This window comes from Paenibacillus flagellatus (assembly GCF_003217775.1).
In the GTDB taxonomy this organism is placed as follows: domain Bacteria; phylum Bacillota; class Bacilli; order Paenibacillales; family NBRC-103111; genus Paenibacillus_AB; species Paenibacillus_AB flagellatus.
This window is the reverse complement of sequence record NZ_QJVJ01000005.1, coordinates 55,418-112,900: the sequence shown is the minus strand read 5'-3', so window position 1 is coordinate 112,900 and position 57,483 is coordinate 55,418. Positions and strand designations below refer to the sequence as shown.

Genomic DNA, 57,483 nt, shown 5'->3' with positions numbered 1-57,483 from the left:
ACGGTAAGGCTATAACGGACCGAAAGGATGGAGACGGCATGAACATTACCGACGTGCGCACGTACATTTTGGGCAATCCGTGGAAAAACTGGCTGTTCGTCCAGGTGGACACCGACGAAGGCATTACCGGCCTCGGCGAAGGCACACTGAACGGGTTTGCGAAGACGGTGGAGGCGGCGATTCACGAGCTGAAGCATCTGATCATCGGCCGGGATCCGTTCGACGTGGAGACGATCGGACTGAGGCTGTTCCGCGACGTCTATTCGGACGGCGGGCAAATTCAGGGCTCGGCGCTCGCCGCGATCGAGACGGCGTGCTGGGACATCATGGGCAAGGCGACGAACCAGCCGCTGTACAAATTGCTCGGCGGCCGGTGCCACGACAAGCTCCGCTGCTACGCCAACGGCTGGTACCGCGGCCCGAGAACGCCGGAAAACTTCTTCGAGAAGGCGAAGATCGTCGCGGCCAAAGGATATACGGCGCTCAAATTCGATCCGTTCGGCGCGGCCTGGCGAACGGTGGACCGCAGCGACTTCTCCCTGGCGCTCGAAATTATCGCGTCGGTCCGGGAGGCGGTAGGCCCGAACGTCGATTTGCTGATCGAGGGCCATAACCGGTTCTCGGTCCATACCGCGCTGCAGTTCGCCGATGCGATGCTCCCGTACAAGCCGACCTGGTTCGAGGCTCCCGTTCCGCCGCAGCTGATCTCCGCGATGGTGGAGGTGGCGCGTCGCAGCCCGGTGCCGGTCGCATGCGGAGAGGACTATTATTGCCGCGAGCAGTTTGCGGAGCTGCTCAAGCACGATGCCGTGCATATCATCCAGCTGGAGCCGCAATTTCTCGGCATCTCGGCCTCCAAGCAAATATGCGGCATGGCGCACGCCCACCACGGCGTGACGGCGCCCCACAGCGCGCAGGGGCCGGTATGCTCCGTCGTATGCAGCCATCTGAACATGGCGACGCCGAACTTCTTCCTGCACGAAATATTCGACGAGTTCAACGAGCCGTGGGAGGAGCACGTCCTGCAGCCCGCGCTCAAGGTGCAGAACGGCTACCTGCAGCCGCCGGAAGGTCCGGGGCTCGGCGTCGAGCTGAACCTGGAGGAAGTGGGCAAGCATCCGTATCACCCGGGCAACTGGCTGCCGCTGTTCAAGCAAGGCTGGGAGAAGCGGGAATCGAACCGATAGGAGAGGGGCGCATAAGCGTGTCGACCATGAAAGCGCTCGTATACGAGAACCCGCGCACGATGAATATGCGGGACGTGCCGATCCCGGTCCCGGCAGAGGACGAGGTGCTCGTCCGCGTCAGCCGGGCCGGCATATGCGGCTCGGAGCTGAGCGGGTATCTCGGGCACAATTCGCTGCGGAAGCCGCCCCTCGTCATGGGGCACGAATTTGCCGGGATCGTCGAACGGACCGGATCGCAAGTGTCGCAGCTTCAACCGGGAGACCGGGTGACGGCCAATCCGCTCGTCACTTGCGGAAGCTGCTCGTACTGCCGCACGGGCCGATCGCAGTTATGCCGGCAGCGCCAGCTGCTCGGCGCCCATCGTCCCGGCGCTTTCGCCGAGTTCGTGGCCGTGCCCGCACGGAACGTGTTCAAGCTGGACGATGCGGTCTCCTTCGAGGAAGGAGCGTTCGCCGAGCCGTTCGCTTGCGCGATCCACGTATGCCGGCTGCTCGCGCTTGCGCCGACGGACCGGCTGATCCTATACGGCGCCGGTCCGATCGGACTGTTCGCGCTGCAAGCCGCTCAAGCTTACGGCATCCGCGACGCGGTGGTCGTCGACCTCAACGAGGCGCGGCTCGAAATCGCCGAGGAGCTGGGCGGGATCGCCGTGACCGGTCTGGAGCGGTCGCCGGCCGCCGCGGGCGAGTTCGACGCGGCGATCGACGCGGTCGGAGCGGGGGCGACCCGTCTCGGAGCCGTTCGGGCGGTCCGGGCGGGAGGCCGGGTCGTGTTTACCGGCCTTCACGAGGCGGAGAGCAAGCTGCCGATCAACGATATGATTCGCGGCGAGATCGCCACGATCGGGGCGTTCGCCTATTCGGAGCACGATTTCGCCACCGCCGTGAGCTGGATCGCGCAAGGACGCGTGAGCCTGCTGCCGTGGACCGTCACCTCGCCGCTGGAGGAGGGCGGGGCGTGCTTCGAGAAGCTGGTCGAAGGCCCGGGGAAGGTTGCGAAAATTTTATTGACTTTGGAGTAGGGGATGTCCCCTCAGGGGCGGTTCACCCCTGCAGCTTGACGGTTGGAATACGCGGGAGAACGGAGGTCATGCGCGATGAGCTGGCACGACAAGGTCGTATTGGTCACCGGAGCGGGAAGCGGCATCGGCCGGGCGGTCGTCCGTCAGGCGGCGAGCCGGGGAGCCAAGGTCTCGATCGTGGATCTGGCGGCGGATCGGGGCGAGCAGACCGCCCGGGAGCTCGCCGAGGCGGGATGCGAGGCGATCGCCTTGCAGGGCGACGTCGGCTCGGAGGCGGATGCGAAGCGGGCGGTCGCCGCGACGATCGACCGGTTCGGGAGAATCGACGTGCTCGTTAACTGCGCGGCGGTGTGCCCGCAGGTGCGGCTGACGGAACTGAGCCTGGAGCAATGGAATCGGGTGCTCGCGAGCAACCTCACCTCGGTGTTTCTGTTCGGCCGGGAGGTCGTCCCGCACATGCTGCGGACCGGCGGCGGCAGCATCGTCAACGTGGCGTCCGTCCACGCCCTGGGCACGCTGGAGGGGTATTCGGCCTACGCCGCCTCCAAGGGCGGGATCGTATCGTTAACCCGAGCGATGGCGCTCGATTTCGCCAAGCAAAACGTCCGGGTGAACGCGGTGCTCCCGGGAGCGGTCCATACGCCGATGCTCGAGGCGAGCGTCAAGACGCTCGATACGCCGAAAGAGCAAATCATGGAAAGCTGGAACGCGGCCCAGCCGATCGGCCGGGTCGGCGATCCCGACGAGATCGCGGCCGTCATCCTGTTCGCGGCCAGCGACGAGAATTCGTTCATGACCGGATCCGTCCTCGTTGCCGACGGCGGCATGACGGCGGAGTTGTAGGGGAAGAATGACCTGATTGCCCATAAGTTGCTGTTGTTCTTGGGTGAAGCCCCGGTGTCCGTTAGATGGATATCGGGGCTTCGGTTTCGTTTCGGAAAAGCAGTTGTCGCTGCAAAAATCCCCCACCTCGATGTACCGTTTTTCGAATGGTACGGATAACCTCTTCGCGGAGCGTGTGCGATCCGGCAGCTTTTGTTAATGCTCTCATACACGTACCTCCTGTGCTGACCAAGTGGCCAGACCCGCAGGGCGTGCTCCGAACGGCCGCATGCGCTCGATTATTTCGTCGCGGGGAAGAGAAGCCGTGGCAGGCGACGCACGACTTTTTGTAAACGGCTTCCGCGGATGCCTGGCCAAGCGTGACGCCGGGCATCGACGGGGCTTGCGCCTGCGGCTCTTTGCGGGCTTGTCCCGGACAGCGCTAACCGTCAACAGGACGATCCCCAGCGCGCACGCCCCGAAAAACAACACGGCGATGGTCCATGTTCGCATGACGGGTTTCCCTCCTCCTCTTTCGCCAATCTCGTACCATAACGTCCCCCCGTTGCATATGACCAAAAAGTTCATCCTTTCCTCACCGTTTCGAAGCCCCCTTAGCCCTATCGAGTCATACTCGCCCGGCGAAACATCGGGTACGATGGAGAAGCGTAAGGCGCGTCGGGAGGGACGCGCCCATCGAACGAGAGGGGGGCGTATCATGTCGACCAAATCGATCAAGTGGCTGATCCTGACCATCCCGACCGTCACGATCGGCCTATGGGAGTATGTCCGGCACCGGTACTTGCTGCCGTACTTGTCGATGGAGGCGGGGAATTGGCTCGCTCCCGTCCTCGTCTTTACCGTGACGATGATCGTGCTGACCCAGCTGTTCACCCTGCTGGAGCATATGCAGGAGGAGCTGAAGGAGGCCCGGGCGGAGAAAGCGGCGCTCGAGGAGCGGGAACGGATCGCGCGCGAGCTGCACGACGGCATCGCCCAGTCGCTCTTCCTGCTCGCCGTCCAGACGGACTTGCTGGACCGAGGCGCCGGCGGAGAACGTGCCGACATCCGGGCGTTCCGCCGGACGGTGCACGAGGTGAACGACTACGTGCGGCAAGCGATCGCCAACCTGCGGTACCCGGCGGCGTCCGATTCGCGGCCCTGGACGGAGCTGATGGAGTCGCTGCGCGCCGACTTCGCCGAGGAGACGGGGATCGGCGTCGAATGGGAGTGGCGGCTGCCGGAGGAGAAGCTGTCCGCCAAAGAAAAGGTGGAGCTCTACGCTTCCGTACGGGAAGCGCTCATCAACGTCCGCAAGCATGCGAACGCGGAGCGGGTCCGGGTCCGCTCGGCGGCAACGGGTGCGGGCTGGCGGTGCGAAGTGTCGGACGACGGAGCGGGCTTCGACGAGGAGCGGATGCGGCAGGCCGACAAGTTCGGCTTGCCGATCATGAGGCAGCGCGCGGACGAGATGGGATGGACGTTCGGGCTCGTGCGGGAGAACGGAAGAACGGTTTTCCGGATCGAGAAAAAGGGAGAGCGGTGAATGCGATGTTTCGGGTTTTGATTGTAGACGATCACAAGCATGCGCGGGAAGGGATGCGGGCGATTCTGGGAACGGATGCGTCGTTCGAAATCGTCGGCGAGGCGACGAGCGGCCGGGAAGCGATCGAGCTGACGGAGCGCTGCATGCCGGATCTCGTCCTGATGGATATCCATATGCCGGCGATGGACGGGCTCGAAGCGACAAAGGCGATCAAGGAGAAGTATCCTTATATCAAAATCGTCATGGTGACGGTATCGGCCGATATCGCCCATCTGTTCGAGGCGTTGAAGAAGGGCGCCCAAGGCTATTTGCTGAAAAACTTGCATCCGCAGGAGTGGCGCCGCTATTTGAGGGCGGTCGCCCTGGACGAAGCGCCGCTCGGCCGGGAGCTGGCGCTGCGGATTTTGCAGGAGTTCTCGCCGCAGCGGCAGCCGAAATCCGAGCCGTCCCCGCTGACCGGCCGGGAGCACGACATTTTGCGCCTGGTGGCGAAAGGGCTGCCCAATCGCGAGATCGCCCTGCAGCTGGACATTTCGGAGCATACGGTCAAAAACCATTTGAAAAACATTTTGCACAAGCTTCATCTGGAAAACCGGGTGCAGCTCGCCCGGTATGCGTTCGAGAAAGGCATCTCGGGGATCGGCTGACGGGTTCCCCCCATCTTTCACATATCGGTAACATCTATGACTCCGACGGGTCATTCCAACGGAAGAACCGCCCGGCTATCATTCAAGTGAAGGTTCGGGAGCAGGGGCCCCGTTCCGGACCGAATCGATCGCGAAGGAGAATGAAAGATGAATCCCAAACAACGGTTTCTTGTCGCCTTGACGTTGGGGGCGGCGATTTGCTTGGCGGCGGCCGGGTGCGGCCGCTCGGGCCAGCCCGCCGCGGCAGGGCCGGACAAACCCGCCGCGACCGCGCCGACGACGTCCGCGGCCGAGACGTACTTGTCCTTTGAGGATCAGACAGGGCGGAAGGTCGTCCTGAACCGAAAGCCGGAGCGGATCGTCGTCCTGAATACCGAGCTGCTCCAGCTGTTCGAGCAGGTGGGAGGGACGATGGTCGGCCGCGCCACGGCTCCCGGCGTGCCGGTCCCCGAACGGGCGAAGGCGGCCGAGGAGGTCGGTTTGATCAGCCAGGTGAATATGGAAAGGGTGCTCGGCTTGAAGCCGGATTTGGTCATCGGCGAACCGCTATTTCACACCCAGCTGGCCCCGACGATGGAGCAGGCGGGTATTCCGTTCGCCATATTGACGATCAAGACGATGGACGATATGCGGGACAACGCGCTGCTGCTGGGCGATATCGTCGGGCAAGCGGATGCCGCGGCCGCCGGGGTGTCCCGGATGAACGAGCGAATCAAGCAGATTACGGACCGCGTGCCGGATACGAAGCCGACGTACGCCCTATTGACGTTTATGATGAATACCGTCTCGCTGCAAAAAGGCTCCTCGATCGCCTTGGACGTCGCGGACCGGCTGAACATGCGCAACGTCGCGGGATCGGTGGAGTCGGGACTTGCGACGGAGTCCGTTCCGTTCAGTATGGAGAAGCTGGTGGAGCTCGATCCGGACTTCTTGTTTTTTGTCGTTCACGGAACGGACGAGGAAGGCCGGCAAGCGCTTCGCTCGAACTTGCAGTCGAACGGGGCGTGGACCGCTTTGCGGGCGGTGAAGGCCGACAAGTACCGATTCATTCCGTCGGAGCTGTTCGTCAACAACCCCGGACTGGAGCTGGACCGGTCCTTCGCTTATTTGGCCCGAATCGTCTATCCCGAACGGTTCGGTGCTCCATGATGCGAAACGGGTACCGAACAACCGCCGGCTGGCGTTCCGCCGTCATCCTCGTCTTCCTAGTCTTGGCCGTGTGCGGCATGCTGCTCGGCTTTACGGTCGGCGCCGTCGACGTTCCGTTGTCGGAAGTCGTTCGGGTCGCTTGGGGGGAGACGAATACCGAGCATTACCCGATATTATGGAACATCCGGTTTCCCCGGACGATAGCCGCCGCCTTGGCGGGGATCGGTCTTTCGCTGTCGGGCGCTTTGCTGCAAGGCGTCATGCGGAACCCGATGGCGGACCCGCACATCATCGGCGTATCGTCGGGAGCCGGGCTGCTCGGCATCGCGATGCTGCTCGTCTTTCCGTCGCACGGCCACTTGCTCGTACCGGCCGCTTTCGTCGGCGCGATGGCCGCCGCTTTTCTGATCTATGCGCTCGCCTGGGACAAAGGCGTCTCGCCGATGCGGATTATTTTGTCCGGCGTCGCCGTGTCCGCCTTGCTCAATTCGGCCATTTCCGGCTTGTTTACGTTTTACAGCGACCGCGTCGAAGGCGCCGTCTCCTTCATGGTCGGGAGCTTGGCCGCCAAAAGCTGGGCGCACGTCGACACGCTGCTGCCGTATACGGCGGCGGGCGCGGCGCTCGCCTGGATGGCCGCGCAGCGGATGAACGTTCTGATGCTCGGCGACGCGACGGCCCGTTCGCTCGGCCTTCCCGTGGAAGGCTACCGGCTGTTCTTTACGGCCGTCGGGACGCTGCTTGCCGCCAGCTCCGTGAGCGTCGTCGGGCTTTTGGGCTTCGTCGGCCTGATCGTGCCGCATGCCGCAAGGCTTCTCGTCGGAAACGATTATCGCGTGCTGCTCCCATGCTCGGCGCTTCTCGGCGTCATCGTCATGACGGCGTGCGATACGTTGGCCCGCGTCGCCTTCGCTCCCGTCGAGCTGCCTGTAGGCATCGTAACGGGGATCATCGGGGCGCCGTTTTTCCTGTATTTGCTGAGGAGGAAGGCCCGGTTATGAACGGGTTCGCTTTTTTCCTGTTGCGATAGGTATCATGCCGGTCTTCTCGGCGGACTTGTTACCCGTGCGTTCCTTCCCCGAATCGTTCCTCCTCGTATTGCCGCAAGCCCCGGCCGCGCAGCTCGCAGGCGGGGCATTCCCCGCAGCCGCCGCCCATGACGCCGTTATAGCACGTCAGCGTCCGGTCGCGCACGTAGTCGAAATAGCCGAGCTCGTCCGCCATCCGCCACGTCTCCTTCTTAGTCAGCCACATCAAAGGCGTATGGACGACGAACGTATAGTCCATCGCCAAGTTCAACGTCACGTTGAGCGATTTGACGAACACGTCGCGGCAATCCGGATAACCGCTGAAGTCGGTCTGACAGACGCCCGTCACGATGTGGGGATAGCCCAGCTGCTTGGCGAGAATGGCGGCGAACGTAAGAAATACCATATTCCGCCCGTCGACGAACGTGGAAGGCAGGCCGCCGTCCGTTCCGGCCCCGATGGCGATATCGGCCCGGGTGAGCGAGCTGGGGGCCAACTGGTTCAGGAGCCCGAGGTCCAAAATGTGATGCCGGACGCCGAAGTCGCGGGCGATGCCGGCGGCCACCTCGATTTCGTGCGCGTGCCGCTGGTTGTAATTGAACGTGACGGCTTGAACTTCTTCGAATTGTTGGAGCGCCCAGACGAGGCAGGTCGTACTGTCTTGCCCGCCGCTGAAGACGACGAGCGCCTTGGCATGCAACGTCACCTTGCCAACCTCCTTCATCATCGTGGACTCCCCGTCTGACGGGGGAGCCGGTATGCCGGTAAGGCCGACCCGGTCAGCCGTCGGCGGGACGAACCGGCGGCGTGATCTCGGAGCGGGCGATCGCGTCCTTCAAGTCCGCATACGCGTCGGCAAGCCACGGATGGACGACCTTGAGCTTCTCCCTCTGTGCCCACAGATGGCCGATGTAGGCCATCGCGCCGTCCTCGAGCGACCGTTCGAGACTTTTCAACAGCTCGGACAAGTAAGGCGGAGTGCCGGTTTGATCCCACGAAATTTTATCGGCCACGAAGACGATCCGGTCGAGCCGCGTCGAAGGCGCCTTCAGCGTCGTATGGCAGCCGACGGCGTCCAGCACGTCCCGGCGGTCGACGCCGAACAGGTGCCGGGCGACTTCGACGGACAGCTTCTGGTGGATAATCATCGGGAACGCTTCTTCTTCCGGCAGCACGTCCACGCCGAGCTCGCGGGCGATGCGGCCCCGTTCCGCGTTCGGGTACACGGCGCTAATGTCGTGCAGCCAGCCCGCCGTCTCCGCCGCATCGGGATCGTCGCCGAAGCGGAGCGCCAGCGCGCGGGCTTCCGCGCCGACGGCCATGCAGTGCTCCGCCGTTTTCGGACAGCCGCGCTCCTCCAGAAACCGCCGGACGTCCGCGGCCATATCGCCGCTTCGTACGAACGGGCGGGCTTCGTTTTCGAAAAAAGGGTGCATCGCTTTGACCTCCCGGATTCAACCGATTCCCCCTCACCATACCATAAGAAGGATGCGGACGTAACCGAATTTTCCGTTCCTTACCGAAACGACGAATCTATAGTATAGTAAGACGTGGTGGATCAAGAGCGTGTTCACGGAAGCGGTGCCGGAGCGATGCCGGCAAAGCCGCTTCCGGTGCCGCAAATCGCAGCTTGGGGGAACGGCGGAAGTGGGAACGACCCTGATCGTATTGGCAATCGTGTTGTTTGCGCTGACGATGACCTTCGTCATCTGGCAGCCTAAAAATCTCGGCATCGGCTGGTCGGCATCCGGCGGGGCGCTGCTCGCCCTGGCGGTCGGCGTCGTCGGCTGGCACGACGTCGCGACGGTGGCGGGTATCGTCTGGAACGCGACGCTGACATTCGTCGCGCTCATCGTCATTTCCGTCATTTTGGACGAAATCGGCTTTTTCGAATGGGCGGCGCTGCACATGGCGCGGCTCGCGGGCGGCAACGGCCGGCGCATGTTCGTCTACATCGTGCTGCTCGGAGCGGGCGTATCCGCCTTCTTCGCCAACGACGGGGCGGCGCTCATCCTGACGCCGATCGTGCTCGCCCAAGTGCGGGCGCTCCGGCTCGGCGAAGCGCGCATCGTACCGTTCGTCATGGCGAGCGGTTTTATCGCCGATACGACGTCGCTGCCGTTTATTATCAGCAATTTGACGAACATTGTGTCCGCGGACTATTTCGGCATCGGGTTCGTCGAATACGCGTCGCGCATGTTCGTCGTCAACCTGTTCTCGCTCGGCGCGAGCTTGGCGGTGCTGTACGTTGTTTTTCGAAGGAGCATTCCGGACCGGTACGACATCGCCGGGCTGAAGCCGCCCGCCGAAGCGGTGAAGGACAAGCGGCTGTTCCGCCTGTCGTGGGTCATCATCGGCTTGCTGCTGGCCGCGTACTTGCTCAGCGAGTGGATCGCCGTACCGGTGTCGTTTATCGCCGGTGCCGCCGCGATGCTGTTCCTGCTCGCTTCCCGCGGCAGCCCGGTCATCCAGACGAAGAAGGTCGTGCTGGAAGCGCCGTGGTCGATCGTCATTTTCTCGATCGGCATGTACGTCGTCGTCTACGGCTTGCGCAACGCCGGACTGACCGACCTGCTCGGAGGCGCCTTGGAGCATGTGGCCGCTTCGGGGCTGTTCGCGGCGACGATGGGGATGGGCTTCCTCGCCGCCATCCTGTCGTCGGTCATGAACAACTTGCCGACCGTCATGATCGGCGCCCTGGCCATCGACGGCACGACGACCGAAGGCGTCCTGCGCGAAGCGCTCATTTACGCCAACGTCATCGGCACCGACCTCGGTCCGAAAATGACGCCGATCGGCTCCCTCGCGACGCTCATTTGGCTGCACATTTTGTCCCGCAAAGGCGTCCGCATCACGTGGGGCTACTATTTCAAAATCGGGGTCGTCTTGACAGTCCCGACCTTGTTTGTCACCCTTTGCGGCCTGTATGTGTGGCTGCGGGCGCTGTACGGTTAACGGAAAACAATAACAACAGCCTATCCGGAAGCATCGGAGATGGGCGGTACCCGAACGGAACGGGTGCGCCGGTCTCCTTTTTTATTTTCCGTAGAGAGGGGATGCAACCCCGAATTAAGAGAGAGAGGCAGGTTATCGATGATGGAGATCGTGATCGGCAAAGAGCAGGAGGACCGGCTGTTCGTACGGTTTTCTTACCGGGCGGACTATGCGGGGAAGATTTCCCGTTTCCAATATATGGACTGATGCCCTATAATCGAAGATAGGCGAAAAGCGATGGCGCAAGTCGATAAAAAATATCGATTGGAGCATTGAAGGAATTGGAAGATCGGATGCCGGGTTGACGCGCAATCTCTTGTTCATGCTGCGTATCTTGCGGCGCTCATTAGAAATAACGGAATAGCTTGGAGGCAAAGGAATGGGCTCAAGGATTATGCACTACTGCATTACATCGAGGTTAGCCAAGCTATTGAATATGGAGTCTGCCCACATTCATATTGGAGGAATCGCACCGGACGTTCAAGAGGACATCCATGCTACGAAAGACCAATCACACTTTGTGACGGTAAAGCCTAGCGGGAAAAAGAGAATTGACTATAAAATGTTCTTGCACAAATACAAAAATAGCTTAAAGGAGCCTTTCAGTGTCGGATACTTCAGCCATTTGGTCGCCGATTATTTATGGTATGATCTCATAACTGTAAAATACTTTAAAGCATTGCCCGATGAAGGGAGAAAAGCGGCAGTCCAGAAGGGCTATGCAGATTTCAGAAAACTGAATGGAATGCTTATTACCTATTATGGCATAGAGAAACCTGACACAACGATAAAGGTTGATACGGAGATTGAAGAGGTCAATCTTCTTTATTTACCGATCCTTTTGAAACAATTTGAAGAAGACTTTGATAATCATAATGATCCAATGAAGGAGGGGTTGGAAATCTATGAGTTCAAGGATATTATTGCATACATCGAACATTGCGTTGATCAAATATATGAATTAATACAAGAATCGTCGTGCCGGTAGGCAGACAAAGAGGGATTAATGGAAGAGGCGCCTAGCTAGAACACGAATTAGAGCGGCAACCAAGAAAGGGTGGATTCCATGGAGCGCAAATTGGTCAAAGGCGGCGTCTACGGTTTCCTGATCGGTTTGTTGGTCGGCGTAGTGCTGTTCCCCGATACGGAAACGACCAGGTATATTTCCGGAATAAGGGAAGTGACGTACGAACCGCTGAGGGCCTACATCATCAAACTTATCAGGTTTTCTTCCTTGCTGTCTCTCTTTACGATGGCGGGGATTTGGGTTAAGGATTATTTTGTCCTTACCAATAAAAAAACGGGCCTGATCGAGTTTATTAAAGGGGTACTCCTGTCTTTTATGATCGGGCTGGTGCTCATATTGGCGGCATCGCTTATCGTTAGTTATTTTAAATAGGTACTTATCGGCAAGCACCGAATCTCCCCCAAGGGGGAGATCCTCGTGCTTATCCGGATCCGGCAGCTCGTCGCCGCCGTTCATACCCCCAAAAGATCATTCCAACGCCCAGGAGCGCGCAAATCGAATACATATCGGAATAAGAGGAAAGATCCGCGATCGGACCCATGACGATACCGCCCAAGGAAACGCCCAAGTCGGCCATGGCAATGAATAAGCCAATGAGCACATTCCGGTCAGCCTGAGGCAGCACGAAGGTCAAATACGTCGTTAAAGCGGGATAGAGTAGGGCCTGAGCCATTCCGATCAGAACCGCTCCGATATAAAAGAACGCGGCTCCGCCCGCGGCCGAGAAGCTTACGGCTTGCGCGGCGGCAGTCAGGATCAGCATCACCGTCATGATAAAAGCGGAGTGCCACTTTCCGTCCGAAGGAATTTTCTTGCGAAAGACGAATCGTGCCGCCACTACGGTGCTCGCCTGAAGCATGAGAAAAACGGCCGCATTGCCGCCCCGAATGTGCCCGGCGTACAGCGGGATAAAGGTGGTTACCGCTCCAAATACGAGGGAGGCGCCCAGCATCAGCACGCTGCACTTCAATAAATGCGAATTTTTGACCAGCTGGCCGAACGATTTCCGAATCGCCGTTGCTTGTTTCGTCCGACCCGCAGCGGGTTCGGTGTCTTGTCGATCCATTTGAACGGTATAGCCTACGCCTCCCGTGAGGAGGGCAATAGCGACCATGGCCGCCGTAAACAAGGGCCAATCCCCCGCTTGCCAGATGGCTATAGCCAGCAAGGGACCGAAGATGCCCGGCATGGAGGCGCATAAGGAATACATCGAAATCCCTTGCGAACGGTCTTTGTCCGGCAGCGCGTCGATAATGCCGAGCTGCAGGGCCATCGAGAAAAATGCGGTGCACACCCCTTGGAGCACGCGAGCGACGAAAAAGCCCCCCAAGCCGGTGAACGTGTAGAGCAGGAGTGCCAGTCCGTTGACCGCAAGTATGGTTCGGAGTATCGGAATCGGCCCGTAGGTTTGGATCATGAGACCGGCCCACGGGCGAAAAAGCATCGTCGTAAACAAGTACGCTCCCATAACGATACCGATTGTCGTATTGGTTGCGCCCAGAGATTCGCCCTTCAAAGGGATGACGACATTCAGTATCGCATTCGCGCTAAAATACAACAGCGTCAATCCATACAACCGCAGAAAAGGCCAAGACAACGCTCCCTTCAATACGCTTGCTCCCTTCCTAAATCCCCAATCCATTTAAAAATCTCCGTCATGTCATCACCATCTGCAGCAATTTCTTTGCGTAGGGAGACTGAACCTCGTGCAATTGCTCCGTGTCGACGATTTCCTCGATCCGGCCGTTTCGAACGATCATGATCCGGTCGCAAATATAAGCGGCGGCCTGAATATCGTGAGTGATGAAGATATAGCCCATGTCGTATACGGTTCGTAAGTGTTTCAGCAGCTCCAGCACTTGAAATTGGACGGATCCGTCCAAGGAGCTGACGGCTTCATCCAAAAGAATGCAGCGCGGCTCGGTCGAAACGGCTCTTGCTATGCATACCCGTTGAGCTTCGCCACCGGATAATTCATGAGGATACTTATGCCGATAGGTCGAGTCCAAGCCGACTTGGTGCAGAAGCAGATCCACTTTGAAGGCGTGATCGCGTCCCGTCTTGTTGTGCAGCTTCAACGGCTCCAGAATCGCCTGTTCCACGGTATAAAACGGATTGATGGAGGACGTATAGTCCTGAAAAACGGCGCTGATGCTGCCGAGTCTCGTTGGTCGATCCCCGATTCGCATGCCGTCCCATACGATGGTTCCCCGATCCGGCTTTTCGATGCCCAGCAGCAGCCGGCCCAACGTCGATTTGCCGCTTCCGCTTTCCCCGATCACGCCGAGGCATTCGCCGGACCTCCACGTGAAGCTGATGTCGGTCAACACTTGCTTGCGCTCCTTGGAAAACCATCCGCCGGTCCGATACGATTTCTCAACCCGGTCAACGGTCAGCAAGGCCAACGCCCCCCGTCATTTTTTTGAAGTATTGATGCAGCGCCAGCTTCGACGCCACCAGGCTGCGGGTATAGGCGTGCCGGGCATCGGAGAGGATGTCCCGGGTCGTCCCGCGTTCCACGATTTCTCCGTTTTTCATGACCAGCACTTCGTCCGCGATCCGTTTCACGACGCCCAAATCGTGAGAGACGAAAATCATCGAGCAGCCCATTGTTTCCCGGAGCCGTTGAAACTGTTCCACGACCTCGAATTGCGAAATCGTATCGAGCGCCGTCGTCGGTTCGTCGGCGATCACCACGTCGGGCTCCAGCACGATCGCCAGCGCGATCATCACCCGCTGCAGCATGCCGCCGGATAGCTGGTGCGGATACCGATTCATGACGCCGATCGGGTCTTTCAGCATGACGCTTTCCATCGCCGTTTTCATCCTGGCCGTCGTCTCGTCGCGTCCCCAGCCGAAGTGCCGGCGCAACGTTTCTTGCAAGTAAACCCCGATTGCGCAGGAGGGATCGAAAGCCCGCATGCCGTTCTGCATAATCAGGCAAAGCCGCTTTCCTCTATGTTTCCTCATTTCCTTTTCGGAGAGGCCGGTCAAGTTGACTCCGTCGAGCACGATATCGCCCGACTGCCGAAGCCCGGGTTGATTCAATCGCATGATGGACCGGCAGGTCAACGACTTCCCGCTTCCGCTTTCGCCGACAAGAGCCAGGCAGCTTCCTTGCTTGAGCTGAAAGGAACTGCCCGGGATGATCACGCTGCCGGTACGGCTATCCCATACTTTCAAATCGGACACTTCCAACCGGTTCATAGACGATCAGGCCACCTCTTTTCCATGAAGCTTCACGGCGGCTGCCGCGGAAGGCTTCTGCAGCTTATGCCGGGATGTCATCAATTTCGGATTGAACGCAACCTGGAGCGCATCGGACAAAAAGTTGACGGCCGACACGACAAGGACGATCGCGATGCCGGGCGCCAGCATCAGCTCGGGCTTGGAGAACATGACGGCTCTTGCCTCGTTCAGCATCATGCCCCATTCCGCATTCGGCGCTTGAATGCCTAATCCGAGGAAGGAAAAGCCCGAAATCTGCAAAATCATCGAGCCGAACGAGCTGCTGGAAACGACGGCGATGTCCGGAAACGACACGGGTACGATATGCTTCGCCATAATGCGGAAGTCGCTGACGCCGAGCGCTTTGGAAAACTTCACATAGTCGGCGTCGGCGACCTGCAGGACGGACGTTCTGACGATCCGGGCAAACCAGGCCCATTTCATCCAAACGAATGCGAGTAATATATGTTCGAGACCCGGCCCCAACATACCGATGACCGCCAATGTGATCGCGTAGCCCGGAAAAGAAAGCATGACGTCGCAAATTCGCATCAGGACGGCATCCGTTTTTCCTCTGTAATAGCCTGCAATCAAGCCCGCGATTGCCCCCAATCCCACCGATACGGAGAGCGCGGCCAAAACCCAGAGCACGCTCGGGCGGATGCCGAAAATCAATCGGGATAATACGCATCTCCCCAGATGGTCGGTGCCCAACCAATAGTCCCAGGACGGCGCCGCGAAGCGAAGCTCCATACGGACTTCCGTCGGGTCATGCGGTGCGAGGAAGGGAGCGAATATCCCGGCAACGAGAATGGCCGCGAGAAAGAATAAGCATAAAGCGGCCAACTTATCTTTCCATACTTGTCTGAACAGTCTCATCTTAAAGTTCCTTCCTCAGCCTGGGGTTCAGAACCGCATGGAGCATGTCGGAGACGGCGTTGCACAGCACAAAGGCCGACGCAAGCACAAGAACGTAAGCTTGGATGATCGGGAAATCCCGGCTCATAACGGCTTTTACGCTAAGCGTCCCCAAACCGGGCCATGCGAACAGGTTTTCCACGACGACCGTGCTTCCCAAAAGAATGGGGAGGGCCATGCCGAACACGGAAACGGCGACCTGCAACGAGTTTCGCAGCAGATGCAGCGTGATCCTGCTCTCCGGCAATCCGCATGCCCTGGCGTACACCAAATAGTCTTCATGGAGATTGCTCAGCATGGAGCTTCGGATCAATCGGAAGTAGATGCCCGCATAGCTGACCGTGATCACCGCAACCGGCAGCACATAGCTTCGGTAAGCGTCCATACCGCTTGTCGGCAGCCAGTCCAGCTTGACCGAAAAATACCAGACCATCAGTGCCGCTAACCAGTAGGAGGGCATGGAGGTTAACAAGAAAGCGATGCCTCTGACGGATTTGTCCGTCCATGTTCCTTCTTTTAATGCGCAGATGACGCCGAGTGCGATGGACAGCGCGATAATGGCCGCGAAGGAAACCGACGTCAGCTTCAACGTATGGAGAAATGCCGGGCCAAGCAAAGACCATACCGGCTGTCCGGTTACGTAGGAGCTACCGAAATCGAGCTGCAGGCAGGAAAGGAGCCACTTCCAATAGCGAATGGCGAACGGCTGGTCCAGCCCGAGCGCGGCTTTCGTCTCGGCGATCAGCTCCTCCGTGATGGTCGGCACACCTTGGGCGTGCAGGACTACCTCGACCGGATCGAAAGGGGACAGGTTGTTTAATATAAACGTCAAAAACGTAATCGTCGCGAGCAAAGGAATCGTGAGCAAAACCCTTTTGGCGATATAACGACCCATGGCAATCTCCTTTTCCAAACGAATAAAAGGGGGGAGGCGCGCAGCGTGATTCGTTATTCGAAGTACATCCGCTCAAACGGCAGCTCGAATTGCGTTTGCTTGAACGAGACGCCCTGCAGCCGCTTCGGAGCCACTACGGTGACGCTTCCGTTCGTAATGGGAATAAACACCGCTTCCTCATGGACGATCCTCAAAATGTCCGCATATAACGATTTTCGCTTATTCTCGTCCAGGGAAACCTTGACCTCGCCGATTTTTTGGTACAGCTCGTCTGCTCGGGCGATGCCGCGGGTCGCGTGGTAATAAGAGGATTCGGACGTGAATGCCGCGATCGTGCTCTGCGGATCGTAGGCGAGACCCCATGTCTGGTTGAACAGCAAATCGTAGTCTCCCGTCGATCTTCTCTTGGCGATGGAAGAAGATTGTTCGCCGATCAGCTCCAGCCCGATCCCGATCTTTTTGACGGAGCTTTGAATCCATTCGGCTTGCGTCTTTTGCGTGGAGGAGTTGGCGTCGTAATAAAGCTTCATGGTTAAGGGGCTCCCGGCTTTTGTTCGAACCTCGCCGCCCTTTTCCAGACTCCAGCCCGCTTTTTCCAAAATCGCTTTCGCTTTTTCCAAATCGTAGCTTCTCTTGTTCAATTCGACATCGGCATAGCTGACGTTGGAGGAGAATAAGGTGTCGGCGGCCGTTTCCGTGCCGCTGAAAATGTGCCTGCCGATCGTCTCCCTGTCGATTGAATGCCAGAGCGCTTCGCGAACGGCGGTTTCCTGCGCGGGGCTGCCCGTTTTGCCGCTGTTCGCCACGATCATTTTCGTGTTCATGGGCTCGCTGCGGACAAGCCGGTAATCGCCCGAATCGGCCAGCTTCTTCATCGCTTCCACATCGATGATGTCCGCGCCCCGGTCGTCCGTAAAAACAAATTGGACTTCTCCTTTCTGCAGCGCCAGAAACGTCGTTTCTCCGGCCGGAAGCACTTTCGCCGTAATCTTCTTCAGCCGGGGCGCGCCTCCCCAATAGCTTTCATTGGCCTCGAAAACGGCATGCCGGTCGGTTTGATGCTCCGTCAGCTTATAGGGACCGGTGCCGTTGAAGCCTTTAACGCCATCCTTCGTTCCCCCGTTGATGAAATCGTTGGGGGACAGGAACACATAAGGTCGCGTCATCGCCAGCTCCAGCAAAGCCGGGTAATACGGCCCGGTCAGCACCAGTTGGACGGTATGCTCATCGACGGCGCGGACCTCCGAGATCATCGTCGACAGCTTGATCCAGGCATGCTTGCTCGAATTGCTTTGGACCGCATCGATATTTTTTTTCACGGCTTCGGCGTTAAACGGTGCGCCGTCGTGGAAGCGGACCCCTTTTCTTAAATGAAAGGTGTACGTTTTGCCGTCCGCCGAAATATCCCAGGATTCGGCCAGCAGCGGCTTGATGCCGTCTTTGGTGTTCTCGACAAGCGACTCGTACACCATCCCTTGCGCCGGCATGGAACCCGTATACAGATGGGGATTCATGTCGTTGATATCTTTGGCCGTGGCATAGACCAGCTCGTCGGCTTTTTCCGCCGCCCCCGCATTTTCCGTTTTGCCGCCGCTGCAGCCCGCAAGCAGTAGAAGGGCCGTTACTAGCGCACACCATACAGCAACCCTTTTCTTCATGACGCATCCTCCTGCACCTTATGTAATAGTAAATATTACGATTTACTATCGTCCATCATACCTATAAAGTGGGAAGGCGTCAATACGGAATGGGATCGAAGTTTGTGACGAACAGAGAAGCCGAAATGCGAAAGCGGCCAAGGGCGCATCCCTTGGCCGCTTCTACGCGGTTCACTTGTAATACAAGCTCGTCTTGTCCAGCAGCTCCTCCAAAACCGATATCGCGTGCTTGACCCCTTCCTCCTTGCCGAGCAGAAATTGGGATTCGGCCGGTGTGGCGGTCGGCTTCTTCGACAAGCTTTCGGCTTCCTCCTTCAGCATGGCCAGCAGAACGTGGAGCTGCAGCTGCCCCAGCCCGCGCTCCATGTCCAGCTCGTGCTTCATTCGTTCCTTACGGTCCAGGTCGAGCTCCAGAAACGCATCGACGTCTTGGTCCATAAAGCGGTTCCCGTTCCGCAAAATGTCGGAGTACGCCTCGGTCCGGTTGGGGTGCAGACGGAGCGCATGGTCCGCATGCCGGATCAGGAACCGGCAAAGCATGTCGTCGCTATGGATGTGCCGGTTGTACAGCAACGAATATTCGCCCTCGAAACGGCCTTCCTTGTCGATATATTTGCCGAGCGCCGTATATTCGTTGCAGGGGTCGCAGTACAGCAAATATTCGTTAGCGCTCACCACCATCCCCCCTTGCGGAAAACCCGCCCACGCGGACGGGACGGGTTCTCGGGTTACATATCCATATCGGGCGCAGGTGCGCCGCCTTTCGACTTCGGCTGCGGCTTGTCGCTGACCGTGCATTCGGTGGTGAGGAAGAGGGCTGCGACGGAAGCGGCGTTTTGCAGCGCGTTCCGAGTCACCTTCGCCGGGTCGACGATCCCGTTGGCGATCATGTCGACCCATTCGCCGGTAGCGGCGTTGTAGCCGACGCCGGCCGGCTCGTTGCGGATTCGTTCGATGACGACGGAGCCGTCGACGCCCGCGTTCGAGGCGATGGTGCGAAGCGGCGCCGCAAGGGCATGGCGTACGATATTGACGCCGGTCGCTTCGTCCGGGTTGTCGGAGGCGATCTTTTCCACGGCCGGAATCGCTTGGATCAGCGCGACGCCTCCCCCGGCGACGATTCCTTCCTCGACCGCCGCGCGCGTCGCGTTCAGCGCGTCTTCGATGCGCAGCTTTTTCTCCTTCAGCTCGGTTTCCGTGGCGGCGCCGACCTTGATGACGGCGACGCCTCCGGCCAATTTCGCCAGACGCTCCTGCAGCTTCTCGCGGTCGAAGTCGGACGTCGTTTCCTCGATTTGCTTCTTGATCTGCTGGACGCGGGCGTCAATATCCGCTTTGGCCCCGTTGCCGTCCACGATCGTCGTGAACTCTTTCGTGACGCGCACTTGACGCGCCTTGCCGAACTGTTCGACGCCGGCGCTCTTCAGCTCGAGACCGAGCTCCTCCGTAACGACTTGCCCGCCGGTGAGGACGGCAATGTCCTGGAGCATCGCCTTGCGCCGGTCGCCGAAGCCGGGCGCCTTCACGGCAACGCACGTAAAGGTGCCCCGCAGCTTGTTGACGACCAACGTTGCGAGCGCTTCGCCTTCCACGTCTTCGGCGACGATGAGGAGCGGCTTGCCTTGCTGCACCGCCTTCTCCAGTACGGGCAGCAGCTCCTGAACGTTCGAAATTTTTTTGTCCGTGATCAGAATGTAGGGCTCGTCGAGCACCGCTTCCATCTTTTCTTTGTCCGTGACCATGTAAGGGGAGATGTAGCCGCGGTCGAACTGCATCCCTTCCACGGTTTCCAGCTCGGTCGCAAAGCCTTTCGATTCTTCGACGGTGATGACCCCGTCCTTGCCGACCTTCTCCATCGCTTCGGCGATCAGCCGGCCGATCTCTTCATCCGCCGCGGAGATGGCCGCCACTTGCGCGATTTCGTTTTTCCGGTCGACGGGCTTGGCGTTTTTCTTGATTTCGTCGACGGCGATGCGAACCGCTTTCTCGATGCCTTTCCGGATCCCCATCGGGTTGGCGCCGGAGGTGACGTTTTTGATCCCCTCGCGAATCATCGCTTGGGCCAGCACGGTCGCCGTCGTCGTCCCGTCGCCGGCCGTGTCGTTCGTCTTGGTCGCCACTTCCTTGACCAGCTTGGCTCCCATGTTCTCGAACGGATCCTCCAGCTCGATTTCCTTGGCGATCGTCACGCCGTCATTGGTGATGAGGGGGGAACCGAACTTTTTCTCCAGCACGACGTTGCGGCCTTTCGGTCCGAGCGTCACCTTCACGGCATTCGCCAGCGTATCTACGCCGCGCAGCATGGCGCTGCGGGACTGTTCCTGAAACAGCAGTTGCTTAGCCATTCGCCACCAGCTCCTTTTCTTTGGAAGGTTCCAATATCGCCATAATGTCGGATTCTCTCATGATCAGGTACGTTTGGTTGTCGACCTTCACTTCGGTTCCGGCATATTTGTTGAACATTACCAAATCGCCCGGCTTCACTTCCGGAGCGATCCGCTGCCGGTTTTCCAGCCGTCCCGGTCCGACGGAGACGACGGTTCCTTTCATCGGCTTCTCCTTCGTGTTCTCGGGCAGGACGATTCCGCCGGCCGTTCGCTCTTCCTGCTTCTGCGGTTCGATGACGATTCGGTCGCCCAAAGGTTTCAACATCGATTACGTCCTCCTTGCTTGTGAAATAAGGTGTTAGCACTCGCTGGCGTGGAGTGCCAATTCAATTTTTACTATACGGATTTTCGACTCCCGTTCAATTCCGAAAAACGGGCGCTAGGGGAAAAAGGAGCCGGGGGAAAGGAGAGATCACGGCTATTTTTTCATCCTGCTCACGATTGTGCGGAATTTCTTGAATTATTGATGTCGTCAGTCAACAAGAAAGGCGAAAGTTGGAAAAAGGGCGAGAAACATGGAGCACTTGCACCGCAAATTATTTTAAATCCGCTTTATTGAAAATCGAAAGCCGATTTTGAACCAAAATCGGAATTGAAAAATGATCGCCATTCTCCATACACTAGTGTTAGCACTTGGTTCGAGTGAGTGCCAAACACTCGGGCAACAAGCCCATGGTAGGAAAGGAGGGTAAGGTGCCATGAGCAGGAGAGTGTACAAAAGGCAGCTTCGTCGCCTCATCCGGTCCGCCGGAACGTGGAAGCCGCCGGTCCATTGGTGCTTGAGCGCTGCCTGAACGGAACGCACACGATCGTTTCTTTACCTCATCCAAAGATAAGAACAAAGCAGAGAAGGATTTTCCGACTGCCGATATTTACGGGACGACGCTCGTCGTCCACCAAATGATTCCGCAATGCGCGGTTGCTCCAGGGGGCGCGTGTTACGAAATGTTTGGCCGAAAGGCGTGAATGTCCCCGGTTCGAAACATGCTTCTTTTTTTTATTTTTATCGTTGGAGGGAGATTCGGATATGAATGCACTATTGCTCGCAGGAGGACTCGGAACAAGGCTCAGACCCCTTACGGAACATATGCCGAAGCCGATGGCGCTGGTCGCGAACCGCCCTTGGCTCGAGCATCTCGTCATCCAACTGAAGGACCAGGGCATTCGCGATTTCGTGATGGCCGTCAAGCATTATCCCGAGCAGATTCGGAATTACTTCGGAGACGGCGGCAAATGGGGGGTGTCCATCCGGTACGCCGTCGAACCGACATTAAGAGGAACGGCCGGCGCGATCAAGAACGCGGAGCCTTTGCTCGACGACCGGTTTCTCGTCGTCAACGCGGATATCGTGCACGAAATCGATCTGCTGCGGTTGCTGGAATATCACGTCCAGCACGGGGGGAAGGTGACCATCGGTCTGACGGAGGTGGACGACCCGACCCAATACGGCGTCGTCGAGCAGGACGGAAGCGGCCGCATTTTGCGGTTCGTGGAAAAGCCGCGGCTCGAAGAAGCCCCGTCCCGGCGGATTAACGCCGGTATTTACTTGATGGAGAAAGACGTGCTCCGGCATATTCCCGATCACCGCGAAGTGTCGATCGAGCGCGAGACGTTCCCGCTGCTCATTGAGAGGAACGTAGGCGTCTACGGCAAAGTCGTCACCGGCTATTGGATGGATATGGGGACTAAGGAAAGGTACCGCCGGATTCATTGGGACTTGCTCAACCGGACGTGCCGGCTCCCGATTCCCGGACAAGAGAGCGGAAGCGGCATATGGGTCGGGGAGGATTGCCGAATCGGCCCCGGCGTCCTGCTTGTCCCCCCGGTGCTGATCGGCAATCGCGTCGACATCGGGGAGCGCTCCATCGTCGGTCCGTTCGCGGTCATCGGGGACGACTGCACCATCGGCCGGTACGTCCGCTGCTCGGAGACGATTATGTGGGACCGGTGCAAGGTGAACGACGCCATTCATTTGAACAATTGCATTTTCGGCTACGGGCTGGAGCTCGGTTCCAAGCAAATTTTGCACGAAGCGGTCATGAATCGGATGGAGGCGATGCAAGCATGACGAAAATCGGTTACGTCAGCACCTATGTGCCTCAAAAGTGCGGACTGGCCACCTACACGCATCATTTGAGACAAGCCGTTCACGGCGCCAAGGAATGGAGACCGAAAGACCCCGTCGTCGTGTTGACCGGCTCCGACGCGGATAAGGGGAACGACCCTTTGTTGTGGCCGCTGCCGCGCGACCGGGAGGAAGCGTACGCCCGCATGGCGCGGAGAATCAACCAATCGGATATCGATGTCGTATCCTTGCAGCACGAATTCGGCATTTTCGGCGGCGATGCGGGCGCGCACGTGCTGACGTTCGTCCGGAGCTTGAACAAGCCGCTCATTACGACGTTTCACACGGTTTTCGAAAAGCCGCCGGAGCCTTACGCTTCGATCCAGCGCGAAATCGCCGAGAAGAGCTTTAGAATCGTCGTCATGAACCGCAAAGCGATCGATTACTTGCACCAATCGTTCGGCATTCCGAAGGAGAAGCTGATCTTCATTCCTCACGGCACGCCCGCGCCGGATGCCGAAAGCCGACACCGGGTGAGGGAGCGGCTCGGGTGGGGGAACCGGAAGGTGCTCATGACCTTCGGACTGCTGAGCCGGGGCAAGGGCATCGAGCTTCTTCTGAACATCCTCCCCGACATCGCGAAGAAGGTACCCGACGTGCTGTACGCGATCGTCGGCCAGACGCACCCGGAGGTGAAGAAACGGGAGGGAGAGCGGTACCGCGAGGAGCTTCGGAAGCGGATCGAAAGCAGCGGGATGGAGCGGCATACGGTCATGCTCGACCGGTATATGGAAGAGTCCGATCTCGTCAAGCATATGATGGCTTGCGACCTTTACGTCACGCCTTATCCGGGCATGGAGCAAATTACGAGCGGCACGCTCGCCTACGCGGTCGGCTTGGGCAGGCCGGTGCTGACGACTCCTTACGCCTATGCGCAGGATTTGCTGGCCGATTACCCGGAGCTGCTGCTGCCCTACGATAGCCCGGCCGCTTGGACCGATGCCATCGTCTCGCTGCTGACCAATGACGTACGGCTGAAAAGCTGGAGCAAAAAAATCGAAAGCCTCGGCTCCGGCATGCATTGGCCGGAAGTGGGCAGGCGGCACCAGCAGCTGTTCGCCGAGGTGACGACGGTTGAGTCCCTTACCCGTTAGCTTCAAGCATGTGCGTCGGCTGACGGACGATACCGGCCTGCTGGAGCACGCCCTCGGCTTCATCCCCCGGCGAAAGGAAGGCTATAGCACCGACGATCAAGCCCGCGCGCTTTGGGCTTGCCTCGAGTGGCTCGATTACGCGGAAGGCGCCGAGGCGGACATGCTCTGCGAGTTGATCGATACGTACTTATCGTTTCTGCAATGGGTGCAGCGGGACGACGGACATTTCCATAACAATATCGCCTACGACCGGACGCCGGAGGACGAGACGCCCTCGGACGATTGCTTGGGGCGCTGCCTGTGGGCAAGCGCGCTCGCCATGGTCAAGCTTCGGGACCGGGACCGGACGATGGCGGCGATCGACTTGTTCGAGAAGGCGCTGCCCCGGATCGACGGCATGCGGTACCCCCGCGGTTGGGCTTACGCGCTTGCCGCGGTGGCCCTCTCGATCCGTCATGGCGATCCGTGGCGACTGACGCCCGTCTTGGAGACGTTGGCCGGTCGATTGACGGATCTGTACCGCCGGCACGCGAAGGCGGACTGGCTCTGGTACGAGCCGGTGCTGTCCTACAGCAACGGGGTTATGCCTTGGGGACTGCTGTGCGCCTACGAAGCGACGAAGCGGGAGGAATGGTTGGCGGTCGCCAAAGAAAGCTTGGATTTCCTGATCCGCCTGTCGGTGAACGAGAAGATGCACGTTCGCCCCATCGGGAATCGGGGGTGGTGTACGCCGGGGCGGAGAGCTTTGTGGGACCAGCAGCCGATCGACGTGATGAAGCTTGCGCTCGCCGTCTCGAAAGCGTACGGAGTGACGGGCGACCCCAAGTATGCGGATATGGCGCGGCGCTGCCGGGGGTGGTACTACGGAGATAACGACGCGGCCGTCCCGATGGTCGACGCGGAGGAAGGAGCCTGCTGCGACGGGATCGGCGAACGCGGTGCAAACCGGAACAAAGGAGCGGAGTCGACGTTGTCCTTTTTGTTGACGGAAGTGCTGTGGGCGAGGATGAAGGGGCAGTGACCCTGAAGTTGGGAATATGATCGGATGGGAGTATCGCATCGAAGATTGGCGGCCCCCGCCATGGGCGGGGCAGTCCGTCTTTTTTTTGTTTCCAAGATATGGGGCGGTGGCCTATAATCTATGTATTGGACGGGTCCTCAAGTCAAAAACAAATGATTCGTCAAATGAGGTAGTTATGGGTCGCGATGACGGTAAAAGATTTCGATTAGAGAAACGGTTATATAAACAACGGCAATCGCAGAAAGTGGAGTACAGTGTTTTATTCCGAGAATGTGTCGATGCTTTAGCCAATGGAGTTATCATTTTTAGTCATGAACAATCGAGTGTTATTTATGATCGATTTCAAGCGCAATATCCTCTATTGGACTTTGGAAAAATTAATTGGGAAAAGGTAAACCATGAGGTTGTAACAATTGATAGAATACGGTCGTATTTTGATGATTATCCAGAATGTTATGTTTTATGGAGCCATGGAAATGACCCGGTAATAAGAGCTGCATTGTTCAATGTAATTAAAAATCTGGATGATGTTTTAGCAGTTTCACCCGATGTGTGGGTGTTTAAGGAGGATGATTTTGTCATTGAATTTTCTCATGACGGAACAATCAAAGTAGGATATTTAAATGAAGTCCCTAAAAACAATGAAGAGAGGAGTCCTTTATCGGAATAAACCATTCGGAGAGAAAACGACCTACTTCACTCAAAAATGCGATTAAACGATTCGTGTTGACACATTCGCATTGTCTATCGCAGATCGAATCGTTGATGATTCGAATAGACTTGTGGTGGCTGAGCCGCAGAAGTGTAAGAACTCGAACGCATTTGTGGGAACAAGGAGGTGTATCGGGATGTTGACGAATTCATCCGGATCGGGCGAACCCGGCGATAAAAAGACCGGCGCGGTACCCGACCATATCGCCATCATGATGGATGGCAATGGAAGATGGGCCGTGAAACGGGGATTGCCGCGAACGGCCGGACATTATGCAGGCATGTTGGCGATGAAAGAAACGATACGAACGTGCAACGCGCTTGGCGTCAAGTGTCTCACGTTATATGCGTTCTCGACGGAAAATTGGAAACGGCCCCGGGAAGAGGTTCAATATCTCGTGCACTTGCCTCGATTATTTTTTCAAGACGGTATTATGGAAGAACTGATGCGGAGCGACATACGAATAAAGTGTATAGGGGATTTATCCGGCTTTCCCGAATCCATCCGGCAGGTGATACAGAACGCCATCGACAGGACGAGCGGAAATACGGGCATGGTTGTCCATTTCGCGATGAACTACGGCGGCCGAGCGGAGCTCGTTCAAGCGATCAAGGCATGCATCCGGGATACTGCCAGCATGGAAGACATTACGGAACAATCGTTTCCGTCTTATTTATATACGAAAGAATGGTCGGAACCGGATCTAGTCATCAGGACGAGCGGCGAACGGAGGTTGAGTAACTTCTTATTATGGCAATCGGCCAAAGCGGAGCTGATGTTTATCGATACGTTGTGGCCGGATTTTGACGAGAACCATTTGAAGAGAGCGATTCTGGAGTTGGAGGAAAGACGCCGGAGAGCATGACGGGCGTTGTACGGACCGTAATATAGGACATGACGCAGAAAGGACTACCCTTATGAGAAGAGTAGACGTTGCATACTCCCTTATTGCAGATCGTTCCGGATCGAAAGTGTTGATGGTGAACAATAAAGGGAACTCCACCTGGTCCCTTCCGGGCGGCGCGGTCGAGAAGGGCGAGACGCTGGAACAAGCGGCCATACGGGAAACCAAGGAAGAAACGGGGCTCGAGGTCCGGGTTTCACGAATCGTGGCGATCAACGAGTGCCGATTCGAGAATAAGCAAGAGCATGCCCTGTTTGTTACGTTCAAGGCGGAAATAGCAGGCGGTAAAGAAGAGATTACAAGACCGGGTGAAATTTCCGAAGTCGCTTGGATCGATTTGGACAAGGCGGACGAGTTGATGCCTTATTACAAGGGAGGGTTACGAGCGCTGATCGAAGAACCGGGCATCGCTTATTTCGACCAAGGGAAAAAGCAGTAGGAAACCGGGAGCGATCGTAACCATGAAAGTAAAAGCGATCAACCACCTTTGTTTCTCCGTATCGGATTTGGAGGCCTCGATCGATTTTTATAAACGAGTTTTCGAAGCCAAGCTGCTGGTAAAGGGTAGAAAACTGGCGTATTTCGACTTGAACGGTCTATGGATCGCATTAAATCAGGAAGATATCGCCAGAACGCCAGCCATCCGGTCTTATACGCATATCGCCTTTACGATCGAGGAAACGGACTTGGAGCTCATGCTGGAACGGCTGTGTGAAACGAACGCAACGATCCTGCCTGGCCGAGAGAGAGACGAGAAGGATAAGAAATCGATTTATTTTACGGATCCGGACGGTCATCTGTTCGAATTTCATACCGGCTGTTTGGAGGACCGCTTGGCCTATTATAAGGCCGAGAAGGAGCATATGATGTTTTATGAAACGCCGAACGAAGTCGGTGAACGAAAGGACAAACACCCATGAGCTTGCCGCCGAAGCATATCGTAACCGCGGCCGCGATCGTGTTGGATCGGGAAAACCGGATTTTGCTGCTGAACGGGCCGAAAAGAGGATGGGAAATGCCGGGCGGGCATGTGGAGGAAGGGGAGTCGTTAGCCTCCGCCGCGGTCCGAGAGACGAAGGAAGAAACCGGAATCGATATCGAGATTGTGAGATTTTGCGGAATGTATCAGAACGTGAAAGACTCGGTCTGCAGTACGTTGTTTTTGGCGCGGCCCGTCGGAGGCGAGTTTCAGACGTCGGCGGAAAGCCAAGAAATCGGCTATTTTTCCGTGGAGGAGGCCCTGGATCGGATCACTTGGCCGATTTTCAAAGACCAAATCCGCTCGTGCTTGAACAGGGATGAACCGTTTCTCGTTGAATTTAATGCTTAGCGGCGGTTGACTAAGGCGTTATGAGCCATGCCGAAGCGAGGCTTATTCGGGAGTAAAACTCGTTTGGAAAGTCGGTGCGAACGTGTACATATCGATAGCGGCCTTTGTGTTCGCGGTAGCGATCGGAGTGGTCATCCTCTTTCAGCTGGCATTGGCGGCAGGGGCGCCATGGGGGAGTTACGCGATGGGCGGTGCGTTTACCGAAACGCTCCCGCCTGCTATGCGCGTAGCTGCGCTCGTTCAAGCGGCGATCTTGGCAATCGCGGCCATCGTTGTACTCAGCAAAGCCGGCCTGCTGTTTCCGGCTTGGCAGTCGTTCGCAAGCGCGGCGGCGGCTTGGTTCGTCGTCCCTCTTTCGGCGCTGGCGACGGTACTGAACGTGATGACGAGGAGCAAACGGGAACGAACGGTTTGGGCGCCCGTTTCCTTGCTGTTGCTGGCGACAAGCCTGATCGTAGCCTTCGGGTAACGAAAGAGAAGAGGAGGACGCCGGTTTGATTTACGTCATCAGACATGGGCAAACGGATTGGAATGAACAAGGTCGACTCCAAGGAAGACGAGGCCTGCCGTTAAACGACAATGGAATCCGGCAAGCGGAACGACTAAAGGAGCGGCTCGCATCCGTCGCCTTCGACTACGTGTTCTCTTCCCCGCAGCAGAGAGCCGTTCAGACGGCGGAAATCGCAACGAGCAAGAAGGCGATGACGGATCCGCGTTTGGACGTTTTCGACTTGGGCGAAGCGGACGGCTTACGAAGAAGCGAGGTGAACATGTCCGGCGGCGTCCCCGATCCTCAACTGTACAAGGGCGTTGAACCGATCCAAAGCTTCGTCAACCGAGTGTTCGACTATATGCGCGAGCTGGAAGGCCGATACGGCGGCAAAGATGTCCGCATCCTATTGTCCGGCCATCGATGCACGACCGGCTGTATTGGCGCTTATTTCGAAGGGATGCCTGCCGACGGGAACCTATTGAGATATGCTTCGGGCAACGGAGAATATAAAATATACGCATTTGATTGAGACTGCTTTTCAAACCTATGGCGTCATTGTGGAGGGAGCATGGATATGAATATGGAAGAAGCGAGGACGATCATCGACGAACGATTACGGATATGAAAGCGATTGGCGAGAACGTTGCGGAGGATTTGCCCAACGGGCTAAAAGCCGGAGAACGCTTGCAGCTGCAAGGATAGTCGGTATTCAGGATGAAAAACGGAAAGATATCGCTTATTGAAGATCACAGTTAAAAACGGAGGGATCCAACATGCCGTACATCCATCTTCAAATTACGAAAGGCGCCACCCGCGAGCAAAAAGCTCTCATTGTGCAGCAGTTTACGGAAACGTTGGTCACCGTACTGGGGAAAAAACCGGAGCATACCCATATCGTCATTCAGGAGATCGAGGAGGAGAACTGGGGCTATTCCGGGATGCTGACCGACGATTATCGAAAAAGTTTTAGCTGACCGATGCCGCAAATGGACCGGCCTGCAGGTTGCAAATCGAAGCCTTCAGCTGAAACGATGCTAGATGCAAATAAGGAGGTTTTCGATATGCCGCAAACGAACCCGGCATCGAGCCGATCTATTTCACGGAAGAACGCGTCCGCGATTTTATCGCCGACACTTCCGACGAACTGAAGGGCTGGCTTGCGGAATTGGTGGACTAGCCCGGCCGGCCGGCCGAACGACGCTCAGGGAGTTGACGTCATGATCATCCGATCGTATAGGAAAAAGCGGAGAGGGCTTGGGCGGCAGATGCTGTCCGCTTTGGAGGAAGCGGCGAAGGCGAAAGGATACACCACACTGATTTTGGACACGACGAGCAGTCAAACGCCGGCCCAAACGTTGTTTGAACGAAACGGGTACAAAGAAACGAAGCGAACTCACTGGAAAGGGCGGGGGCTTATTTATTACGCAAAGGAACTGCCGTAGCCGCTCACAGGCGTTCATAGCAAGGCGGACGGCGGCATGCCGGAATGGAGGAGGGGCTCCAATCCCTCGGAAAATGCGCGAGCCTGTGAGCGGAAGTCGATTATGTATATCGGTTGACGACGATGTATATTGAAACGGCAAAGGTAAGGGTTAAGATGGAAATAAAGCGCAAAGTAAAATGAAAGCGCTATCTTTTTTTCGGAGGGGAAGACGCTTGTCCAGACGATGGTATCGAAAGCTGCTCCTGTCCTATTTGCCGATCTTTTTCATGATCGTCTCTCTGTTGGCGATCATCTTTTTTCTCGCCGTAGGCGATCTTTCCCGAAAACAAGCGCGGCAGGCGAACGATGTGTTCGCACGCCACGTGGCGCAGGCGATCGAGCATTCGCTGCGTAGCATCGACCAGACGCTGATCAAAGATATTCAAACCGAAACGTTTCGCCGGTTTTTCTTTCGCGAGGATAACGCCTATTTGGCCGCATACGAATTGTCCGAAAAGCTGAGAACGATCGTCGTCAATACGCCGTACGTCGATTCGATGTACGCCTACCGGCTGTCGGACCGCATGATTTTGAGCCCGAATACGATGGTCCCGCTCGAGCAGTTCGGCGACCGCGAGTTTATCGAGTCCGTCGTTCGCGACGGCATTCCCGGGCGATGGACGGAACGGCGGCCGTTCAGCGAGCTGCCGGAGCGGGAGCAGGCGCGTCCGGTCGTCAGTCTGGTCCACAAGGCGCCGATCTTATCCGGGTCGGCGGGCTTCGTCGTCGTCAACGTTCGCGTCGACTCGCTCAAAAAGCTGATCGACGACATGTCGGGGATCGGGATCAGCTACGTGAACGTGTTCGCACCGGGCGGCGGTTACGTGACCGGCTCCGCACGGCCGGACGGACAAGGCAACGTGTCGCAGCCGTCCTCCGGAATCGAATTGAGCCAGCTCGAATCGCCCTATACCGGCTGGACCATTCGAAGCGGGTTGAAAAACGCGACGGCGGGAGAGCTGTTCTCCGCCTTCTCCATCGTCTGGCCGTTCCTCGGGCTGGCGGTCGTACTGGCGGGAGCCGTCATCATCTTTTACGTAACCGGCCGACACTACCGGCCGATTCAATCGGTTCTTGCGCGAATCCACACCTATTCCGTCCAGAAAAGCAGCCAATTGCTCGGCAAATCGAGCGGCGACGAATTCGCCTTCATCGAGATGTCGCTCGACAAGCTGATGGAGCAAGCGAACAAATACGAGAAGCGGTTCGAGGAGGACCTGCTGATTCGAAGAAAGCATTTGTTTCAAGAGCTGCTGGACGGCCACCGCGCGTTCGTTCCCGAAGAATGGGCGGACGAGGCGGCCCTTCGGCCGTTGTCCGGCGGCAGCGACCGATGGGGAATCGCGATCGCGGAGATGGACAAGTATGCGGAATTTTGCAGCCGGTATGACGAGCGGGACCAATATTTGCTGAAGCATGTGCTGAACAGCGTTCTTCACGAAATCGCCCAATCCATGAACGGATCCGTATGGGCGGAGTGGCTCTCCAATTCCCGGATCGGCATTCTGTACGGATGGCAAGCGAGCATGCAAACGGAAGAAGTAATTGTGCGGCATTGCGAGCAAGTCAAAGATTGGCTGGAAGCGAACGTGACGTTCACCGTGACGTTCGGCATCGGGACGACGGTAAGCCGAATCGCCGACTTGCCTTTATCGTATGCGGATGCGCAGGAAGCGCTGAACTATCGACCGGCGCTCGGCGGCAACCGGCTCATTCGATACGGGGAGCTCGGAAGAGGAGGCAGCGGCGGATCGGGCTTCGAGCATCTGCACCATATTCATCGGATGGCCCACGAATTTCGAATCGGGCAGCGCCAGTGGCGGGACAGCTTCGATGAAATGTTCCGCCGGATGAGAAGCAGCGTGATCCCCCGCGACGATATCGTCCACCTGGCCAATTACTTCGTCTATTCGTTTTCTCGGGAAATCGGCCGGCTGCCGGAGTCCTATCAAGACATTTGGAGCCGAACCGTGCTGCCCCGGCTGACGGAAGCGCTGGAGGGCTCGGACACGCTTGAGGAAATCGAAGCCCGGTTTCGGAAGGCGCTTGACGACGGCGCCAATCAGATGGATGCGCTGCGAGAGACGAAATCCGGCCATGCCATATCGCGAGAGGTGCGGCAGTATATCGAGGAGCGTTATGCGAATCCCGACCTGTCGCTTGACCATCTGAGCGAAGTGTTCGGGTTTACGGGCAGTTACTTGAGCCGGCTGTTTCGCGAAGAATTCGGGGAGCGGTTCGTCGATTACTTGATGAAGGTCCGGATCGAGAACGCCAAAACGATGCTGCGGGACACGTCGCTGCCGGTTCAGGAAATCGGCCGGCAGGTCGGGTACACCCATGCGATTTCGTTCATCCGCACGTTCAAGAAGGCCGTCGGCATGACTCCCGGGGAATATCGCAGGTAACGGTCCGAATCGGTTAACCGTGCCGATTCTGTATATGCCCGCTCGCCGACCGCATTTTGCGCAGACGGTATATCGATTTCGGATCTTGTCGATTGCCGCCTCCGAATCCGATCGCCTACAGTAAGGGTGCGCCGCGAAAACGGCGGAAGCATCGACCGAACATGCAAGGGAAGAGGAGGTGAATCGATGAAACCGGCATGGGAGGCAGGCGCGGACGCATCGACGGTCCGGCTAAGGCGGTTGCAGCGCGCTGTTCGAAGAAATATTCCGCTATATTTCCTGTTCGTACCGGTAATTGTTTTCTTCGCGATATTCAAGTACGCTCCGATGTTCGGCCTTGTTATCGCCTTCAAAGACTACAATTTCGCCGACGGCATCATGGGCAGCCCGTGGGTCGGGCTGAAGCACTACGAGATGATATTCGGCAACCCGCAAATGCTGCAAATTATCCGCAACACGCTCCTGTTGAGCATACTCGGCATCGTCGTCGGCTTTCCCGTCCCGATCGCGCTGGCCATTATGCTGAACGAGGTAAGAAGGCGCTGGTTCAAGCAATGGGTGCAGACGCTTGTCTACTTGCCGCATTTCCTGAACTGGGTCATCGTCGGGGGAATCGTCATCACGATTTTCTCTCAGCAAAGCGGCATCGTGAACCATTGGGTCGAGAAGTGGACCGGGGAGGCGTTTCCGTTTCTGTACAACGAGACGTCTTGGGTCGCGATCTTCATCGGCTCGGGCATATGGAAGGGGGCGGGCTGGGGTGCGATCATTTATTTGGCGGCGCTTACGGCGATCGATCCCCATCTGTACGAGGCGGCCGGCATCGACGGCGCCGGCAAATGGAGGCAGATGGTTCACGTCACGCTCCCCGGCATTAGCCCGACCGTCGTGCTCGTCTTGATTTTATCCATCGGCAACGTGATGGAGGTCGGGTTCGAGCAGGTGACGAACTTGCAAAATCAGGGGGTGTCGGACGTCTCCGAGGTGATCAGCACGTACATGTACAAATTCGGCTTGCAGCGCGCTCAGTTCAGCTTGTCCACGGCAATGGGCCTGTTCGAGTCGCTGGTCGGATTATTGCTGGTCGTAACGGCGAATCGGATCGCACGAGCGTACAATCATGAATTGTGGTAGGTGAAGGACATGCGCGTCTCGACGGGTGAAAAATGGTTTTACGCGTTCAATTACGTTTTGCTGACGCTGGCGGGACTGTCGTGCGCGCTGCCGATCGTTCATGTGGCGGCGTTATCCCTCAGCGATTCGCAGGCGGTGTTATCCGGCCTCGTCGGCCTGTGGCCGGTAGGGTGGACGTTCGGCGCTTACGAAAGCTTGATCGCCGGCACAGGCATCGTCCGGGCGTTCCGGAACAGCGTGACGCTGACCGTCGTCGGCGTCGTGCTCAGCATGACGTTTACGATTATGGCCGCGTATCCGCTGTCGCGGCCGTACATGGCGGGCCGAAGGTTTTACACGGCGGCGATCGTATTCACGATGCTGTTCGGCGGCGGTTTGATCCCGACGTACATGGTCGTAAAAGCGTTGGGCTTGATCAATACATACGCCGCGATATGGCTTCCCGGACTCGTAAGCGCATACAACATGCTGGTGCTTCGTTCGTTTTTCCAGCAGCTGCCGAGCGAGCTGGACGACGCGTCGCGCATGGACGGCTGCGGGGAGCTGCGATATTTGGTCCGGATCGCGCTTCCGCTGTCGCTTCCGGTATTGGCCGCGCTTACGCTGTTTTACGCGGTCGGGTACTGGAACGCGTTTCAAAACGTGCTGATCTACATCAATTCGACCGAAAAGCTCAATATGTCGGTCATGGTGCAGCAGATGATCCGGAGCCAGTCGCTGCTGCAGGAAATGAGCTACGTCCAGCCGGACAGCTCCGTCGGGCTTACGCCCGAGTCGATCAAGGCGGCCGGCATCGTCGCGAGCCTGCTGCCGATGCTGATCATTTATCCGTTTTTGCAAAAATATTTCGTCAAGGGCATGCTGCTCGGTTCGGTCAAAGGATAAGACAAAAGGGAGGTCCATGGGCATGAAGTGGTGGAACAACAAGCGGAGCATGGCGCTGCTTGGCGGTATCGCCGTGCTCGGTTCGGCCGTCGCGGGCTGCACGGGCGGCGATCCGAAGCCTGGAGCGGACGGGGCGGCCCCGGCGAAAAAACCGGTCATAACCGTATCGGCCTACGATCGGGGCCAAGTGCCGCAGGAGGAAGGCACGATTGAGAAAAACCGGTGGACGGAGTGGATTAACGAGCATTCGCCGGTGGAAGTCAAGTGGGTGGCGATTCCGCGCAACGAATCGGTCGAGAAGCTGAACGCGCTGTTCGCCGCGGGCGACGCGCCGGATCTCGTGTTCGAGTACAGCGCGCAATTCCGCAACGACCTGTACGTGCAAAAACAGATCATGCCGCTCGACGAGCTGATCGAAAAGCACAGCACGGAATACAAGAAGCTCATGCAGCAGTACCCGGCGTTGAAGAAGCTCGGCACGAAGCCGGACGGCAAGCTGTACGAGGTAGGCCGGGCGCCCGGTCTGCAGACGAACCACGTGCTGTTCATCCGGAACGATTGGTTGAAGAAGCTGAAGCTGGACGTGCCCAAAACGACGGAGGACTTGTACAAAGTCGCGAAGGCGTTCGCCGAGAACGATCCGGACGGCAACGGCAAGCGGGATACGTTCGGCATGAACATCAGCTTCATCGGCGAATATACGCTTGATCACATGTTCCAGAACCAGCACTGGTTCGTGAACAAGGACGGCGTCGTCGAGCACGCGTGGGAGCAAGCCCGGGAGGCGACCGCTTTCCGCAAAAGGCTGTTCGAGGAAGGCATCGTCGACAAAGACTTTTTGACGGACAAAAACGGGCAGAAGGCGAAGCAGGACTGGATCAACGGCAAGCTCGGCATGTATGCGGCCAATGTCGGCCTCCAGGATTTCCCCACCTTCGAAGCGTTCATGAAAAACAATCCGACCGCGGAGCCGATCCCGATCCCGCTGCCGGCCAGCTCATTCGGTCAATTCAGTCCGATCCTGAACGTCCCGTTCCAAATGACGGCGGTCGTCAACGCGAAGGCGAAAAACCCGGAGGCGGTCATCCGCTTCATCGACTTCCTCGTCTCGGAGCCGACGGCGAAGATGCTGAACCTCGGTCAAGAGGGCGTCCATTACAAGCTGAACGCCAACGGGTGTCCGCAAGCGATCGATCCGGAGAAAAACCGCAAGGAGGTCGATTATTTCGCCGCCAACCAGATGCTGTCCCCGGTGTTGTTCGGAGGCAAGTGCAACCACGATCTGAAGTACGCGCAGTACGATCCGGCGAAGCCGATCGAGGCCGCGTTTTTGAACGCGATCAAGCTGGCGCGCGAGGCTTACTTGAGCAAAGACCGGCCGATGTCCAGCCTGACGCACGTCGAATGGTGGCCGGCGCTTCCGAACGACCTGGTGACGATCCGCGCCAATTCGCTTCAGCAGGTCAGCGATACGCTGGTCAAGGCGGTCGTGAGCGGCGGTTACACCGTCGAGCAAGCGGTGCGGGACGCCAAGTCGGCTTGGGAGAAGGGCGGGGGCACGAAGGTCGACGAGTGGCTGAAAGCGTGGCACGCCGAAAACAAAGGCAAAGCGATGCTGACGGAGGACATGTATAAATAAGATCCGTTTTCGGAGCGACGGAGGAAACGCGATGATTCATTTCGATACGAACGTGTATGTGCGCAATATGGAAGCGATCGTCGAGCGGGAGTTCGACTACCGCAGCGTCGGCGCCGAGGGCGATTGGAACGAGTGGCAGCGCCGATTCCGTGCGAGACTGTGGGAGGCGACGGGGCTTGCGCATATCGACCGGGTCAACGCCGATGTGCCCTTGTCGCCGGAAACGGTGGAGCGGCTGTCCTTTCCCGGATACGTTCGGGAAAAAAGCTACGTGCAGACGGAGGCGGGCATCCGGATCCCGTTCTACTTGCTGCTGCCGTCGAACGGGCAGGAGCCGTATCCGCTCGTGCTGGCGGTTCACGGCCACGGACGCCGCGGGAAGGAAGTGTACGTCGGCCATTTCGAAGACGAGCAGGAGCGGCAGGAAAGCTTGGAAGGGGAGCGCGATATCGCGCTCCAGGCGGTGGCGGAAGGGTACGCTGCGATCGCCATGGACGTACGCGGCTTCTGGGAGATGGCGCGGGCGGACGAGGTCGAGGCGAAGAAGAACAATTCGTGCGCGGAGCTGCAAAAGCATGCGATGATGTACGGCCGCACGCTCATCGGCGAGCGGGTGCACGATATGCGGAGGCTGATCGCGTATGCGGGCACGAGGCCGGAAATCGACACGTCGCGCATCGTCATAACGGGCAATTCCGGGGGAGGCCAAGTGTCCTTGTTCACGGCGGCGCTCGACGAGCGCATCTCGGTGTGCGTGCCGGGCTCGTTCTTCAGCACGTTCCGCGGCTCGCTTCTCGAGCAGTCGGTTTGGCACTGCATGTGCAACTTCGTGCCCGGCATGCTGCGTCTCGGCGAAATGTACGACGTGGCCGGCTTGATCGCGCCGCGGCCGCTGCTGTGCGTGAACGGGGAACGCGACGCCATTTTCCCGATCGATTCCGCGCGGGAGGCGATCGGCCACGTGCAGCGCATCTATGCGGCCATGGGAGCGCCCGATCGGTGCCGGCTGTATGTCGGCCACGGAGGCCATCGGTATTACAAGGAACCGGTATGGCCGTTCGTCAAAACGTCTCTCCGCTTGCTCGATTGACAACGGATGGACTAATACCCAGTTGGGGGAGGTTGTCGTTCCATGATTTCGACGGCAAGCATGAGAAAGGGCGTTCTGATCGGATTGTTGACGTTCGTCATGGCGGTTGTGGGTACGATCGGCGGGGGGCCGGTTAGGGCGGAAGGGGATTCGAGCGGGGGGAATGTGTCGGCTGACGCTCCCGACGATTTCGACAAGCTTCGGGAGGCGTGGAAAGACCGGCTGACCGGCGGCTCGCTGCTCGATCCGGCCGACCCGGATTTGAGAACGTTCGTCCAATCGTTCGCCACCAGAGCCAAAACGTATCAAGATACGATGAAGCGAAGCGCCGACCGGGACTATCTATGGGACGGGCTTGATACGACAACCCCGTCGGCCCATATTACGAGCGCGTATTCCCGTCTCTTCACGATGGCGGCGGCGTTTGCGATGAACGGCTCACCCCTGTACGGCAGCGAGCCGTTGAAACGGGACATCGTCGAGTCGCTGGATTGGATGTACGACAAGTGGTACAACGAGTCGAAGCAGCCGTTCGGCAACTGGTGGGACTGGGAGGTCGGCACACCGCTGCAGCTGAACAACATCGTCACGCTGATGTATGAGCAATTATCGCCGGAGCAACGGATCCGATACCTGAAACCGATCGACCGTTTTCTCCCCGACCCGACCTATTCGATTTTGCAAAAGGCGACGACGGACGGAACGGGCCGCATCAACCGGGTGCAGATCGTCGGCCTGAGGGGGATCTTGGTCAAGGATGCCGGCAAAATCGAAATGGCCCGAGACGCCCTCGCTCCGGCCCTGCTGTATACGACGAAAGGCGACGGGTTTTACGCGGACGGATCGTTTATCGCTCATGAGCATCACGCCTATACCGGAAGCTACGGAGCCGTATTCATGGACCAGATCACGAATGTGCTGCTGCTCTTCGCCCACTCCCCGTGGGAGGTGAACGACCCGAACGTCGGCAACGTGTACCGCTGGGCGTTCGATTCGTTCGAGCCGCTGATCTACCAAGGCGCGATGATGGACATGACGCGCGGAAGATCGATCTCGCGCACGACGGAGGACCATAAGGCGGGCAGGGCGGCGATCCTGCCGATTCTCCGGCTGGCGCAGTTCGCCCCCGAAGATGTCGCCATGCGCATCAAGCGGAGGGTGAAGGCATGGATCGCGGAGGATCGGACGTTCGCCAACTATTACGGGGATAACCCGAATATTTACGGCGGCAACTTGAACGTGACCGATTACATCGCGGCGAAATCGCTTATGAACGATCCCTCGGTCGTACCGGCTGCGCCGACGGTGACCTACCGCCAATACGCTTCGATGGACCGGGCCGTGCAGCGCCGCCCCGGCTACGGCTTCGGCATCAGCATGTTCTCCGATCGAATCGCCAACTTCGAGCTGGGCAACGGGGAAAATTTGAAGGGCTGGTATACCGGCGACGGGATGACGTATTTGTACAACGGCGATCAGCTGCAGTTCGGCGACGGCTTCTGGCCGACGGTCGACCCGTATCGGCTGCCCGGCACGACGTCCGACGGATTGGAAAGGCCGTATAACCGGAAAAGCGAGAAATCGTGGGTCGGCGGCGTATCGATGGATGGCGTATACGGCGCGGTCGGCATGGATTTGGCGCCGCCGGGAAGCACGCTTCGCGGCAAAAAGTCGTGGTTTCTGTTCGACGATGAGGTCATCGCGCTGGGAGCCGGCATTACGAGCGCGGATAATCGGACCGTGGAGACGATCGCGGAAAACCGAAAGCTGAATGCGTCCGGCAGCAACCCGTTGATCGTAAACGGCGCCCCGAAGCCCGCCGGACTCGGCTGGTCCGAAACGATGGAGCGTGTCGAATGGGCCCACTTGTCCGGCGAAGCGGCGGGATCGGACATCGGCTACGTGTTTCCCGGAGCCTCTTCCATCCAAGGAAAGCGCGAATCCCGGGAAGGGTCGTGGAAGCAAATCAACAGCGGACAGCCGGATCAGCGGATCGTCCGGAACTATATGAGTCTTGCGTTCAATCACGGCACGAATCCGACGGACGCCGCGTATGCCTACGTTGTGCTGCCCGGCCGAACGGCGGAGGCGACGCAAGCGTATAGCGAACGTCCGGATATCGACATCGTCGAAAATTCGAAAGCGTTGCAGGCGGTGCGGGATCGGAAGCTCGGCATCACGGCGGCGAATTTTTGGGAGGCGGGGACCGTCGGCTACGTAACGGCCCGTCATCCGGCGGCCGTCATGATCAAGGAGGTAGGCGACCGCGTCACCGTTGCGGTTTCCGATCCGTCCCAGACCCGGAGCGAGATCGAAATCGATGTCCGCCTCGCCGGCACCGTCGTCGAGAAGGACGATTCGATCCAAGCCGATGCGGGCACCGAGTCCATTAGATTGGTCGTCGCGACCGCCGGTTCGAGAGGAAAAACCCATTACGTGACGATCAAGAAGTCGGCGGAACCCTCGAACGACGGCGAATTCCGGGCGGCGGGATGGATGGCGCTCGACCACGATTCCTTTTGGGGGGAGCGGGCGAAGAAGCTTCATCTGACGCTGAGCGGCGGAGGGGGGACGGTCGACGGGCCGCGGGAAGCCCGCTTGCGGATGCACGCGGAGCCCCAGGGGCGGGAGCTCGACGTTCGGGCCGCGGAATCGCTCGTCGTCACGAATGACAGTTTGTCCTTTCAAGGGACGGGAACCGATTCGAGCGGGAGAAGCTACGCGGTTCGCCTGATGGGAGGACCGGCGTCCGATAATCCCGCAACGACCGTATTGTCGTTGATCGTCAGGGATGCGAGCGATCCGTCGGCGCCTCCGCTTTATGCCGGAACGGGGTTGAAGTTCACGGGGAACTGGAAATGAAGCAAGGACAAAAACGGGGCAGCGTATCGGCTGCCTCGTTTTTTTATGGATGCGCTTTTTGTAATCGATGTTGTAAGATGGGGAGGGAAGCAAGTTGGAGAGAATGGGGAGGGAGGTGCAAACCGATGGGCGGAGCCGTTGCCGATCGGCTGCGATGGGCCGTCGACACATTGAAGGTGGCCCCTTCGGACCGGTTGCTTGAAATCGGCTGCGGGAATGGCGCGGCGGTATCTCTCATCGGCGACATGCTGGTCGGCGGGACGATTACCGCCATCGATCGATCGGCGGGCGCGATCCGAATCGCGGCCGGTCGCAACGCCGGGCATGTATCGTCCGGGAGGGCGGTTTTTGTGGCCGGTGCGCTGCACGAAGCCGATCTAGGCCGGGACCGATATGACAAAATATTCGCCGTAAACGTGAATGTGTTCTGGATGGACGCGGACCGGGAGCTGGCCATCCTCCGCGAACGGCTGTCGCCGGGCGGCGCCCTCTACTTGTTCAATCAGCCTCCCGCCGCGGACAAGCTCCCGCTTATTGCCGAGCGGACGAGCCGCAACTTGCTGAACGCCGGTTTTCGAATCCGGCGTATATTCGAGAACGAGCTGCTGCCGGTCGCGGGCGTATGCGTGATCGGAGATTAAGGCATAGGGCCTTTGCATTCCATACCAAATGAAAGAAGGGACCACCGCAATGATCATCCCCATTAAGCTGACGAAAGAGGAACGGGCGGAAATCGTGAAAGACGTGCAAGCATTTTTCGAGGAAGAACGGTCCGAGACGATCGGCGATTTGGCGGCGGAGCACATTCTCGATTTCATGATGAAAGCGATCGGGCCTTATGTGTACAACAAAGCGCTTTCCGATGCGAGAGGGTTGATCAACGAAAGGGTCAATCAAATCGAAGACGATTTGTATGCGCTGGAAAAACCGACGCGACATAAGCGGTAAAGGCGGGCAACGCACCGAATTCGTTATACCCATTCTATCCGTTGTGAACGCGCCCGGGTGCCTCTACAATGAAGAGAAACCGGTAATCGAAAGGAAGATGACGATGCCCGGCGCCCAAATGTGGCCCGACTGCGACGAGGATATCCGACGATTCGTCGGGAATGTGGTGAAACGGCTGAAGAGCGAGCTGCAAAACCGGCTGACCGGCGTTTACCTTCACGGCTCATTGGCGATGGGCAGCTATTATCGTCCGAAAAGCGACATCGACCTGATCGCGGTCGTGGACGGCAGGCTGTCAGCCGATTTGGCCGAAAAGACCGCGATCTCCGTCGCCGAGGAGGCGTCCCGCCGACCGACCGTCGGCAATGTCGAGATGAGCGCGATCACGAAGGAGACGGCCAAGCGAGTGCCGGTTCCGATGCCGTTCGAATGGCACTACAGCTCCAGCTGGCACGACCGGATCGTCAACCGCGAGGTCGACTACCGGGAAGAGCGTACCGACCCGGACTTGCCCTCGCACTTGATGTACGTAACGAAGCGAGGAATCCGCCTGTACGGCCGGCCGATCCCCGAAACGTTCGGTCAAGTGGAGTGGCGGTTTTTATGGGATGCCGTCCGGGATGACTTGGACTGGATTTTGCAAGACGGGCATATCGCGGAGACGCCTTTCTACAGCGTGCTGAATATTTGCCGAGTTTTCCAATTGACGGCTTCGGACAGCCGCACGGTGTACAGCAAGGAGGAGGGGGGCCTTTGGGGGCTCGTCCATTTGCCCCGGGAGCATCACCCCGTCATCCGGCAGGCGCTCGAGGTTTACCGCTCCTCGGAGACCGTCACGGAGGAGCAGAGAAGAACGGGGGGCCGGGAATGGGACCGGGACAAGCTGTTCGCCTTCAGGGATTACGCCCGTTCGAGGCTCGGCGGCCCCGGTACGGAGCAATCGCGCTGACTGCAACGAATGGAGGGTCGTAAGAAATGAAGCAAAACAAATACGACGATATCGCCTTTTTCGAGAAGTACGGCCAAATGCCGCGCTCGGTCGGCGGATTGGACGCGGCCGGAGAATGGCCCGCGCTCCGGGAGATGCTTCCCGAGCTGCAGGGCAAACGCGTGCTCGATCTCGGCTGCGGCTACGGCTGGCATTGCCGGTATGCGCGCGAACGGCAGGCTCGATCGGTGGTGGGCGTGGACCTCTCGGAGAATATGCTGGCGCGAGCCAGAGCGAGCACGGACGATCCCGCGATCGAATACCGCCGCGGCGCCATCGAAGACGTCGATTTCGCCGAAGGGGAGTTCGACGTCGTCATCAGCTCGCTTGCGCTTCATTACGTGGAGCGATTCGACGACGCCTGCCGCAACGTCCACCATTGTCTGACGCCGGGCGGTTCGTTCGTCCTTTCGGTCGAGCATCCGATCTTCACGGCTCGGGCCGCCCAAGATTGGCATTACGGCCCGCAGGGAGAGCGGCTGCATTGGCCCGTGGACGACTACCAGGACGAAGGACCGCGCCAGACGCGATTTCTCGATCACGACGTCGTCAAATACCACCGAACCGTCGCCACCCACGTCAACGCGCTGCTCGATGCCGGATTCCGCATAACGCGACTGTCCGAGCCTCAACCGACGCCGGAAGCGTTGGCCGAGCATCCCGACATGCGGGACGAGACGCGCCGGCCCCTTTTTCTATTGATAGCGGCGGTGAAGCCGGATGAGGAAAGAAGGTAGATGGCTGTTGGAGGCGGCGGCGGCTTCGTTCGCGGCGGTCGCGGGGGTTCAGCTTTTTTTGACAGCGAGAGGGTTCTACGTAACCGACACTTATGTCCCGGATATCGTCAAGGCGTACGACAACGTCGATTATTTATCCGACAGCGTATCGATAGGACGAACCCGCCCCATCGGATGGCTTGAACATTCGATCGTCTTTTTGATCCTCTGTGCGCTGTACTATTCGATTCGGTATTTGTTATGGAGAGCGGGCCGAAAGCGGTAATGCGTCCGCCTTCCGTCGTCCGGTTCACTTTAACGGAATCGCACACGAAAAAGCGAATCCTCCGCAGCGGCGCGAGAATTCGCCTTTCGGGCTATTCCGTCTTCAACGATTTCCGAACCCGCTCGATTTGGTCCAAATAATCGACGGCGCAGTCGGCGAACAGGTCCGCGATGAGGCGGCCTTTCTCCTTCGAGGCCGCTTCCGGGAATCCCCAATAGCCGTCGCCGGTCAAGTCGACCGCATCGAAGTAATCGAGGAAATCTTGCGGAACGGCGGTCGGCGGCTGCTGCACCGGCTTCTTCACATGCTCCTCGCAAAAATGCAGCATGAGCGACGTTTCCTTCTCGCCTCCATGGATGTCCCCTTCCGTATGCTGGACAATCCCGACCGTACGTTTATTAACGATTCCCGTCGTGATCAGGATCACTTCCATCGCGTGTCCGGCATCCTCGAAATCGCGGTTCAATTGCCGGATCGTCGGCTTCAAAATCCAGTTGCCGCCGTGCCCGTTGACGAGGATCAGTTTCCGGTAGCCGGTGACCCTTAACGAATCGGCGATGTCGCGAATGACGAGGGCGAGCGTATCCGCTTTCAAATAAACGGTGCCTTTGCTCTTCCGATGCTCGATCGAGGCGGTGATGCTCAACGTCGGCAGCAAGTAGGCGTCGAGCCTCTCGGCAAGCCGGTGAGCGAGCTCTCCGACGATAATGGTATCGGTGCCGACGGGTAAATGACTGCCGTGCTGCTCGATCGCTCCGATCGGGAGGACGGCGGTAACGGATGAATGCGCTTCGAAATCGTTGCGCGTGTGGAACATGGTTAGCATAAGGGGCGGACACCCTTTCAACGTGTAATGGCGGGCGGATTCTGGAGGTCGCATCTACTCCCATCCTAGCAGTCCGCCGAAACCCCGTGAAACGGTCAAAATCGATTTTTACTGGGACGTTTCTATTCTTTTCTTCTCCCGGAGCCCGAAGAAGAGTCCGGAATCCGGCCGGCCGACCTCTCGCTACCGTTTAAAGGTTTGCCGACTTGGACGAGCGTGGACGGAACCGGATTCGGCGGGTTGTACTTGTACGCGGCCGATTTGCCGGCGTCGTACGAGTATCGGCCCCCGGTCAAGACGATGAAGGGATACCGGACTGGAAAGAGATCGGGTGGGTTACGCATCCCGACAACGCCGGCGTCGCCTCGAGCGCGGCGGGCTGTCTGGAGAACGCGCTTCTCGACGAGGCGTGTTTCGATTACCATTGCGTCTTCTCCAAGGGCAGGATGACCGAGCGGCGAGCTTCCCGGATCGATCCGCGCGTCGAAGAGGACGAGGCGATACGGGCCGACTATTTGAACCGGTACCGGATGGAACGGACGTTGAACGGCGGATGAGCGGGCAAGGGGGAGAGCCGGGGGACGGGCCCCGCCATAACGCCCCCGAAGGTCGCACGCATACCCGGACCGGCGCCTGCCGGTCCGTTCCTTTAGACGGTCCCGTTTTGGGCCGTCCGCTTCCGAAAATCGTTCGGCGTCACGCCGTTCGATTTCTTGAACATGCGGTAAAAATACGAGCTGCTCGTAAAACCCGTCATTTTGGCGATATCCGCGACGGAACAATCGGATTCGAGCAGCAGCCGCTTCGATTCCTTCATGCGAACGTCCTGGATGACGTCCGTCAACGTATAGAAGGTCAGCTGCTTGTACAGGCGGCTCAAATAGATCGGCGACATGTCCAGCTCGTCGGCGATCGAGTTCAGGCACAGATTGGGGTTGCCGTAATCCCGCTCGATAATTTCGTTGATCCGCCGCACCAACTCTTCCTGCTTCGCGCTCCGCTTGTCCTCCAGCCGTTTGCTCAGCCGGTCGAATATCCCGTTAAATTGATCCAAAATCTCGTCGAGGACCTCCACCCGGTCCGGCAAGACGAGCGCCGAATCCAAGTCGGCTTCGATCGGCACGGCGTTGTTTTTCCGAATCGTGTTCAAGACGTTGATGACGGTGAACGTCAAGTGGGAAATCGTCAGCTGCACGACGGGATACGGATATTCCGACGTCGCCCGGATCATCTCGGCCAGAACGGCCTTCGCTTCGTCCGTTTTGCCGGTCATCAGGCAATCGACCAGCACTTTCTCCCGCTGAACCGGAAACGCATATTCCTTCGTTTTCAAGGCCATAACGTCGTCCGACCGGAGCAGGCAGCCGTGCCCGTGGAACAGCCGGTGCAGCGAAGCTTCCTTCACCTGGTTATACAGCAGGATGCTTTGGTCGAACGTAGTCCGCACCGGGCTTACCGTGACGGAAACCGACAGCCGAAGATGCTTGACGACGGCGGCCTGCATCGACCGCAGCATGTCGTCGACGGCGTCGTCGTCGGAAATCCGGCGCGGCTCGTCGCCGGACAGCAGCAGCAGCATCCGGTCGTCTCCCAGATCGACGGTCTCGACATGCATCGCGGCCGAGCCGATCTCCGCGCATATGTTCAGGACGGCGTATTTGACCAACCGGATTCCGTCCCGGTATTTGTCGACGCATTCCGAATAGCGGTCCAGCTTGAGGAGGACGAGCCGGGAATGGCGGTCGACGCGGATCGGGGAGCCGAACGCGGCCAGCTTCGTCTGCATCGTGGCGGGACCGCAGCTCTCCCGGCCCAGTACGATGTTGCGAAGGAAGTCCTGCTTCAATATATGCCGGTTGTCTCTTCGCTCCGTTTCCAGCGCTTTCAACCGCTGCAGCACGTTATGGATCGGACCGTACAGCTTACGGGTGGCGAGTACCGACACGAGCAAGCCGACGAGCAGCAGCGCCAGGCTGAAATAGACGGTTTTCGCCCGCATGACCGCAATTTCGCGGGTGATGTCCGCGTATGGCGTCGTTCGCACGTATCTCCAGCCAAGCGCATCCGGAGCCGTATACGAGACGAGCGATTTGACGCCATCGACCGTATCGACGAAATAATCGGAGCCGGACTCGTTTTCCACGATATGCCGAATGTACGCCTTTCCCGAATAATCCGTCAGCATCGGATCGTCCCCGTTCCTCGAAAGCAGCACCCCGCGCCCGTTCATGATGAACGTTCTTCCGCCCGTGCCGGCAGTCAAGCTGTCGAAATCTTTGTTGACCCACGACTCGGCGATATTGACGACGACCGCGGCGCTCAGCTCGGCGTCGAGCTCGTCGAACGACAAGTACGAGTAGCTGCTGACCTGCTTCTCGTCCCCGATCGTATACGTTCTCGGTATCGGATAGTAGGGCCGGTACTTGTCGATGTCGCGAAAAATATCGACGATTCCCCGATCGTCCAGCTCCTCCTCGGTTTGACTCCCGTTGCGGAACGTATCCGAGCTGATATAATACGTCCCCGAATTCGCATTGTATACGTAAATCGATTCGATGAACGGCATCGACAGCCGGTAATTGTCCAGCTGCTGCATCGCGATCGTTACGTCGTAAATGTCCGGCTTCGGGAAAAAGATCAGCTTGGCGATCGTCAAATCCCGGTAAATTTGAAACGAAAGCGTTTTCGCCGTATCGGTCATTTTCGCCGCTTCCCGGCTCGTCTGCTTCAGGCTGTTCAGATCGGACCGGGACACTTGGCGCAGCGCGATGCTTTCGAAATTCATGAACAGCAGCGTCGAGGAAATGAGCAGCGTGAGCACGATGCTGACCGACAAGCTGATCAAAATGTTTTTGTAAAAGCTCCTGTTCTCGCTGGACAGGTTCATCTCTTGACCACCCCTTGCCAATGTGCGATTCCGGATGTCGGGGACATTACGGACTTGCTCGGTTTCGTAAAAAAGTATACCGTAAATGAAGCTGTGGATACCAGACGGGAACCACAAAAAGTAGAAAGAACGTATGAAAGTGCGAAATGTTCACTCCCCGAACTGGCGCCAAAACCGCGGAAAAATGCATGTTTATGCCGGAAAGTGGAGTTTCGCCGTCCGGACGACTTCGGTTACGATGAGTGGCGGAAGGGGGATGCGGCCATCGAGATCCGATTCATGTCTAACCAACACACCCGCAGCCGGAGGAGGAACGAAACGTGACCAAACGGGGATTTTGGTACGAACTGAACAAAAACAAGCTGATGTTTTTGATGATACTGCCGACGATACTGTTTTTCTTGATCAACTCTTACGTTCCGATGGTCGGCATTTATTTCGCGTTCACGAGCTTCGATTTCAATGGAGGACTTTTCGGGAGCCCGTTCGTCGGCATGGCCAATTTCAAGTTTTTATGGAAATCCGGCAAGCTGCTCGAGCTCACGATGAATACGATCGGCTACAATCTGGCGTTTATCGTCTTGAAAAACGTGCTTGCGATCGCGCTTGCCGTCCTGCTCAGCGAAATTAGCGGGAAATGGTTCAAAAAGGTGACGCAGTCGATCCTATTCCTGCCTTACTTCGTCTCGTTCGTGCTGCTGAGCGCCATTTCGTACAACATGTTCAATTACGAAACGGGATTCGTGAACACACTGCTGAAATCGTTCGACATGGAGCCGTTCAACTTTTACAACACGCCGTGGATTTGGATCTTCCTGCTGATCGGCTTCTACCTGTGGAAGCAAATCGGCTACAGCATGATCATCTATTTGGCGTCCATCACGGGCATCAACGACGAATATTACGAGGCGGCGCGGATCGACGGCGCGAACATCCTTCAGCGCATCTGGTACATCACGGTGCCGATGCTTATGCCGACGTTCGTCCTGCTGCTGCTGTTCTCGATCGGGAGCATCATGAAGGGGCAGTTCGACCTGTTCTATCAGCTCATCGGCAACAACGGCCTGCTGTTCGGCACGACGGACATTATCGACACGTACGTGTTCCGCTCGCTCAAGGAAACGTTCGACATCGGCATGGCGACGGCGGCGGGATTGTATCAATCCGTCTTCGGCTTCGTCCTGATCGTCTCCGTCAACTATTTGATCAAAAAAATCAACGACGACTACGCGTTGTTCTAACGACACGGGAGGAATGGCCATGAATGTGAGAGCATCGGAAAAATCCGTCGCGTTCAGCGTAATCGCCTATACGGTCGTCTCGCTGGCCGCCGTCGCCTGCCTGTTTCCGTTTCTGCTGATTTTGTCGGGGTCGCTTACGTTGAACGAATCGATCGTCCGGGACGGCTACCGGCTTATCCCGAAGCAGTTTTCGCTGACGGCGTATCAGACGATCTTCGCTTCGCCGGAGCCGATTCTTCGGGCGTACGGCGTCACCACGTTCGTCACAGTCGTCGGGACGACGATCGGGCTGTTCATGACGACGATGGCGGGCTTCGTTCTTCAACGGAAAGACTTCAAGTACCGCAACAAAATCATGTTCTACATTTACTTCACCACGCTGTTCAGCGGCGGGCTTGTCCCGTGGTACATCATGATGACGTCGTACTTGAAGCTGACGAATACGTATACGGCGCTCATCTTTCCGAGCTTGGCCTCGCCGTTTCTCATCATCCTGATGAGAAGCTTCATCAAGTCGGCCGTGCCCGACGAAGTGATCGAGTCCGCGAAAATCGACGGCGCAAACGACTTCAAAATGTATTACCGCATCGTTATGCCGCTGGCGATGCCCGGCATCGCGACCGTCGGGCTGTTCATGGCGCTCGGCTATTGGAACAGCTGGTTTTTGTCGTCGCTGTTCATCAACGATCCGAATAAATTCGAGCTGCAATATTACTTGTACAACATCATCAACACGATGTCGTTCCTGGCCGACTTGGGAGCAAGCGCCGGCATTACGCTGTCCGGGGACATTCCGATGGAGTCGACGAAGCTTGCGATGTCGCTCGTCGTAACGGGGCCGATCCTGCTGCTGTATCCGTTCGTGCAGCGGTATTTCGTCAAGGGACTCACGGTCGGCGCGGTAAAGGGTTAGTTCCGGCGGAAACGCAATTTCGCCGGCTGACATATAGACAACGATCAAAGGGAGGCTTCACATGAACAAGAAGGCAGTGAAATGGAGTACCCGCTTCCTGGCTGCGGCGATGGCCGCAGCTCTGGTCGCCGGCTGCTCCGGCGGCAAGCCGGGCGCCGGGGGAGAGGCGGCGAAGCAGCCGGCATCGTCGACGCCGGGGCTCGACATTTCGAAGAAAGTCGAATTGCAATTGTACATGCTGGGCGATCCGCCCAAAGATTTGCCGGTCATCGAAGCGAAGATCAACGAGCTCGCTTTGAAAGATTTGAACGCCACGGTGAAGTTCAACTACATTTCGTGGACCGACAATACGACCAAGTACAAGCTGCTGCTCACGTCCGGCCAGCCGATCGACCTGATCTACACGGCCAACTGGTTCGGCTACCAGCAGTACGCGAAGAAAGGCGCGTTCCAGCCGCTCGACGAGCTGCTTCCGAAATATGCGCCGAAGCTGAACGACTTCGTTCCGAAGGATATGTGGAACGCGGCGAAAATCGACGGCAAAATCTTTACGGTGCCTTCGACGTACAAGGAGTATACGACCGGCGGCTTCATTTACCGGGACGATTTGAGGGAAAAGTTCAACCTGCCGAAGCCGGAATCGATCGCGACGTTCGAAGCCTACTTGGACGGGATCAAGAAAAACGTGCCGGATTTGTTCCCGCTGGCATCGGGCTTCAACATGCGCAACTATTTGGAGCTGACGATCGACCCGGCCGGCTCGTTCCCGTACGGGATGACGGCGCCTTACTCCAAGCCGCGCGACATGACGGCGCTGTGGGGGTCTCCCGCTCACCTGGAAGGACTGAAAGTGGCGAAGCGCTGGGCGGACAAAGGGTTCTGGTCGAAAAACGTGCTGAACGAGAAGGAGCTTGGCAATAACCTGGTCATCAACGGCAAATCGGCCGCGCTGTTCTCGCACAATCCGTCGATGTTCAACGACATGAACACGAAGACGCAGTCGGCGCACCCGGATTGGAAGCTGGCGTACTCGCCGTTCCCCTTCATCAAAGGGTACGCGACGCCGGTCACCCCGATCGGCAACGGCTTCGCCATTCCGAAGAGCAGTCCGAACCCGGAACGGGCGATCGCGTTCTACGAGAAGCTCGTCACCGACAAGCAGTACAACCAGCTGACCGAGTACGGCATCGAGGGCGTCAACTATACGGTCGAGAACGGGTATTACAAAATGATCGGCGACAGCAAGACGAACGGCTTCCCGCGGGAAGCGATGAACGGCTGGTCGTGGCGCAACCCGGAATATATGCTGTTCGACAAAGGGTACGACGGCGTGAAAGAAATATTCGCGCAGCTCGATAAAATCGCCAAGCCGGACATTTACTCCGGTTTCGCCGAGGACTTCACGTCGTACCAGGCGGAGCGGGCCGCGCTCGAGCAGGTGGCGAAGCAGTATCTCGCGCCGCTCGAAATGGGCCTCGTCGACGACGTGGAAGGCGGACTGAAGCTGTTCATGGAGAAAGCGAAAGCGGCCGGGTTGGATAAAATCCAGGCCGAGTACAAGAAGCAGTGGCTTCAATATTTGGACGAAGCCGGAATCAAGTAATCGTTGGCGGCCGCCTCCCGAATTCGTTCGGGGGCGGTCGTTTCGCTTTTTGCGGCAACCCCGTCTTGATCTTCGTCCGCGCATCCTTTAGTATGATGGAAAATGAAGGCGGCGCGAGGAGGGCGATTCGCGGTCGCGGATACGACTAGGGGGCGAGCGGACGATGGAGGAGATCAAACGGCGGGTGGCGGAAGCGGCGGCGGAGCAGGTCAAGGACGGGATGACCGTAGGGCTCGGGACGGGCTCGACGGCATACTGGGCGATTCGGAAGCTGGGCGAGAGAGTAAAGGAAGGGCTGAACGTCAAGGCGATCGCCACTTCGTCCCGTTCCGAGTCGCTGGCCGTGGAGTTCGGCATCCCGCTCGTCACCTTCGCGGAAACGGACGTTCTCGACGTGACCATCGACGGCGCGGATGAGGTCGACCCGGCGTTGAACTTGATCAAGGGCGGCGGCGGCGCGCTGCTGCGGGAAAAAATCGTGGCGGCGGCGAGCCGGCGTTTCGTCGTCGTCGTGGACGACACGAAACGCGTCGATCGGCTGGGCGCGTTCCCGCTGCCCGTCGAAGTCGTAACGTTCGGGGCGGAGGCGACGAAGCGGGCGTTGGAATCGTTGGGATGCGCATCCCGATTTCGGATGGCGGACAAGTGCGAGTACGTAACGGACAACGGAAACTTCATCTTGGATTGCGATTTCGGCTTGATCCGGGAGCCGGAACCGTTGGCGCAGGCGATCAATGCGATACCGGGCGTCGTCGACAACGGGCTGTTCGCGAACATGGCGCATGTCGTGATGGTCGGCTGCGGGGACGGAAGCATCGTCGTTATGGAGCGAGGGGAGTAAAACCGAAAACGGCCCGGTGCTCGGGGCATCCATTCGGTACAATCATGCAGCCGGTTTTGCGACCTGAGAGGAGGAACGCTATGGGAACGAAATTTGGAAACGTACATGTGATGACGAACGAGCTGGAAGCCGTCTTGTCGGCATTGAAGGACATGACGTCTGCCGAAAACGGTTCGGCGGAGCAAGCCGCGTTGGAAAGGATGCCGGGCTTCGGACATTTGCTCCTGGAAGTCGCCAAGCGTAAGAACATCTTTTATATCGCCGAATGGAAGCCGGGATGGATTACGATTTTGAACGATTGCTTCGGCTGGGGAGAGACGGAAGCGTTCGGTGAGACGCTGTCCGGCTACATCGGATCGCCTGTCTTTACATTTTCTTATTTCGACGACGATGTGTTCGAAATGAACGTGTTCGCGAACGGTGAAACCTTGACCGGACACGGGTGGCAATCGCTTTACGCGGACTACGAAATGGAGGAGAAGAGCGCCGATGTCGGCGTGCTGTCCGAGCTGCTGGGGCATGAACACGTCGGACGGCTATTGAACGTGCTGGAGACGGACAATCCGGAGCAGGCGGCGGAGCAATTCGAATCGATTTTGCAAATCCCGATCTGGATTCATTCGGACTGGTTCGACGATTTGGCCGGGGACGAGACGATCCGGAAGTATACGAAATACGACTTTAACCGGGCAGGTTAACGGGTCCGGAAGCGGAGAGAGGGGGAGAAGATTCCGTTGTACATCTATGAAGCGCGGAACGAAGCCGGATTGTGGATTTCCGGTATCTTTCAGCGGGCGGAGGATGCGAAAACGTACGATGACACGATTCCGGACGAGCTTAAGCCGTTCCACGCCCTTATCGAAAGGACCGGGCTGCAATATCCTTTCTACATCATAGAGAACGGCGGGTTTGCGTATACGGACCGGCTAGGAGCGATCGAAGCTCTGGATCGGATCGAGCCCCGTGCGGATGACGATACCGTTTACTTTAATCTGTATTACGTTCGGACGGACTATAAGCCTTCGAAGCCCGGAGCGGATCAAATGGGACTCCTCAGCCATCTGCATATCGACAACGGCTTCGTCCGCCATTATAAGCGGCAAGGAATCGGCCTGTTGATCCGCAATCGAATGATGGAGCCGTAGCGGAATCCGGCGCCGACGCCGATTGGGAAAGGAGGGAAGGGCGTGGTCGATCCGAACGAACTGGCCGGCCATTTCGCGAGCGGGGCGTTTTCGGTCCATGGGGTTTACGAATCGGAAATCGAGCCGGGAAGCTACAGGGGCCATTCGCAGGACAATCGGACTCCGTATGCCGGATTCGTCTTTGCGCTGCATGGGCGCGCCTTCTTCGAATTCGAAGGTACCCGGTATGAGCTGGCACCGGGAAAGGTGGCGCACGGCGGGGCTCGGATGACGCTGTCGCTGGACGTTCCCGGACCGGCACCGTTCAAGTACGTGCTTATCCACTATTCGGCCGATGCGCCGTCGAATACGGGAGCAGGCGACTGCTCCAAGCGTCATTTCGTGCTGGAAACGGGGGAGAACCCGGCGATCGTCGAGCTGCTCCGCCGGCTGCACAAGGCGGCGGGGACGCCCGGCAGTTTGCATGCGTTGGAAGCGAAGGAGCTGTTCTACCGCGTCACGCTGGAGACGCTCAAGTCGGCCCACAACCGGGCGAACCGGGAGAGTGCGGGAATCGTCGATATCGTGCTGGACTACATGCACCATCACTACATGGAGCCGCTGACGCTGCAGCGGCTGGCCGATATCGCGGGAATGGACGCGAAGCCGTTTTCGTACGCATTCAACAAGGCGGTCGGCCTATTCCCGATCGACTACGTCATCCGTCACCGCATCGAACGGGCGAAGCATCTGCTCGTCGCGAGCAACGGCCCGGTCAGCGGCATCGCCAAATGCGTCGGCTACGAGGACGCCCACTATTTCAGCAGGCTGTTCCGCAAACATACGGGGTATACTCCCAGCGGGTTCCGGAGCCGTTTCGGAAATTATGCACGCGCTTTTTAGGAATCGTCTATTTCCAAAGGGACCTTCGCTCCTTATAATGTGATAATGAGAATCGTTATCATTGAAATGAAGACGGAGGAGACGTATTCATGTTCATTCAGAAAAAAAGCGCAGCGTTCGGTATGCTCGTCCTTATCCTGCTGGCGTTGTCGGCATGCGGCGGCAAGCCGCCCGCCACATCCAGCGGTGCGTCCGAAACGGGGAACAGCCCTTCCGGACAAGCCCAACCGGCCCCGGGTCCCTCGTCCGCATTCCCGAAAAAGATCGTTCACGCCAAAGGAGAGACGGTGCTGGAGCGGAAGCCGCAAAAAGTAGCGATCCTGTACTTCCCTTACGCGGACCATCTGTTCGCGATCGGCGAGCAGCAGGCGGTGGCGGGCGTCGTCGGGCTGTCCTCCCTTCGGAACTTCCCGGTATACGAGCCGTTCGTCAAGGACGGACGCATCGCCGACCTCGGCGATCAGGCGAATCTGGAGAACATTTTGGCGCTCGAGCCGGACGTCATTATCGCCTGGGAGCAGGATGAGAAAATCGTCGACGACTTGGCCAAAATCGCCGATACGATCGTCATCCCCCAGTCGGAAAACTGGCAGGATACCATCACGAAGGTGGCGGCCGTACTCGGCGAGGAGGAGAAGGCGCAGCGGTACATCGATCAATATAACGCCAAGCTGGATCGGCTCGCTGCGAAGATGGAGACGTCGGGGGAGAAGGGCAAGTCCGCGATCTTCATGATGACGTGGGGCAACGGCTTCAACTATTACGGGGGTGTGCGCATGCAGCCTTATTACGATAAGCTCGGCTTCCGCCGGTTCGACGGGATGAAGGATTGGGGCGAAATCAGTCTGGAAGGCGTCAGCGCCATCGATCCCGATTATTTGTTCGTCGGCGAAGACTTCACCCGGACGGCCCAAATGACGTTGAAACAGCTGGAGACGAACCCGGTTTGGACGAGCTTGAAGGCGGTTCGAAGCGGCAAGCTGATCGTAGTCGACACGGAAATCGTCGGGCCGCTCGCAATGGGCCAGTCCAAAGGACTGGACGTCATCGAGAAAACGATGGGGAACTGAGAGGGGGACGATCCTCTCATTGGAAATGAATCCGAAGAGGGGGAGATCACGTTGCTGACGGCGGGTGAAAACTTGCGCTTGCGGCCGATTCGATTGCCGGACGATATCGCGGCAGCGGTGCCGTGGTATCAAGATCCGGAAGTTTTATTTTACTCCGAAGGTGGAGAGTTAGCCGACCCGTATGACGCCGCACGCATCGAAACGATGTACCAGTACTTGACGGAACGGGCGGAGGTTTATATGATCGAAGTGCTGGAAGAAAACGGATGGATTCCGATCGGCGACGTCTCGCTCTTCCACGATTGCGGCGTCCCGATCGTGATCGGCAATCCGGCTTACCGATCGCGGGGGATCGGCAAGCGGGTGATGCGCCGCGTCGTCGAGCGGGCGAAGGAATTGGGGCGGGATAGCGTAACGACCAACGGGGTATACGTATTCAACGATCGATCGCGCCGCATGTTCGAAAGTCTCGGCTTTGCCGAAATCGAAAAATTCCGGGACGACGACGGCAACGAATGCTGCCGCTACCGCTTGGAGTTGGATCGGGTTTAACATCCGTATGCGCTGCCGTTGAATCGAGAACAAGGGTTAGGGGAGGACGGCCTACTATGTCCTACATATCCGTAAGTACGTGGAGCCTGCATCGGCTGCTCGGTCCTTTGCGCTGGACCGTCTGGAACGCGGTTGATGGTACTCATGAAACACGCATTCAGGAGCAGCCGAACGTTATTACGCTGCTCGAGCTCCCCGCGGAAGCCGCCAAGCGTGGTTACGCGGCGGTCGAAATATGCCACTTTCACTTCCCCGCTACCGATACGGAATATTTGCTCCGATTGCACGCGGCGTTTTCTGCGGCCGGCGTTTCGCTGGATACGCTGCTGCTCGACTACGGCGACCTGACATCGGCGGACGGTCGCCGTGCCGCGGCGGACCTTGCGCTGGCGAAGAAGTGGACCGATGTCGCCGCCGCTTGCGGCGCCAGGCAGATCCGCATCATTGCCGGCGAGGCGCCGCCGACGGACGAAGAGGCACTTCGCCGTTCCGCTTCGGCTCTCGGCGAGCTGTCCGAATACGGAGACGCCCGGGGCGTTCGCGTCGTGACCGAAAACTTCAAGCCGCTTACGTCGACCGGCGCCAGCTCCTTCCGGCTGCTGGAGCTGACCGGTCGGAAGGTCGGCTTCATTACCGATTTCGGCAACTACGGGGGGACGACAAAGTACGAAGAGATCGCCCTCCTGTCGCCGCACAGCGTCTCCGTCCATGCCAAGGCCAGCTTCGACGAGGATGGTATGCCGGACGAGGCGGAATTTCGCCGCTGTTTGGACGCGTCGCGGCAGTCGGGTTTCGACGGCGCCTACGTGCTCATCTATGACGGCCCGGGCGATATGTGGGAAGGATTGGAGAGAGTGAGACGAATCGTCGAGCCGTACGCCAAGTCTTGAGCCGATTGCTACAAACACTCGTTTGAAAAGGGGCTTGTCGGAATCGCCTTCTAGAATTCGAAATACCGGGTACGATGGAAGGACGAGTCCGACTCGTCCTTTTTTTGAACGTTAACTTCGCTAAAGCACGAAAGCGAATGCGACTTTCTGTACCAAGCATAAGCTACCGCTAAAACACGAATGTACCTCATCGAAAGGCTTCGATCAGAAGCTTTTCTTATGCTTCACATTTCTTCCCGAAAGGAGCGCCGGTCTAATAACGGTCGGAGCCACGGTAAGCAGATTTTGGAGGTTTGGCATACCATCCTAGGACGAAATCGATGGCGTCCGCTGGCGCTCCCTGCTCCCTCATACGTTCGCGTGCTGACTCAACGGGCTGGAGCAGGGTCCATTCGAGGCTGCTAGCTTCTGCGGCTCTGGACTTCTACTCTAATGAGTCGATCTTCGGCGAACCTGAAAGTGGTGCGGTATCGAGGTATTTGATCTCGTAGACGCGCTCGGCGAACTTCCAGCCATCCTCTGTGCGCCGGTAGCGGTCATGGTACACGGCGTAGTTCAGTCCGCTCCTGCCGTCGAGCAGGCGCGCAAGTTCCGAGATGTAGGCGCGGCCGACAGCGGTATCGCCCTCGAGCCGGATCGTACCCGGATGCGTCGTCTGCACGAAAAAGTCCCACTGACTCTGCAGCCGCTTGCTCCCGGCGCGAATCCGCTCCCGGCCGACGAATTCCATGACATGGGGAATCCGCCACACGCCGTCCTCCGTGAACAGCGACGCAAGCCGGTCGGGATCGCGCATCATCGCCGCGTCGGTGAACTCGCCGCGCAGCGCTTCGATCTCGAAGCGATCAACAATGCTTGGGTAATCACTCATACGTTTTTCCTCCTCAGTATTGGCGAATCACTACATTCTCCGTTCTGTTGCATGCCGCCGGCCGACAAGCAAGTCATTTTCGCTTTATAATGTGACTAATAAGTAACATATTACAAATTTATTATAAGTTACTTAATGGTAACGTGTCAAGCGTGTTTAGATCGCTTTCATATTGGAATGAAAACGGTTGGTTTTTTTGTGTGATGATGGAACTTTTTGGGTTGCGGTGCGTCAACATGATCGGGAATGAAATGTTTTTCCGGTTTGCCGCATCGAAACGTACCCGTTGGTTCTAGCATGAGGAGGATCGTTACGAATGAAAAAATTTTTGGGCGGTATGTTGTTTGGACTCATTCTAGGTTTAGGAAGCGTCGGTTATGCCAGCGATGCCATACAGGCCGTTTTATTTCCGTCGACCTTCAACTTTAATGGGGAAACGAAAGCCGTAAGCGATAGCTATGATGTGTTGAACTACAAGAACCACGTTTATGTTCCGATTCGTTTTGTAGCCGAGAACTTGAAGTCGACTGTCAGCTATGATGAAGGCGATCGTACGATTTCCATATTGTCCCCTGCCGGAGGCCCCCTTCTTCAAGATCCGGGCTATCCGGAAGTTTCCATCGGGAACATTCAAATCCATGAAAAAAAGAAGGGTAAGGTCGTTAGCGGCTTGGTTTTGCTTGACGACACAAAGATAAAGAAGGCGGGCCCCGGTCTTCGGCTTTATGGTAAAATTGTTTTTTACGATCATGCGGATCAAGTGCTCGGAAGTTCCCCGGTTTCAATCACTTATGGCAGGACGGTGAATCCGCTGCACATGCAACATTTTGAGGAAACGTTATATGGAGATTTCTCCAGTTATGCTAAGGCGAAATTATTCATAGCGCTATTGTCCGATCAAAATCATCCGCCTATTCCGGAAGTCTATGTTGATGGAAAAGTCCCCCGAATTGGAATAGGATCGTATTGTTGGTTGGGCTGCGCTACTGGAAGAATCGTTTATGAAGCATTGCCCGCTACGGCTGCCCGAAGCGGGAGCGAACTTACCGTTTCGTTCCGCGGCAATAATAAGCCGGATAGTCCGATAAAGGTAAGGCGCACGAATGAGCGGCAGGTTGCTGTAGATGAAGTGCTTA

General features: G+C 57.8%; 59 protein-coding genes (1 of these 59 running past the window's edge). 45 read left to right on the top strand and 14 right to left on the bottom strand.

The annotated features are described in order from the left end of the window. Positions 1-38: 38 nt before the first annotated feature. The 7 genes from DLM86_RS12605 to DLM86_RS12575 all read left to right on the top strand — a co-directional run bounded on the left by DLM86_RS12605 (position 39) and on the right by DLM86_RS12575 (position 7,374). Entirely contained in the window at positions 39-1,187 is a 1,149-nt protein-coding gene (locus tag DLM86_RS12605) for a mandelate racemase/muconate lactonizing enzyme family protein (RefSeq protein ID WP_110840370.1), read from the top strand. A gap of 26 nt (positions 1,188-1,213) precedes the next feature. Next, entirely contained in the window at positions 1,214-2,209 is a 996-nt protein-coding gene (locus DLM86_RS12600; protein ID WP_110840369.1) for a zinc-dependent alcohol dehydrogenase, read from the top strand. Between the two features lie 75 nt (positions 2,210-2,284). After that, positions 2,285-3,052: an SDR family NAD(P)-dependent oxidoreductase gene (locus tag DLM86_RS12595; protein WP_110840368.1), complete on the top strand. Its 768-nt coding sequence runs from the start codon at positions 2,285-2,287 to the stop codon at positions 3,050-3,052. Positions 3,053-3,749: 697 nt separating this feature from the next. Beyond that, entirely contained in the window at positions 3,750-4,577 is an 828-nt protein-coding gene (locus tag DLM86_RS12590; protein WP_110840367.1) for a sensor histidine kinase, read from the top strand. Between the two features lie 5 nt (positions 4,578-4,582). Next, positions 4,583-5,224 carry a response regulator gene (locus DLM86_RS12585; RefSeq protein WP_110840366.1) on the top strand — a complete coding sequence of 214 codons (642 nt, stop codon included), beginning with the start codon at positions 4,583-4,585 and terminating at the stop codon, positions 5,222-5,224. A 147-nt stretch (positions 5,225-5,371) separates the two neighbouring features. Next, the gene (locus DLM86_RS12580; RefSeq protein ID WP_110840365.1) at positions 5,372-6,373 is read left to right on the top strand and encodes an ABC transporter substrate-binding protein; all 1,002 of its coding nucleotides are present in this window, start codon (positions 5,372-5,374) and stop codon (positions 6,371-6,373) included. After that, entirely contained in the window at positions 6,370-7,374 is a 1,005-nt protein-coding gene (locus DLM86_RS12575; protein WP_245954566.1) for a FecCD family ABC transporter permease, read from the top strand. The genes DLM86_RS12580 and DLM86_RS12575 overlap by 4 nt, the downstream gene beginning before the upstream one ends. Before the next feature lie 58 nt (positions 7,375-7,432). Here DLM86_RS12575 and queC read toward each other — a convergent pair whose 3' ends face one another. Together queC and yqeK are read right to left on the bottom strand one after the other, a co-directional pair. After that, positions 7,433-8,101 carry a 7-cyano-7-deazaguanine synthase QueC gene (queC, locus tag DLM86_RS12570; protein ID WP_110840698.1) on the bottom strand — a complete coding sequence of 223 codons (669 nt, stop codon included), beginning with the start codon at positions 8,099-8,101 and terminating at the stop codon, positions 7,433-7,435. A gap of 79 nt (positions 8,102-8,180) precedes the next feature. After that, on the bottom strand, positions 8,181-8,837 hold the full coding sequence (gene yqeK / locus DLM86_RS12565; protein ID WP_110840364.1) for a bis(5'-nucleosyl)-tetraphosphatase (symmetrical) YqeK: 657 nt from the start codon (positions 8,835-8,837) through the stop codon (positions 8,181-8,183). Positions 8,838-9,060: 223 nt separating this feature from the next. On the opposite strand from yqeK, the gene DLM86_RS12560 reads away from it, so the two are divergent. The 3 genes from DLM86_RS12560 to DLM86_RS12550 all read left to right on the top strand — a co-directional run bounded on the left by DLM86_RS12560 (position 9,061) and on the right by DLM86_RS12550 (position 11,794). After that, entirely contained in the window at positions 9,061-10,356 is a 1,296-nt protein-coding gene (locus DLM86_RS12560; RefSeq protein ID WP_110840697.1) for an arsenic transporter, read from the top strand. A 418-nt stretch (positions 10,357-10,774) separates the two neighbouring features. After that, positions 10,775-11,383 carry a hypothetical protein gene (locus tag DLM86_RS12555; protein ID WP_146250205.1) on the top strand — a complete coding sequence of 203 codons (609 nt, stop codon included), beginning with the start codon at positions 10,775-10,777 and terminating at the stop codon, positions 11,381-11,383. A 78-nt stretch (positions 11,384-11,461) separates the two neighbouring features. Then, complete coding sequence (locus tag DLM86_RS12550) at positions 11,462-11,794, top strand: hypothetical protein (protein ID WP_110840362.1); 333 nt, start codon at positions 11,462-11,464, stop codon at positions 11,792-11,794. 49 nt (positions 11,795-11,843) lie between these two features. On the opposite strand, the gene cntE is transcribed toward DLM86_RS12550, so the two are convergent. The 9 genes from cntE to groES form a co-directional block, all read right to left on the bottom strand. Further along, positions 11,844-13,031 (bottom strand): staphylopine family metallophore export MFS transporter CntE, encoded by a 1,188-nt coding sequence (gene cntE, locus DLM86_RS12545; RefSeq protein WP_110840696.1) that lies wholly within the window; start codon positions 13,029-13,031, stop codon positions 11,844-11,846. 46 nt (positions 13,032-13,077) lie between these two features. Beyond that, on the bottom strand, positions 13,078-13,821 hold the full coding sequence (locus DLM86_RS12540; protein ID WP_110840695.1) for an ABC transporter ATP-binding protein: 744 nt from the start codon (positions 13,819-13,821) through the stop codon (positions 13,078-13,080). Beyond that, positions 13,808-14,629, bottom strand: a complete 822-nt coding sequence (cntD, locus tag DLM86_RS12535) for a staphylopine uptake ABC transporter ATP-binding protein CntD (RefSeq protein ID WP_110840361.1) — start codon at positions 14,627-14,629, stop codon at positions 13,808-13,810. Before cntD ends, DLM86_RS12540 begins: the two co-directional genes overlap by 14 nt. Positions 14,630-14,635: 6 nt before the next feature. Continuing rightward, positions 14,636-15,529 (bottom strand): staphylopine uptake ABC transporter permease subunit CntC, encoded by an 894-nt coding sequence (gene cntC / locus DLM86_RS12530; protein WP_110840360.1) that lies wholly within the window; start codon positions 15,527-15,529, stop codon positions 14,636-14,638. Between the two features lies 1 nt (position 15,530). Then, complete coding sequence (opp1B, locus tag DLM86_RS12525) at positions 15,531-16,463, bottom strand: nickel/cobalt ABC transporter permease (protein ID WP_110840359.1); 933 nt, start codon at positions 16,461-16,463, stop codon at positions 15,531-15,533. A gap of 53 nt (positions 16,464-16,516) precedes the next feature. Next, positions 16,517-18,121, bottom strand: coding sequence for a staphylopine-dependent metal ABC transporter substrate-binding lipoprotein (cntA, locus tag DLM86_RS12520; RefSeq protein WP_110840358.1), 1,605 nt, complete (start codon positions 18,119-18,121; stop codon positions 16,517-16,519). Between the two features lie 171 nt (positions 18,122-18,292). Beyond that, complete coding sequence (locus DLM86_RS12515) at positions 18,293-18,796, bottom strand: hypothetical protein (protein WP_245954565.1); 504 nt, start codon at positions 18,794-18,796, stop codon at positions 18,293-18,295. A gap of 53 nt (positions 18,797-18,849) precedes the next feature. Next, positions 18,850-20,466, bottom strand: a complete 1,617-nt coding sequence (gene groL, locus DLM86_RS12510; protein WP_110840356.1) for a chaperonin GroEL — start codon at positions 20,464-20,466, stop codon at positions 18,850-18,852. Beyond that, complete coding sequence (gene groES, locus DLM86_RS12505) at positions 20,459-20,773, bottom strand: co-chaperone GroES (RefSeq protein ID WP_110840355.1); 315 nt, start codon at positions 20,771-20,773, stop codon at positions 20,459-20,461. The genes groL and groES overlap by 8 nt, the downstream gene beginning before the upstream one ends. Positions 20,774-21,535: 762 nt before the next feature. On the opposite strand from groES, the gene DLM86_RS12500 reads away from it, so the two are divergent. From DLM86_RS12500 to DLM86_RS12395, 23 genes are all read left to right on the top strand, one after another. Then, positions 21,536-22,576 (top strand): nucleotidyltransferase family protein, encoded by a 1,041-nt coding sequence (locus tag DLM86_RS12500; protein WP_110840354.1) that lies wholly within the window; start codon positions 21,536-21,538, stop codon positions 22,574-22,576. Continuing rightward, entirely contained in the window at positions 22,573-23,727 is a 1,155-nt protein-coding gene (locus DLM86_RS12495; protein WP_110840353.1) for a glycosyltransferase family 4 protein, read from the top strand. The genes DLM86_RS12500 and DLM86_RS12495 overlap by 4 nt, the downstream gene beginning before the upstream one ends. Next, positions 23,708-24,748, top strand: a complete 1,041-nt coding sequence (locus tag DLM86_RS12490) for a glycoside hydrolase family protein (protein ID WP_110840352.1) — start codon at positions 23,708-23,710, stop codon at positions 24,746-24,748. The genes DLM86_RS12495 and DLM86_RS12490 overlap by 20 nt, the downstream gene beginning before the upstream one ends. A 16-nt stretch (positions 24,749-24,764) precedes the next feature. After that, positions 24,765-25,418: a CDI toxin immunity protein gene (locus DLM86_RS31725; RefSeq protein ID WP_146250204.1), complete on the top strand. Its 654-nt coding sequence runs from the start codon at positions 24,765-24,767 to the stop codon at positions 25,416-25,418. A gap of 178 nt (positions 25,419-25,596) precedes the next feature. Beyond that, positions 25,597-26,325 carry an undecaprenyl pyrophosphate synthase gene (locus DLM86_RS12485; protein WP_110840351.1) on the top strand — a complete coding sequence of 243 codons (729 nt, stop codon included), beginning with the start codon at positions 25,597-25,599 and terminating at the stop codon, positions 26,323-26,325. Positions 26,326-26,377: 52 nt separating this feature from the next. After that, positions 26,378-26,803: an NUDIX hydrolase gene (locus DLM86_RS12480; protein WP_110840350.1), complete on the top strand. Its 426-nt coding sequence runs from the start codon at positions 26,378-26,380 to the stop codon at positions 26,801-26,803. A gap of 22 nt (positions 26,804-26,825) precedes the next feature. Further along, complete coding sequence (gene fosB / locus DLM86_RS12475) at positions 26,826-27,284, top strand: metallothiol transferase FosB (protein ID WP_110840349.1); 459 nt, start codon at positions 26,826-26,828, stop codon at positions 27,282-27,284. After that, positions 27,281-27,694, top strand: a complete 414-nt coding sequence (locus tag DLM86_RS12470; protein WP_110840348.1) for an NUDIX hydrolase — start codon at positions 27,281-27,283, stop codon at positions 27,692-27,694. Before fosB ends, DLM86_RS12470 begins: the two co-directional genes overlap by 4 nt. Before the next feature lie 184 nt (positions 27,695-27,878). Continuing rightward, entirely contained in the window at positions 27,879-28,163 is a 285-nt protein-coding gene (locus DLM86_RS12465) for a hypothetical protein (protein ID WP_245954564.1), read from the top strand. A 25-nt stretch (positions 28,164-28,188) separates the two neighbouring features. Continuing rightward, the gene (locus tag DLM86_RS12460) at positions 28,189-28,716 is read left to right on the top strand and encodes a histidine phosphatase family protein (protein WP_110840346.1); all 528 of its coding nucleotides are present in this window, start codon (positions 28,189-28,191) and stop codon (positions 28,714-28,716) included. Between the two features lie 244 nt (positions 28,717-28,960). Next, complete coding sequence (locus DLM86_RS12455; RefSeq protein WP_110840345.1) at positions 28,961-29,161, top strand: tautomerase family protein; 201 nt, start codon at positions 28,961-28,963, stop codon at positions 29,159-29,161. Positions 29,162-29,344: 183 nt separating this feature from the next. After that, positions 29,345-29,629, top strand: coding sequence for a GNAT family N-acetyltransferase (locus tag DLM86_RS12450; protein WP_281272132.1), 285 nt, complete (start codon positions 29,345-29,347; stop codon positions 29,627-29,629). Positions 29,630-29,843: 214 nt separating this feature from the next. Next, the gene (locus DLM86_RS12445; RefSeq protein WP_158289453.1) at positions 29,844-32,078 is read left to right on the top strand and encodes a helix-turn-helix domain-containing protein; all 2,235 of its coding nucleotides are present in this window, start codon (positions 29,844-29,846) and stop codon (positions 32,076-32,078) included. 186 nt (positions 32,079-32,264) lie between these two features. Continuing rightward, positions 32,265-33,212: an ABC transporter permease gene (locus DLM86_RS12440; protein WP_110840342.1), complete on the top strand. Its 948-nt coding sequence runs from the start codon at positions 32,265-32,267 to the stop codon at positions 33,210-33,212. 9 nt (positions 33,213-33,221) lie between these two features. Further along, entirely contained in the window at positions 33,222-34,097 is an 876-nt protein-coding gene (locus DLM86_RS12435) for a carbohydrate ABC transporter permease (protein ID WP_110840341.1), read from the top strand. Between the two features lie 22 nt (positions 34,098-34,119). Beyond that, complete coding sequence (locus DLM86_RS12430) at positions 34,120-35,736, top strand: extracellular solute-binding protein (RefSeq protein WP_158289452.1); 1,617 nt, start codon at positions 34,120-34,122, stop codon at positions 35,734-35,736. A 31-nt stretch (positions 35,737-35,767) separates the two neighbouring features. Next, entirely contained in the window at positions 35,768-36,826 is a 1,059-nt protein-coding gene (locus tag DLM86_RS12425) for an alpha/beta hydrolase family protein (RefSeq protein WP_110840339.1), read from the top strand. 42 nt (positions 36,827-36,868) lie between these two features. Beyond that, positions 36,869-39,688: a polysaccharide lyase 8 family protein gene (locus DLM86_RS12420; protein ID WP_110840338.1), complete on the top strand. Its 2,820-nt coding sequence runs from the start codon at positions 36,869-36,871 to the stop codon at positions 39,686-39,688. Between the two features lie 125 nt (positions 39,689-39,813). Further along, a complete protein-coding gene (locus DLM86_RS12415; protein ID WP_110840337.1) occupies positions 39,814-40,329 on the top strand; it encodes a class I SAM-dependent methyltransferase in 516 nt (171 codons plus the stop codon). A gap of 49 nt (positions 40,330-40,378) precedes the next feature. Next, positions 40,379-40,636 (top strand): DUF2164 domain-containing protein, encoded by a 258-nt coding sequence (locus tag DLM86_RS12410; protein WP_342773082.1) that lies wholly within the window; start codon positions 40,379-40,381, stop codon positions 40,634-40,636. Positions 40,637-40,739: 103 nt separating this feature from the next. Continuing rightward, positions 40,740-41,585 carry an aminoglycoside adenylyltransferase domain-containing protein gene (locus tag DLM86_RS12405; protein ID WP_158289451.1) on the top strand — a complete coding sequence of 282 codons (846 nt, stop codon included), beginning with the start codon at positions 40,740-40,742 and terminating at the stop codon, positions 41,583-41,585. Positions 41,586-41,611: 26 nt separating this feature from the next. Then, entirely contained in the window at positions 41,612-42,361 is a 750-nt protein-coding gene (locus tag DLM86_RS12400; protein ID WP_110840335.1) for a class I SAM-dependent methyltransferase, read from the top strand. Then, positions 42,345-42,626, top strand: a complete 282-nt coding sequence (locus DLM86_RS12395) for a hypothetical protein (protein ID WP_146250203.1) — start codon at positions 42,345-42,347, stop codon at positions 42,624-42,626. Before DLM86_RS12400 ends, DLM86_RS12395 begins: the two co-directional genes overlap by 17 nt. A 91-nt stretch (positions 42,627-42,717) precedes the next feature. Here DLM86_RS12395 and DLM86_RS12390 read toward each other — a convergent pair whose 3' ends face one another. Then, complete coding sequence (locus tag DLM86_RS12390) at positions 42,718-43,452, bottom strand: creatininase family protein (protein WP_158289450.1); 735 nt, start codon at positions 43,450-43,452, stop codon at positions 42,718-42,720. Between the two features lie 206 nt (positions 43,453-43,658). Here DLM86_RS12390 and DLM86_RS12385 point away from each other — a divergent pair, with 206 nt between their 5' ends. Continuing rightward, the gene (locus tag DLM86_RS12385; RefSeq protein ID WP_110840332.1) at positions 43,659-44,009 is read left to right on the top strand and encodes a hypothetical protein; all 351 of its coding nucleotides are present in this window, start codon (positions 43,659-43,661) and stop codon (positions 44,007-44,009) included. Between the two features lie 92 nt (positions 44,010-44,101). On the opposite strand, the gene DLM86_RS12380 is transcribed toward DLM86_RS12385, so the two are convergent. Then, positions 44,102-46,339, bottom strand: a complete 2,238-nt coding sequence (locus DLM86_RS12380; protein WP_110840331.1) for an AraC family transcriptional regulator — start codon at positions 46,337-46,339, stop codon at positions 44,102-44,104. A gap of 365 nt (positions 46,340-46,704) precedes the next feature. Between DLM86_RS12380 and DLM86_RS12375 the strand changes: the two genes are divergently transcribed. The 10 genes from DLM86_RS12375 (at position 46,705) to DLM86_RS12330 (ending at position 55,476) form a co-directional block, all read left to right on the top strand. Continuing rightward, a complete protein-coding gene (locus DLM86_RS12375) occupies positions 46,705-47,580 on the top strand; it encodes an ABC transporter permease (protein WP_110840693.1) in 876 nt (291 codons plus the stop codon). A gap of 19 nt (positions 47,581-47,599) precedes the next feature. Further along, positions 47,600-48,493, top strand: a complete 894-nt coding sequence (locus tag DLM86_RS12370) for a carbohydrate ABC transporter permease (protein WP_110840330.1) — start codon at positions 47,600-47,602, stop codon at positions 48,491-48,493. Between the two features lie 61 nt (positions 48,494-48,554). Then, on the top strand, positions 48,555-50,096 hold the full coding sequence (locus DLM86_RS12365; protein WP_110840329.1) for an ABC transporter substrate-binding protein: 1,542 nt from the start codon (positions 48,555-48,557) through the stop codon (positions 50,094-50,096). Positions 50,097-50,259: 163 nt separating this feature from the next. Further along, entirely contained in the window at positions 50,260-50,937 is a 678-nt protein-coding gene (gene rpiA / locus DLM86_RS12360; protein WP_110840328.1) for a ribose-5-phosphate isomerase RpiA, read from the top strand. Between the two features lie 80 nt (positions 50,938-51,017). Beyond that, positions 51,018-51,635, top strand: coding sequence for a hypothetical protein (locus DLM86_RS12355; RefSeq protein WP_110840327.1), 618 nt, complete (start codon positions 51,018-51,020; stop codon positions 51,633-51,635). A 36-nt stretch (positions 51,636-51,671) separates the two neighbouring features. Then, positions 51,672-52,082, top strand: coding sequence for a hypothetical protein (locus DLM86_RS12350; RefSeq protein ID WP_110840326.1), 411 nt, complete (start codon positions 51,672-51,674; stop codon positions 52,080-52,082). A gap of 42 nt (positions 52,083-52,124) precedes the next feature. Further along, a complete protein-coding gene (locus DLM86_RS12345) occupies positions 52,125-52,964 on the top strand; it encodes an AraC family transcriptional regulator (RefSeq protein ID WP_110840325.1) in 840 nt (279 codons plus the stop codon). 89 nt (positions 52,965-53,053) lie between these two features. Continuing rightward, on the top strand, positions 53,054-54,034 hold the full coding sequence (locus DLM86_RS12340) for an ABC transporter substrate-binding protein (protein WP_245954563.1): 981 nt from the start codon (positions 53,054-53,056) through the stop codon (positions 54,032-54,034). 51 nt (positions 54,035-54,085) lie between these two features. Continuing rightward, the gene (locus tag DLM86_RS12335; protein ID WP_158289449.1) at positions 54,086-54,586 is read left to right on the top strand and encodes a GNAT family N-acetyltransferase; all 501 of its coding nucleotides are present in this window, start codon (positions 54,086-54,088) and stop codon (positions 54,584-54,586) included. A 56-nt stretch (positions 54,587-54,642) separates the two neighbouring features. Beyond that, positions 54,643-55,476, top strand: a complete 834-nt coding sequence (locus tag DLM86_RS12330) for a sugar phosphate isomerase/epimerase family protein (RefSeq protein ID WP_110840323.1) — start codon at positions 54,643-54,645, stop codon at positions 55,474-55,476. A gap of 424 nt (positions 55,477-55,900) precedes the next feature. On the opposite strand, the gene DLM86_RS12325 is transcribed toward DLM86_RS12330, so the two are convergent. Further along, entirely contained in the window at positions 55,901-56,347 is a 447-nt protein-coding gene (locus DLM86_RS12325) for a nuclear transport factor 2 family protein (RefSeq protein WP_110840322.1), read from the bottom strand. A gap of 316 nt (positions 56,348-56,663) precedes the next feature. On the opposite strand from DLM86_RS12325, the gene DLM86_RS12320 reads away from it, so the two are divergent. After that, positions 56,664-57,483: the 5' portion of a stalk domain-containing protein gene (locus tag DLM86_RS12320; protein WP_110840321.1), read on the top strand. The gene runs 125 nt beyond the window's last position; only the first 820 of its 945 coding nucleotides appear in the window; its start codon is at positions 56,664-56,666; the stop codon falls past the right edge of the window.

Excerpts from the sequence above, each read along its gene's own strand:
- DLM86_RS12605 (WP_110840370.1), top strand. The coding sequence starts at position 39 with ATGAACATTACCGACGTGCGCACGTACATTTTGGGCAATCCGTGGAAA.
- DLM86_RS12600 (WP_110840369.1), top strand. The coding sequence starts at position 1,214 with ATGAAAGCGCTCGTATACGAGAACCCGCGCACGATGAATATGCGGGAC.
- DLM86_RS12595 (WP_110840368.1), top strand. The coding sequence starts at position 2,285 with ATGAGCTGGCACGACAAGGTCGTATTGGTCACCGGAGCGGGAAGCGGC.
- DLM86_RS12590 (WP_110840367.1), top strand. The coding sequence starts at position 3,750 with ATGTCGACCAAATCGATCAAGTGGCTGATCCTGACCATCCCGACCGTC.
- DLM86_RS12585 (WP_110840366.1), top strand. The coding sequence starts at position 4,583 with ATGTTTCGGGTTTTGATTGTAGACGATCACAAGCATGCGCGGGAAGGG.
- DLM86_RS12580 (WP_110840365.1), top strand. The coding sequence starts at position 5,372 with ATGAATCCCAAACAACGGTTTCTTGTCGCCTTGACGTTGGGGGCGGCG.
- DLM86_RS12575 (WP_245954566.1), top strand. The coding sequence starts at position 6,370 with ATGATGCGAAACGGGTACCGAACAACCGCCGGCTGGCGTTCCGCCGTC.
- yqeK (WP_110840364.1), bottom strand. The coding sequence starts at position 8,837 with ATGCACCCTTTTTTCGAAAACGAAGCCCGCCCGTTCGTACGAAGCGGC.
- DLM86_RS12555 (WP_146250205.1), top strand. The coding sequence starts at position 10,775 with ATGGGCTCAAGGATTATGCACTACTGCATTACATCGAGGTTAGCCAAG.
- DLM86_RS12550 (WP_110840362.1), top strand. The coding sequence starts at position 11,462 with ATGGAGCGCAAATTGGTCAAAGGCGGCGTCTACGGTTTCCTGATCGGT.
- cntD (WP_110840361.1), bottom strand. The coding sequence starts at position 14,629 with ATGAACCGGTTGGAAGTGTCCGATTTGAAAGTATGGGATAGCCGTACC.
- cntC (WP_110840360.1), bottom strand. The coding sequence starts at position 15,529 with ATGAGACTGTTCAGACAAGTATGGAAAGATAAGTTGGCCGCTTTATGC.
- opp1B (WP_110840359.1), bottom strand. The coding sequence starts at position 16,463 with ATGGGTCGTTATATCGCCAAAAGGGTTTTGCTCACGATTCCTTTGCTC.
- cntA (WP_110840358.1), bottom strand. The coding sequence starts at position 18,121 with ATGAAGAAAAGGGTTGCTGTATGGTGTGCGCTAGTAACGGCCCTTCTA.
- groL (WP_110840356.1), bottom strand. The coding sequence starts at position 20,466 with ATGGCTAAGCAACTGCTGTTTCAGGAACAGTCCCGCAGCGCCATGCTG.
- groES (WP_110840355.1), bottom strand. The coding sequence starts at position 20,773 with ATGTTGAAACCTTTGGGCGACCGAATCGTCATCGAACCGCAGAAGCAG.
- DLM86_RS12500 (WP_110840354.1), top strand. The coding sequence starts at position 21,536 with ATGAATGCACTATTGCTCGCAGGAGGACTCGGAACAAGGCTCAGACCC.
- DLM86_RS12495 (WP_110840353.1), top strand. The coding sequence starts at position 22,573 with ATGACGAAAATCGGTTACGTCAGCACCTATGTGCCTCAAAAGTGCGGA.
- DLM86_RS31725 (WP_146250204.1), top strand. The coding sequence starts at position 24,765 with ATGATCGGATGGGAGTATCGCATCGAAGATTGGCGGCCCCCGCCATGG.
- DLM86_RS12485 (WP_110840351.1), top strand. The coding sequence starts at position 25,597 with ATGTTGACGAATTCATCCGGATCGGGCGAACCCGGCGATAAAAAGACC.
- DLM86_RS12480 (WP_110840350.1), top strand. The coding sequence starts at position 26,378 with ATGAGAAGAGTAGACGTTGCATACTCCCTTATTGCAGATCGTTCCGGA.
- fosB (WP_110840349.1), top strand. The coding sequence starts at position 26,826 with ATGAAAGTAAAAGCGATCAACCACCTTTGTTTCTCCGTATCGGATTTG.
- DLM86_RS12470 (WP_110840348.1), top strand. The coding sequence starts at position 27,281 with ATGAGCTTGCCGCCGAAGCATATCGTAACCGCGGCCGCGATCGTGTTG.
- DLM86_RS12465 (WP_245954564.1), top strand. The coding sequence starts at position 27,879 with ATGGGCGGTGCGTTTACCGAAACGCTCCCGCCTGCTATGCGCGTAGCT.
- DLM86_RS12455 (WP_110840345.1), top strand. The coding sequence starts at position 28,961 with ATGCCGTACATCCATCTTCAAATTACGAAAGGCGCCACCCGCGAGCAA.
- DLM86_RS12440 (WP_110840342.1), top strand. The coding sequence starts at position 32,265 with ATGAAACCGGCATGGGAGGCAGGCGCGGACGCATCGACGGTCCGGCTA.
- DLM86_RS12435 (WP_110840341.1), top strand. The coding sequence starts at position 33,222 with ATGCGCGTCTCGACGGGTGAAAAATGGTTTTACGCGTTCAATTACGTT.
- DLM86_RS12430 (WP_158289452.1), top strand. The coding sequence starts at position 34,120 with ATGAAGTGGTGGAACAACAAGCGGAGCATGGCGCTGCTTGGCGGTATC.
- DLM86_RS12425 (WP_110840339.1), top strand. The coding sequence starts at position 35,768 with ATGATTCATTTCGATACGAACGTGTATGTGCGCAATATGGAAGCGATC.
- DLM86_RS12420 (WP_110840338.1), top strand. The coding sequence starts at position 36,869 with ATGATTTCGACGGCAAGCATGAGAAAGGGCGTTCTGATCGGATTGTTG.
- DLM86_RS12415 (WP_110840337.1), top strand. The coding sequence starts at position 39,814 with ATGGGCGGAGCCGTTGCCGATCGGCTGCGATGGGCCGTCGACACATTG.
- DLM86_RS12410 (WP_342773082.1), top strand. The coding sequence starts at position 40,379 with ATGATCATCCCCATTAAGCTGACGAAAGAGGAACGGGCGGAAATCGTG.
- DLM86_RS12405 (WP_158289451.1), top strand. The coding sequence starts at position 40,740 with ATGCCCGGCGCCCAAATGTGGCCCGACTGCGACGAGGATATCCGACGA.
- DLM86_RS12400 (WP_110840335.1), top strand. The coding sequence starts at position 41,612 with ATGAAGCAAAACAAATACGACGATATCGCCTTTTTCGAGAAGTACGGC.
- DLM86_RS12395 (WP_146250203.1), top strand. The coding sequence starts at position 42,345 with ATGAGGAAAGAAGGTAGATGGCTGTTGGAGGCGGCGGCGGCTTCGTTC.
- DLM86_RS12390 (WP_158289450.1), bottom strand. The coding sequence starts at position 43,452 with ATGCTAACCATGTTCCACACGCGCAACGATTTCGAAGCGCATTCATCC.
- DLM86_RS12380 (WP_110840331.1), bottom strand. The coding sequence starts at position 46,339 with ATGAACCTGTCCAGCGAGAACAGGAGCTTTTACAAAAACATTTTGATC.
- DLM86_RS12375 (WP_110840693.1), top strand. The coding sequence starts at position 46,705 with ATGTTTTTGATGATACTGCCGACGATACTGTTTTTCTTGATCAACTCT.
- DLM86_RS12370 (WP_110840330.1), top strand. The coding sequence starts at position 47,600 with ATGAATGTGAGAGCATCGGAAAAATCCGTCGCGTTCAGCGTAATCGCC.
- DLM86_RS12365 (WP_110840329.1), top strand. The coding sequence starts at position 48,555 with ATGAACAAGAAGGCAGTGAAATGGAGTACCCGCTTCCTGGCTGCGGCG.
- rpiA (WP_110840328.1), top strand. The coding sequence starts at position 50,260 with ATGGAGGAGATCAAACGGCGGGTGGCGGAAGCGGCGGCGGAGCAGGTC.
- DLM86_RS12355 (WP_110840327.1), top strand. The coding sequence starts at position 51,018 with ATGGGAACGAAATTTGGAAACGTACATGTGATGACGAACGAGCTGGAA.
- DLM86_RS12340 (WP_245954563.1), top strand. The coding sequence starts at position 53,054 with ATGTTCATTCAGAAAAAAAGCGCAGCGTTCGGTATGCTCGTCCTTATC.
- DLM86_RS12330 (WP_110840323.1), top strand. The coding sequence starts at position 54,643 with ATGTCCTACATATCCGTAAGTACGTGGAGCCTGCATCGGCTGCTCGGT.
- DLM86_RS12325 (WP_110840322.1), bottom strand. The coding sequence starts at position 56,347 with ATGAGTGATTACCCAAGCATTGTTGATCGCTTCGAGATCGAAGCGCTG.